Genomic DNA, 57,671 nt, shown 5'->3' with positions numbered 1-57,671 from the left:
TTCCTTTATCCCGGTAGTCGGTGCCCTGGTGACCGGGGCCATCGCCGTACTCCTGGCCCTGGTGGCCAACGGGCCGGTCAACGCCCTGATCATGCTGGCTATCGTCCTGCTGGTCCAGCAGCTGGAGAGCCACATCCTGCAACCCCTCGTGATGGGCAAGGCCGTGGCCCTGCACCCGGTGGCGGTCATCCTCTCTGTGGCGGCGGGTTCGTACCTTGCGGGCATCCCCGGCGCGCTGTTCTCAGTCCCCATCCTCGCCGTAGCAAACTCCGCAATTCGCTACATCGCGGCCAGAACGTGGGAACATGAACAGGTGCTGGCAACCCCCGGAGGGCCGGTGACGCCAGGCCCGGACCATGATGACTCCATCAGGGACGTCCGGTTGCCGGGCTTCAAGCCCAAGCGCGGCAAGGACGCCGCAGCCAGCACAGAAGCAGCCAATCCGGACGCCCAGGCCTGAAACATGAGCCAAGGCGCCGGAGCCGTATCCACCCAAGGAGAATAAGTCCGTGAACACCCTTGAAACCCTTCCCGTCACGCTGGACGATGTCCTGGAGGCGCAGAGGCTGCTCGAGGGGATTATTATGCGGACCCCGGTGGAATCGTCACGGGCCCTGGGCAGGATGGTTGGCGGCGACGTCTTCTTCAAGTGCGAAAACCTGCAGCGGGCCGGATCGTTCAAGGTCCGCGGTGCCTATGTGCGCATGGCCAAGCTCTCGGCTGAGGATAAGAAACGCGGTGTTGTGGCCGCGTCAGCCGGAAACCACGCACAGGGCGTGGCCGTAGCCGCCAAAAGCCTGGGCATCAAGGCCCGCATCTACATGCCGCTGGGCGTAGCCCTCCCGAAACTGGCGGCCACGCGCAGCCACGGTGCGGAGGTGATCCTCCACGGCCACAACGTGGATGAGGCCCTCGCCGAGGCGCAGCGCTACGCCGATGAGTCCGGCATGGTCTTTGTGCACCCTTTCGACAATGTTGATGTGGTGTCCGGCCAGGGAACCGTCGGCCTGGAAATTCTCGAGCAGATCCCCAATGTGGACACCGTCCTGATGGGTGTGGGTGGCGGCGGGCTGCTGGCCGGCGTCGCTGTAGCCATCAAGGCCCGGGCCAGGGAACTTGGGCGGGAAATCCGCATCATCGGTGTCCAGGCCGAAAACGCCGCGGCCTATCCGCCGTCCCTCGCCGCCGACGCCCTGGTTCCGCTGAAGAAGGTGTCCACGATGGCTGACGGCATCGCCGTGGGCCGGCCCGGACAGCTGCCCTTCAGCATCATCCGTGAGCTCGTGGACGATGTTGTCACCGTCAGCGAGGATTCCCTGGCGCGGGCCCTGATCTTCCTGCTGGAACGGGCCAAGATGGTGGTGGAACCCGCCGGAGCCGTGGGGGTTGCCGCCTTGATGGACGGCAAGATCGAAAACCCCGGCACCACGGCCGTGATCCTGTCCGGCGGCAACATCGATCCGATGTTGATGCTCAAAGTCATCCAGCGGGGCCTGTCCGCCGCCGGGCGCTACATGACCGTCCGGATGATGCTGGATGACCGGCCCGGTTCGCTGGCCACCATCGCCCGCATCATCGCCGAAAACGATGCGAACGTCACGGGCCTGGACCACACCCGTGTTGGCGGCTCCATCAGCATGGGCGACGTTTCCATCACCGTGAACCTCGAAACCAAGGGCCACGAACATTGCGAGCAGGTCCTCGGCGCCCTTCGTGCCGAGGGTTTCCAGCCCATTGTGGTGCATTAGGAGCAGCCATGCTTGACGCGACGGGGGACGGAAAGCCGCGGAACCGGGAAACCACAGCCTCGCGGGCGAAAGGCGGGCTGTTGGTGGCCGGCGGCTTTGTGGCCGTGCTCTTTGTGATCGAACTGATCAACATGCTGACCCTGCATGCCCTGAACCGGACTTTCGGGCTCAGGCCCCGGTCCGCGGACGGGCTTCTGGACATCCTGACGTTCCCGCTGCTGCACGCCAATCTGAACCACCTGCTGTCCAATGCCCTTCCCCTGATCGTCTTCGGCTTCCTGGTGTTCCTCTCCGGAGTGAGGGTGTTCCTGACGGCCCTCGGGTTCAGCTGGCTGGGCTCAGGACTGACAGTGTGGCTGATTGGCGACGGCGGCATCACCATTGGCGCCTCCGGCCTGGTTTTCGGATTGTTCGCCTTCCTCCTGGTGCGGGGTTTCTTCAACCACAGCTGGCGCCAGATTCTGCTCGCCGTGGTGCTGTTTATGGTCTATGGCGGCATCCTGCTGGGGGTGCTGCCCATCATGGGCAGCTACATCTCCTGGCAGGCGCACCTCGGCGGAGCGGCAGGCGGAGTTGTCGCTGCCCTGTTGCTGCGCCCCAAGCACGCAAGAACGCCGGCCCCCTGACGGGGACCGGCGTTGGCCAGGCTTGGTTGGCCTGAACGATCAGTGTGAAGCGTCAGCCTGCGTAAGGCTTGGCGGAGAGGATTTCCACCGTGATGTCCTTGCCGTTCGGAGCCGTGTAGCTGAGCTTCGCGCCCTCTTTGTGGCCGACGATTGCGGCGCCGAGGGGTGACTTCTCACTGAACACGTCCAGGTCTGAATCGCCGGCGATTTCGCGGGACCCCAGCAGGAATGTCTCTTCGTCGCCTGCGATCCGGGCAACAACGAGCATGCCGGGCTCCACAATGCCGTCGTCAGCGGGGGACTCGCCCACGTGGGCATCGCGCAGAAGGGCCGTCAGCTGGCGGATCCGGGCTTCGATCTTGCCCTGCTCTTCTTTGGCCGCATGGTAGCCGCCATTTTCCTTCAGGTCGCCCTCCTGCCGGGCAGCTTCAATCTTCTGGACAATCTCCGCACGGCCAGGGCCGGAAAGGTGGTCCAGCTCTGCCTTCAGGCGGTCAAAAGCTTCCTGGGTGAGCCAGGCTGCAGGCGCGCTGTTGGTGGTAGACACGGACTTCTCCTAATGGTCGTACATGCAAAAGACCCCGCAACGGTGGCCACTTATGGAACTCAGCAACCAGCTCAGCGGGGTAAAGGTATTGACCCATTGTAGTCAAAACTCTGGACATACCCAACCCGGGATGGGGCATAGATCACACGGCGCTACGTACCGGCACCCGGAATCCAGCAGTCGTCCACTACACCGGAAACGGACAGGGACTCCGTCCGGAGTGTCACGCGCTGCGAAACTGTCCTGCCGCCGTCGGCCGTTCCGTCAGCTTCCCCGGGCGGGATGTCCACTACTTTCCAGCCCACCACGGCGAACTTGGAGTCGAGGGCCTTGACGGCGCACTTGACGGCCGTCCCCGGTTCCCTGGTGACCTGGAAATCAACCTCGGCCGCCGTGGCATCGATGGTGGTGAAACCGATGTCCTTGAACGTTACGTCAGAGCCGGCTGAGGACGTGGAGACCCAGGCCATAAACCCCACTCCGGCCGCCAGCGCCGCTACGGCAATGCCACGTTTGACCGCACGCGGGAGGGGCTGCTTTTTACTGCCATAACGATTGGCTAGGCTAGTGTCTGCAGGCGGGGACACGGCGGGCTGATCCTGGGTAGTCACCAGTCCAGTTTAGTTCGGTTCCAGGCCGTGGCCGTCCGGTCCGGATCAGCACCCCCGGCACAGCTATCCCGTCCGTCCAGTCATGCAGTCCCTTCAGTCCAGCGGCCGTCACAGCAGCCGCAGAAGAATAAGGAGCCGTCCTCGATGACAGCGTCCACCAATGCCCCGGCAACGCTGAGGCTGCTAGCCGTTCATGCGCACCCGGACGACGAGTCCAGCAAGGGTGCCGCGACCATGGCCATGTACGCCGCCGCCGGAGTGGAAGTCATGGTGGCCACCTGCACCGACGGATCCCGCGGAGACATCCAGAACCCTGCCGTGGAAGGCGAGCCGCATCCCAAGCGGGACATGGCCGGCGCGCGCCGGCTGGAAATGGACCAGGCCGCCAAGGTACTGGGCATCAAGCAGCGCTGGTTGGGATTCACGGACTCCGGGCTGCCCGAGGGCGATCCGCTGCCGCCGCTGCCGGCCGGATCCTTCGCCGTCCAGCCGCTGGAGCGCGCCGCGGCGCCGCTGGTGCGGCTGGTCCGGGACTTCAAGCCGCAGGTGATCGTCAGCTATGACGAAAACGGCGGATACCCGCACCCGGACCACATCATGGCGCACCGCGTGGCAGTGGAGGCATTTGCGGCTGCGGGTGACCCCAGCAGGTATCCCGATGCCGGAGCGGCCTGGGAACCCAGCAAGCTCTATTACGACAGGGCCTTCAGCCCGGACCGGTTCCGCGCACTGCATTTTGCCCTGGAAGAAGCAGGCCTGCAGTCCCCGTACGCCCAGCGCCTGGCCGCGTGGCTGGAAACGGACGCGGAAGGCCACACCCCGCCGCAGGGTGCCCATGCCACCACCACGCAGATCGACTGCGGGGACTTTTTTGAGGCCCGCGACGACGCACTCCGCGCGCACCGGACGCAGGTTGATCCGTTGGGGTTCTTCTTTGCCGTGTCGGCCGAGATGCAGCGCCGCGTGTGGCCGTGGGAAGACTACTCGCTGATCGAGTCCAGGGTCCCCGCGGAATTGCCCGAAAAGGACCTTTTCGCCGGGCTAAGATAGAGCGGCAGCATATTCTATGCCGTGTAGAAAAGCTGTGGGCTGGTCCGGGTCCCGCGGACCCGCGTCCGGAATCCCCGGCCGGCTGCCCATCAGTTTCCACAGAAGGTTTGAACCGTGCACCACTTGCTCCTCGCCCTGACAACCACCCCCTCACCGCTGCCGACGCCTGGCCTGCGTGAGGGCATCTCCGAGGACCAAATCACCCCGGGCCTGTGGGGCTTCATCATGACGGCTTTCTTTGTGCTGGCCACCACGCTGCTGATTGTGGACATGGTCCGCCGCATCCGCCGCGTCCGCTACCGGGCGCAGGTGGAAGAGGAACGCCAGGCAGCGGCCGAGGCCGCGGACATTGAAGCTGCGGACGGCCACGACGGCCTCGGTGTTGCCGGCGACACGGATGCGTCCGGCGACAAGGCAGGCCTCGAAGACAACGGTCACGGCCAGGCCGCCGACCGGCCCCAGCCCCGCGACTGAAGCGGGCCGGACCCCGTGTTCCTACCGGCCTCAACAGTTCAGCTGAGGACTGCGATGGCGATCGCCGTGAAATGTGCTGCGAAGGCCAGGACCGTCAGGGCATGGAAGAGTTCGTGGAAGCCAAAGTGTTCGTAGCTGAAGTTGGGTTTCTTCAGCGCGTAGAACACGGCGCCGGTGATGTACAGTACGCCGCCCACACAGATGAGGACGGCGGCGGGGACGCTGGCCGCGAAGAACTCAGGCAGGTAGAACAGCGACCCGCAGCCCAGTGCGATGTAGATGGGCACGTATAGCCAGCGCGGCGCATCCGTCCACAGCAGCCGGAACAGGACGCCGAGAATGGCCCCGGACCAGATGACCCAGAGCAGCAGGACCGCCTTGGGCTGTTCCAGCAGCGACCAGGCCAGGGGAGTATAGCTGCCGGCGATGACCAGCATGATGTTGGTGTGGTCCAGGCGTTTGAGGACAATCTTCACGCCCGGCGACCAGTTGCCGCGGTGGTAGATGGCACTGATGCCAAAAAGCAGGACGCCGGTGGCAGCGTAGATGGCCGAGGTGATCTTACGGTCCGTAGTGGGGGCGAGGACCACGAGGACGAGGCCCGCTGCCAGGGCCAACGGAGCCGTGACGGTGTGGATCCAGCCGCGCCACTTGGGCTTGATCATCAGGAGCTCGGCCAGCCGGACGGCGGCGTCGTTCAAGGGGCTGTGGCCGTGGTCCGCCGAGGGCGCGCGGGGGCCGTCAGGAGTCTGGCTGTTCATGGCTTCAGAATATCCTCTCTTTGGATAAGTTACTCATGGGTAACAATCATGGCAGGTCATCCGGGAACGTCCCGTCACGCCGGTCCCGGTCCCGGGCGGTAGCCTAGGATGTGCAATGCCGTCGAACAGCAACGGAAGTCAGGTGAGTCTCCTCGTGGAATTGCGCGGGTTCCTTTATGGCTTCTACGAGAGGCGGCTGCTCAGCGAGTTGGCCGGCGGCCGCATTCCCAATCACATCGGCGTGATGGTGGATGGCAACCGCCGCTGGGCCAAACAGTTCAACGCACCCACCAGCCAGGGCCACCAGGCCGGCGCGGACAAGATCCATGAATTCCTCGGATGGTGCCAGGAGCTTGGGGTCAAGGTGGTCACGCTCTACATGCTGTCCACGGACAACATGAGCCGGTCCAGCGAGGAGCTGGACCTTCTGATGGGGATCATTGCCAACACCCTGGACCGCCTGGACGATGACGCCAACATCTCGGTCAACGCCATGGGCGCCCCCGAGCTCTTGCCCGACTACCTGGCGGAACGGCTCAACAAGCTCACTGCCCGCACTCCGGTACGCGAAAAGATCCATGTCAACGTTGCGGTGGGCTACGGCGGACGCCGCGAAATCGTTGACGCCGTGCGGGAGCTGCTTCACGACGCCGTCGCCAAGGGCTCTGACATTTCGGCGCTCGCTGACACCCTGTCCGTGGACGATATTTCCCGTTTCCTCTACACGCGCGGCCAGCCGGATCCGGACCTGGTGATCAGAACCTCCGGGGAGCAGCGGCTGTCCGGGTTCCTGATGTGGCAGAGCGCGTACAGCGAGTTCTACTTCTGCGAGGCCTTGTGGCCCGCCTTCCGAAAAGTGGACTTCCTCCGCGCCCTTCGGGACTACGCCGGCAGGCAGCGGCGCTTCGGGACCTGATCCGGCCGGTCCGTTCATCCGGAATTCACAAGCCGGCAACAGGAATCGCCGACGGATGGCACCGGAAATTACTGGGCAAGGATTTACGTTATATCCATCAGCAGGCAAAAACGCCGGCTGATCGGGGAGGCCAGTACATGGAGCGAATTTCGCACCGGTTGTATGGGAGGCCGGACCCGGCCTCCAGGCCGAGCCGCCTCACCAATAACAATTCCGGGCGTGCCCGGGGCTGGAGTCGATGTGGCTAATTCTGAACAACTGCCCGAAGCCGTTTTTGACCAGGGACAGAAAGCTACCTCTCGCGCCACGCGAGCCACCTCACAAACCGGTGCAGCAGACGAAACATCTGCGGCCGGTTTTGCTGTCTCCGGAAGGGACGCCACCATTAGCACGTTCGTCATTGACACCTCCGTCCTGCTCTCGGATCCACGGGCGCTGCTGCGCTTCGCCGAGCACGAAGTCATTGTTCCGATCGTTGTCATCACGGAACTTGAGGGGAAACGGCACGACCCCGAACTGGGCTACTTTGCCCGCAAGGCGCTCCGGCTGCTCGATGATCTCCGGGTGAAACACGGTGGCTTGAGCAAACCCATCCCCATCGGAAACGAGGGCGGCACCCTTCTGGTGGAGCTGAACCACATTTCCGCCGAGGTGCTCCCCTTGGGTTTCCGCAGTGGCGACAACGACAGCCGCATCCTGGCTGTGGCCAAGAACCTGGCCAATGAAGGCCGGAACGTCACCGTGGTTTCGAAGGATCTCCCGATGCGGGTCAAGGCCTCCGCCATGGGACTCACTGCGGACGAATACCGCAACGAACTGGTCAAGGATTCGGGCTGGACCGGCGTCGCGGAGGTCGAGGCCAGTGAGGACGAAATTTCCACCCTGTACGGCCACGAGCCCGTCTTCATTCCCGCAGCCGCGGAAATGCCGGTCAACACCGGGCTGGTGATCCTCTCCAACCGGGGCTCAGCCCTGGGCCGGGTGGGCGCTGACAAGCAGGTGCGGCTGGTCAAGGGGGACCGGGACGTATTCGGGCTCCACGGACGATCGGCGGAACAGCGGCTCGCCATCGACATGCTGATGGACCCCGCCGTCGGAATCGTTTCGGTTGGCGGACGGGCCGGCACCGGCAAATCCGCGCTGGCCCTGTGTGCCGGCCTGGAAGCCGTGCTGGAACGCCGTGAGCACCGCAAGGTGATCGTCTTCCGTCCGCTCTACGCCGTGGGTGGACAGGAACTTGGCTACCTGCCCGGCTCCGAGTCGGAAAAGATGAACCCCTGGGCCCAGGCGGTCTTTGATACGCTCGGTGCCCTGGTCAGCCAGGAAGTCGTGGAAGAAGTTATGGACCGCGGCATGCTCGAGGTCATGCCGCTGACCCACATCCGCGGCCGTTCCCTGCACGACGCCTTCGTGATCGTCGACGAGGCCCAGTCACTCGAGAAGAACGTCCTCCTCACCGTGATGAGCCGCATCGGCCAGAACTCCAAGATCGTCCTCACCCACGACGTCGCCCAGCGTGACAACCTGCGCGTCGGCCGGCACGACGGAATCGCCGCCGTCGTCGAAACCCTGAAAGGACACCCGCTCTTCGGCCACATCACCCTCACCCGCTCAGAGCGCTCACCCATAGCAGCCCTGGTAACAGAGCTCCTCGAAGGCGCCGAAATCTAGACCTGCGTTCCGTTAGGTGAGGGGCCGTGGTCCGGTTCGTCGGGCCACGGCCCTTCTCCGTCGCTTAGACACAACGCATAGGGCCGCCTCCGTCGCTGGGCGACCTCCGGCGGCCGATGCGTCGCGATGCGCTCCTACGAGAAGGTCCGTAACCCGACTAGAGCGCGCCGTTCGTCAAGAGAACCGCGCCTACGCACACGTCCGCCCCTAGTGCTTCGCGTAGGAGCGCATCGCCGACCAGAGGGTGGCGAAGGTCGCCCAGCGACCGTAGCCGCGCGGCGGGAGGTGTCTAAGCGACGGCGAAGTGCTCGGGGCGGACGAACCGAGCCACTACACGGCGCACTAGCCGACGCCGAGGTGCTTAACTGCTGCTTCGTGGCCTTTCACTTGGAGGGTCCAGTCGGGGCGTTTGAAGGTTGCGGGGGTGAGGCGCACTTTTTGGACTTCGACGGCCTTGCCGCCCCAGGATTGCCTGTTGGTGCCGTTGAGTTCGTAGCCGAGGGAGCGGGACACGCCCAGGGAGGCGGCGTTCCAGGCGGCGGCTTCGGATTCGGCCACTTCGGCGCCGAGCCAGTCGAACGCGTAAAGCGCGACGGCGGCCCGCATCTCCGTGCCGAGCCCTTGGCCGTGGAGGGACTGCTTGAGCCAGGAGCCGGTACTGACGGTTTTGAGGGTGGCAAAGTCCTTGGCGCCGATGTCCTGGCAGCCGATGAATTCGTCCTGGTACCAGATGCCCAGGAGCAGGGTCCAGTCCTCGGGTGTGGCCTGGCTGCGGCAGCGCCAGTACCACTGCGCCATGTTGTGCCCTAATGCTTCCGCCGGCAGTTCCGTCCATGGAGTGCTGAAGGGGCTCAATCCAGGTTCGTGGACTCCGCTGGCGGCCGCTGCAACTGCGGCGGGAATATCGGCGTCGGCGATGGGACGCAGCACCAGTCGGGGCGTGGTCAGCTTGAGGCCGAAGAGGGGCCAGATGGAAGTCAGCGCGGTCATCAGGGAAGCCTAGCCCAGGGCGGGCCACGGGAGTCTGTCAAACGCCGGTGATGCCTGGAGCAGGAACTGTGATCAGGCGCGGATGTCCCAGCTGATGTGGCGGCGGACGTCCGTAAGGTTCATGGACTCGGCCACGAACAGGTCGTCCAGCATGTATTCGTCCACCGCGAGGATCCGGATCCAGTGCCCGTAATCCGGGGTTGCCGCTTCCATTGACTGGCTGGCCACGCAGACGCCGGTTTCCAGGTCGATCCGCACCCGGTTGCTGCCGGGCAGGCAGAGCGGAGCGGCAGTATCCGTTGGATGGTAGGACGCGGTAGGCGTCACGGTTGCCTCCAGTGCCGGCCGGCCATCGTGTTCGACGCGGCGAACGGCGTCGATGTCCACGGCGTTAGTGCCCGGGAACTCAATGGGGACCGGTGCGTTCCCGGCGAGTTCCACGGGATCAAGGGCAGCCGAGAAACGGCCGTTCCCGAACCCTGGTTCGCCGTATGCTGCCTCCGGCCGGCGCCTGACCAGGCCGCCGTCGTCGTAAACGGGCGCTACGAGGTGGGGCGGCAGCAGCCAGGACTTCCGAGTGGCGCTGACGTACAACCCGTCCTTGGAATCGTTGATGCCGGTGGTGCTGTGGAGGACAAGCCGGTCGGCGGTTTCCAGGCGCAGCGCCCCGGGCCGGCGTAGCCAGGCGCGGACCAGGGGAGCGGCCGGGTCGGGGACGTCGGAAAACGGTTCATCCCAGTATTCAAAGCGCAGTGACTGCCATTTCCAGGGGGAAGACCGGCAAAGGTTCCGGAACATGGTGCTCAGGTCTGCAGCGGCGGCGCTGCCCTCCGGATCCGGCCGGCGCCTGGTGTCCCATGTCGACATATCCACAGTTTACGCGTGGGCTCTGCGGTGCGGCGCGCGAATCCAGTAGCATCCGAGGGGTGATCCGACGACTCGATGGACTGTGGGACGCCACCCCGCTGGCGTTCTGGCTGGTGCTGGCCGCATGTGCCTACTTTTTGGTTATGGCGGCCCGGCTGACGGTGATTGACGTTCGCCACCATCTGCTGCCCAACCGGATTGTTTTCCCGTCCTACGGTGTGGCGGGGGTCCTGTTGCTCGCGGCGGCCTTGGTGCACGTGATCGCCGGTCCTGCCGCGCTCGTGGGGTCACCCGACGGTGCCGCCGAGCTCCTGGGGATCCCGGCGCTGCGCATCCTGGCGGGGGGAGCGGTCCTGTGGGCTTTCTATTTTGTCCTGCGGATGGTTTACCCGCCCGGCATGGGCTTTGGCGACGTGAAGCTGGCCGGCGTCCTGGGGATGTACCTTGGCTATCTCGGCTGGGGGCACGTTTTTGCCGGGACATTCGCAGCTTTCCTGCTGGGAGGCCTCTGGTCCATGGCCCTGCTGGCGGCCCGCCGCGGCACGTTGAAGTCTTCCATCCCGTTCGGCCCGTTTATGCTCGCCGGCGCCACTGCCGCCATGCTGCTGCCCGCTTAGCGCGAGAGAGACACTTGCGGCCCCGGTCCGCAGGCGCGACGAAAACAACAGGGGCGCCGCAACCCCCAAGATCGCGGCGCCCCTGCAGGCTTTGTTTCTGCGGCTTCCGCCGCTATGGCTTATAGCCGTACGACGCCGGTCAGCGGCGCTGGGAGACCAGCTCGCCGTCGTCGTCCTTCAGGCTGTCCACGGGGTCAGGGACGGCGGCGGCCTCCTTCTCCGTTCCGCCGTTCAGCAGGGCCAGGTGCTCTGCTTCCAGGCGTTCTGCTTCCTCGCCGCCCACAGCCTCGCCCCGGGCCACCATGCCGGCGGTGTCCGAGAGCGGGATCTGCTTCAGGGTGATGGCCAGGATCAGCGCTAGGGCGATGAACGGCACCAGATACCAGAAGACCGGAGCGAGAGAGTCCGCGTAGGCGTTCACGATTGCGTCGCGCAGCTGGTCCGGCAACTGGCTCAGGGCCTGCGGGTCCAGGGTGCTGGTGGACTGCGAGGCCTGTTCCGCGGACTCTCCGGCGCCGGTGAATGCGCTGGTCAGCGATTCCGAGAGCCGGTTGGTGAAAATCGCGCCGAACACTGCCACGCCCAGGGACGCGCCGACTTCGCGGAAGTAGTTGTTGGTGCTGGTTGCCGTGCCGATCTGATCGGCGGGGACAGAATTCTGCACCACCAGGACGATGACCTGCATGATCGAACCCAGTCCTGCGCCGAACACGAACAGCTGGACGCAGATGACCCAGATGGGGGTTTCGGCGGTCAGGGTGGTGAGCCACAGCATCGCCGCGATCGTCAGGGAGGCACCGAGGATGGGGAACATCTTGTACTTGCCGGTCTTGGAGATCCGGATCCCCGAATAGATGGCCATGCCCATCAGGCCCACCATCATGGGCAGCATCAGAAGCCCGGATTCAGCCGCAGAGGTCCCGGAGGACATCTGCAGGAACGTGGGAACGAAGGCGATGGCGGCGAACATGCCCAGGCCCAGAGTAAAACCGATGGCCGTGGCGTTGACGAAGATTCGGTTTTTGAACAGGCTGAGCGGGATGATGGGATCCTCCGCGCGGCGCTCCACCATAACGAAAGCCGCCGCGGAGATGAGCATTCCGGCGCCGAACGCCCATGTCAGCGGTGAATCCCAGCCATCGTCCTTCTTGCCGCCGAAGTCGGTGAAGAAGATCAGGCAGGTGGTGGCGGCGGACAGCAGGATCACGCCCAGGATATCGATCCGCTTTTCGGCCTTCTTGTTGGGCAGTGTCAGCGTGAACCAAGCTGTGACGAAGGCGGCGATGCCGATGGGGATGTTGATGTAGAAAGCCCATTCCCACGTCATGTGATCCACGAAGAATCCGCCCAGCAGCGGGCCGGCGACGGCGGAAAGGCCGAAGATGGCGCCCAGGGGACCCATGTACTTGCCGCGGTCCTTCGCCGGGACGATGTCCGCGATGATCGCCTGCGAGAGGATCATCAGGCCACCGCCGCCCAGGCCCTGGATGGCGCGGAAGATGACAAAGCCCCAGAAATCGGTGGCCAGGGCGCAGCCCACTGAGGCGAGGGTAAACAGGGCGACGGCCACAAGGAACAGGTTCCGGCGGCCCAGGACGTCACCGAACTTGCCGTAGATGGGCATCACGATGGTGGTGGCCAACAGGTAGGCGGTGGTAATCCAGGCCTGGTGCTCCACGCCGCCGAGTTTGCCCACGATGGTGGGCATGGCGGTGGAGACGATGGTCTGGTCGAGGCTGGAGAGCAGCATGCCCGCAATGAGCGCCGAGAAGATGATCCAGATGCGTTTCTGGGTCAGCAGCAGCGGGCCGGCTGCCGCTTTGGGACCGACGGTAGTGGTCATGATGATCCTTTGGAGGTGGTGGGGAGGTTCTGCGCGAACAGGGTCTTGAGGGCCCGGGCGTCTTCGAGGAGCAGCTCCGGGAAACTACGGGTGTTCGACGCCGAGAAGTAGGTTCCGTGCGCGTGGTGGGCTACGGCGGTGATCGCGGTGACGGCCATGACCACTACCGGGTGATCGGCGGGGACGCCTTCACGCTGGGCAATGAGCTGGCGGGATGCGGCCTCGCGTTCGGCGCTGATGCCGACGATCTTTGCGACAAGTTGGGGTTCCTTCTTGATCGCGGCGATGAGCTGGCGGACATCGGTGGCGGGCTCGGAATCCACTTTCGACGCCCAGATGTCCAGGGTGAGCTGGATGAGGTCGGCCAGCAGGGATTCGGAGATGGTCCCCGGTTCGCCGCCGCCGGCCAGGAAGCCGGCCATGAGTTCGCCGGGATGCTCGTCGTCGTGATGGCCCAGGATGGCGTCTTCCTTGGTGGGGAAGTAGTTGAAGAACGTCCGGCGGGAGATGCCCACCTCTTCGCAGACCTCCTCGACCGTGAAGCCGTTGAGCCCTTTGGCCGCGGTCAACGAGCGCGCGACGGCGGTGACAGCCTGGCGCGTCTGCTGGCGCTTGCGTTCCCGGAGGCCGCCGTCGATGTTTGCACTATTTTCCACAAAGTAAAGTTTTGCACTAAATCATGAATAGTGCAAAAAGAATGCAGGCACCACGAACGACGACGGCCGGCGCCTTCCGTGGGGAAGGTGCCGGCCGCCGTCGTACGTTGTTCGTTAGGGGCCTCCGCCGCCGAGGGTTCCCTGGCTGAGCGGAGCGAAGCAAGGGAGGCGGTGGGGACCTATGCCTTGTGCGGCGGGCGCGTCATGGACATAACGTCCAGCGCGGTATCCAGCTGCCCTTCGGTGACCTCGCCGCGCTCCAGGAAGCCCATGGCGACGACGGTCTCACGGATGGTGAGGCCCTCGGCCACGGCCTTCTTGGCGATTTTGGCCGCGTTCTCGTAGCCGATGTACTTGTTCAGCGGAGTCACGATCGAGGGGGAGGCCTCGGCCAGGAATCGGGCGCGCTCCACGTTGGCGGTGATGCCGTCGATCATCTTGTCCGCCATGACGCGGCTGGTGTTGGCCAGCAGGCGGATGGACTCGAGCAGGTTGGCGGCCATCACGGGGATGCCCACGTTGAGCTCGAAGGCGCCGTTGGTGCCGGACCAGGCGATGGCGGTGTCGTTGCCGATGACCTGGGCGCAGACCATGATGGACGCCTCGCAGATGACCGGGTTGACCTTGCCCGGCATGATCGAGGAGCCCGGCTGCAGGTCCGGGATGGCGATTTCGCCGAGGCCGGTGTTGGGGCCGGAGCCCATCCAGCGGAGGTCATTGTTGATCTTCATGAAGGAGATCGCGATGTTGCGCAGCTGGCTTGAGCCTTCGATGAGGCCGTCGCGGTTGGCCTGGGCCTCGAAGTGGTCGCGGGCCTCGGTCAGCGGCAGGCCGGTGTCCGTGGCGAGCAGTTCGATGACACGTTCCGGGAAGCCGGCGGGGGTGTTGATACCGGTGCCCACCGCGGTGCCGCCGAGCGGAACTTCGGCAACACGGGGGAGCGCGGCGTTGATGCGCTCGATGCCGTAGCGGACCTGGGCTGCGTAGCCGCCGAACTCCTGGCCGAGCGTTACCGGGGTGGCGTCCATGAGGTGGGTGCGGCCGGACTTGACGACGTCCTTGAACTCCACGGCCTTGCGCTCCAGCGAATCGGCCAGGTAGCCGAGAGCCGGGATGAGGTCGTTGATCAGGGCTGAGGTGGCGGCAACGTGGACCGAGGTGGGGAAGACGTCGTTGGAGGACTGCGAGGCGTTGACGTGGTCGTTCGGGTGGACAACTTTGTCACTCCCGGCGGCCTTGAGGGCACGCGTGGCCAGCTCGGCGATGACCTCGTTCATGTTCATGTTCGAGGACGTGCCGGAACCGGTCTGGAAGACGTCGATGGGGAAGTCGCCGTCGTACTTGCCGGCAGCTACCTCATCGGCAGCCGCAGCGATCGCCTTGGCCAGCTCGCCGTCGAGCACCCCAAGTTCTGCGTTGGCCTGCGCGGCAGCCTTTTTGACCCGGGCCAGCGCCTCGATGTGCGCGCGTTCCAGGGTCTTGCCGGAGATGGGGAAGTTTTCAACTGCACGCTGCGTCTGTGCACGGTACAGGGCGTTCACGGGGACGCGGACTTCGCCCATCGTGTCGTGTTCAATGCGGAATTCTTCAGTGGAAGTCATGGGGCTAGCTTAGGGCGATCCGGGGTCCGGACTAAAACCGTGAACCGCATGCTACGGGCACTGATCCGGGCGGGGCCTAGACCTCGCCAATCCCGGAAACCACGTTGGCGCGGCCCTCGGCGAGGCTGTAGGAGAGGCCGATCACCGCGGCGCGGCCGTCCTCGATTGCGGCCGAAATCACACGGGAGCTGTCCACCAGGCGCTTGGACGTCTGCTTGACGTGCTCCACCACCATGTCGTTGATCTCGTGCTCGCCGTTCCGCATGGACGTCAAGACAGAAGGCGTGATGCGCTCCACCAGGTCCCGCATAAAGCCCACCGGCATGTTGCCGGTGTCCACTGCGGACTTGGTGGCACTGACGGCGCCGCAGCTGTCATGCCCCAGCACCACGATCAGCGGCACCCCCAGCACACTGATGCTGTATTCGAGGGAGCCCAGGACGGCGTCGTCAATCACCTGGCCGGCGGTGCGCACCACGAAGGCGTCCCCCAGGCCGAGGTCGAAGATAATCTCTGCGGCGAGCCGGGAGTCCGAGCAGCCGAAGATCACGGCAAACGGGTGTTGGTTTTCCACCAGCGACGACCGGCGGGACGCGTCCTGGTTCGGGTGGGACGATTCGCCGGCAACAAAGCGTTCGTTGCCTTCGCGCATGCGGCGCCAGGCAAGGGCGGGGGTCAGGTAGGTAGCCACGGGCTTACTTTACGGGGCGGTGCTGGCTGACGGTGAAACTGTGACGGCCGGGTTGGCGTCCATGGACTGCACGACGGCGGTGGCGAGTTCGGCGAACTCGTCCAGCTGAGCGCTTCCCGTCAGGACAACGGTGGTTCCGCGGTAATTCAGCACCATGCTCTTCTCGCCTTTGCCGGTGTCACGCAGCTCCCAGTCCTGTCCGCCCGCCGCACGCGTTCCCGTCACGGGAGCGCTCTTGGTCTGCTGGACGAGCCAGGTGGGGTTGGACTGGCGGGTCTGGACCAGGCCGATGAAGGACTGGTTCGGTGTCAGGTAGCCAACTTCCCACGTGGGAACGCCGCTGCCGGTGCCCGACTCCCATCGGGCGTAGTTGGACGTGAACGACTTGCCGGTGTCCGGTGTTACGGGTGTGAAGCCCGCCACATCCGTGGCATTCCTGGCCACTGCGCCGACGTCGATGTTCGGGCGGAATCCGTCGCTCTTGGGGAGGGGGTTCATCAGGATGATGGGCAGGAAGGCGGCGATGCTGACCACCAGGGCAACGATCATGCCGATCACGGAGGCATTGGCACGCTTCGCCGCGGCGGCCGGGATTACTGGGCGGACAGGGGCTGCGTCGGCCGTGCCGGCGCTGCCGCCTTTAGCTCCGGAGTCGGAGGGGTCGGGCCCGGGGCTGGTTTTTTCCTGCATTTCACTCACCCCTCTATAGTCGCCCATGTTTACGCGCAACTCACAGTCGGGGGTGTGCAGGTCCATGTTGCAGGGTGGCGTCATGCCACGCCCCGGGGTCGCCGCCGCGACTATGATCAGTAGCAGAGGAATCACCGCATCGGCTGAATCCGGCTGAGCGGATCCAATGATCGCCACTCAAAGAAGAGGTTCACGTGTCACCAGCGCCTATGACCCAGCAGTACTCCACGATCTCCCCCTCCCTGGCTGTGGGTGTCGACGAGCCGGACCGCAACCTTGCCCTTGAGCTTGTCCGCGTCACCGAAGCCGCGGCTATTGCCGGCGGCCACTGGGTTGGTTTCGGAGATAAGAACAAGGCCGACGGTGCCGCCGTTGACGCCATGCGCTCCTTCCTTCACACGGTCCACTTCAACGGCGTTGTGGTCATCGGCGAAGGCGAAAAAGACGAAGCCCCCATGCTGTTCAACGGCGAACATGTTGGCGACGGCACCGGCCCCGAGTGCGACGTTGCCGTGGACCCGATCGACGGAACCCGGCTGGCCGCCCTCGGCATCAACAACGCCCTGGCAGTCCTCGCCGTGGCTGAGCGCGGCTCCATGTTCGATCCGTCCGCGGTGTTCTACATGGAAAAGCTCGTTACGGGCCCGGAAGCCGCCGACATGGTGGACCTCCGCCTGCCGGTCAAGCAGAACCTGCACCTGATCGCCAAGGCGAAGGGCGTGAAGGTCAACCAGCTCAACGTCATGATCCTTGACCGCGACCGCCACCGCCCGCTGGTCGAAGAGATCCGCGAAGCCGGTGCGCGCACTAAGTTCATCATGGACGGCGACGTTGCCGGCGCCATTGCCGCAGCCCGCTCCGGCACCGGCGTCGACGCCCTCATGGGCATCGGCGGCACCCCGGAAGGCATCGTTGCAGCCTGCGCCATCAAGTCGCTCGGCGGCGTCATCCAGGGCCGGCTGTGGCCTACCAGCGACGACGAAAAGCAGAAGGCGATCGACGCCGGCCACGACCTGGACCGCGTGCTGTCCACCAATGACCTCGTGTCCAGCGACAACTGCTACTTCGCGGCCACCGGCATCACGGACGGCGACCTCCTCAAGGGCGTCCGCTACTCCAAGGACAAGGTCCTCACGCAGTCCATCGTGATGCGTTCCAAGTCCGGCACCATCCGCTTTGTTGACGGCGAGCACCAGGCCAGCAAGTGGGAAGGCTACGCCCGCAAGAACTAGCAGGTTCTTCACCCCGCGTACTCCTGCGCGAACGGACACTTGAGGCCCCGGAACAAGGGGCCTCAAGTGTCCGTTCGCGCATGTCCCCTGCCTCGCGAGCGATTTTGGACGTCCCCGGCCCGGTGGCGGGACTGCAAGGCGGCCTTCACCAGTTCGAGGACGAAGGGTTTGTCTCCCTCAAGGTCCTCCTTGAAGACCCTGACTTCCGTCCAGCCGAGCCGCTCAGTGACGGTCCTGCGCTTGTTGTCGAGCCGTACTTGCCGGGCATCCGAGTGATGGGAGCCGTCGTACTGCAGCGCCAACCGATGTTGAATGTACGCAGCATCCGGCCACACCGCGGGCTGACCCCAGCCATTGCGGATTACGTGGTTCAAAGCCGGTTCGCCAAGGCCCGTGCGCGCCAGTGCCAGCCGCATCTTTGTTTCCTGTGGGGAATCGGCACCAACCCTGATTTCGTCGATGGCCAGCCGTGCCGTTTTCATGCCCCTCATCCCGGGATGTGCGGCGATCATGCGGTGCAGATCATGCATCGTGGCCAGTGGCTCTTTGGGCCGGGGGAAGTCAGTTCCGTGGCTGGCAACCACGGAGTCACCGACGGCGATTAATTCATCTACGGTGAGCAGATTTGCCAAATCCAGCCACGTGCGGGCTGGCGAGGTGACGCGGACGCCGTCGTGCATCACAACCTCGCCAGGCTTGAACGTCATCCGGTGGCCTACGACGTTCTGGCGCCGGGGTCTGCTGCCTTCCCGCTCCCGAGCCACGTGGATCCGCCAGTCTTCCTGTAGCCACGGCGGAAGCCCTAACTCCCATATTCTGCCGCCCGAGTGATGCGTGAGCACCGACGTTTCGTCCAGCGCCGTGTACGCCCGGAGGTTGGCCGCGGCGCCGGCGCTGCTCTCCAGCGGAATGCGTACGCCGCGGGATGGAATAACGACGTCGGGTTGCCGCTGCCGTTTGCGCGACACTCCGAAAGCCTCCGCGGTGGCCGACGTAAACGATCCGGTGAGTAGCTCCCCAGGGAGCGGTGCGAGGCCCATGCTTTAGTGTGCACACGTCTGGCGGTGGCAAAGCCGTTATCCACAGGTTTTGTCCGGTCGAATGCGCGAGAGGACACCTGCGGCCCTGGACAGAGCTGGGTGAGGGGGCTTAAGTGTCCGTTCGCGCTGGGCGCGCGGAGGGGGAGCGGAGGGCGCGAAGCCTGTCGCGCAGCTTGCGGGCCAGCTGGTACGCGTTGTACCGGAGCTTTTGAACGGGGAGGTCCCAAGTGCCGGGGTACGCTACCTCGTGGCCGCCGAAGGACTTCTTGAACGCGGTGAAACCGGCCCATTTGTGGCCGGGCTGGTCCGCCGGCGCAACACCCCAAAGGTCCACGTATTTCAGGCCGCGGTCCTTCGCATCCGCCATCAGGGTCACCAGGAGCGGTATCCCCGCACTGAGCTTACGGTGCGTGTCATCCAGGGCTGCGTGGGCATAGGTCCGGGTATCCGCGGAATCGTAGGCCAAGGCCGCGGCGATGGGCCCACCGTGCAATTCGGCGATGAACAGCGTCGCAGCGCCTGCCGGCATGAGGGAGGCCGCCACCTGCGTCAGGTACGCGTCGCTCTGCGGCTTGAATCCGTTCCGCCGGGATGTCATGTGCAGGAAGTCCAGCAGGATCCTGATGTCGTCCGGTTCCTGTGACGTCCGGAACGTGACGCCCTTCTTGTGGATGTTCCGGTAGAGGTTCCGGTTCACAGGCTTCATCGCGGCCAGGACGTCCTTGAAGTCGTCTTCGAGGTCCACGATCCAGCTGAGTTCAGGCTGCTGGTTCACGGGTGCCGGCTGCAGGCCGCGCCGGCTGAGCTCCGCGGCGGCCGGCATCTCCAGCCCGGCGGACACCGGCTCAATCCTGACAAACACAGCCCCGCACGAGCGTGCCGTTGCCACCAGGGCGGCCAGGGCGGCGTCGAACGCCTCCGCGGAGGATGCCACCGGCCCATAGGGGGCGTAGAGGACCTTTCCGGCCGGGTTTTTCTCCTCGACGGCCAGGAAGCTCCAGCCCGGGCCGGACTGCTGATGGACTGTGCGGCCCAGCGACGACTGGACATCCGCCCAGGCAGGCGTCTGCAGGAAGAATTCCACGGCTCAGGCCTTCAGGGATGTGGTCACGGCGAAGGCAACGGCAGGGGACTCGGCACCGGCCACCGGGTGGACATTGACCGGTGCTTCCGCGGCGGGAAGGAAAGCGCTGCCCCCGCGGGCCAGCTGCAGGTCGCCCTTGGGCGAATCGAGATACACCGATCCGGCAACAACAATAACGACGACGGCGCCCGCCTGGGCCAGCGGCACCGGCTCCGCGCCGGGTGCCAGTTCGATCCGCTGAAGCTGGAACTCCCGGAAGGGCGGCTGGTACAGCTCCTGGCCAAGGCCGGAGACTTCCGGCGCGAGCAGCGGCACCGCCACAGGCTGGAATTCGATGGTCCGCAACAGCTCCGGCACATCGATGTATTTCGGCGTCAGCCCGCCGCGGAGCACGTTGTCCGAGGACGCCATGACTTCAACACCCAAGCCGTGCAGGTACGCGTGCACGTTGCCCGCGGGGAGGTAGACGGCCTCGCCGGGGGCCAGCGAAATCCTGTTCAGCAGCAGCGAAATCAGCACGCCGGGATCACCCGGGTACTTCTCGTTGAGGCTGATGACCGTGGACAGTTCCGCTTGGTACGGTGCCAGCGGAGCGCCGGAGATCAGAGCCGCGGCCACCATGGCTGTGGTGTGGGAGACGTCATCGCCGCCCGTGATCAGGCGCTCGAAGGCGCTCCTGAGGCCGGCACCCTCGTCCGGGTTCTCCAGGACCTCAAGCAGCTCCACGAGCAGGGGCGGGACCCCGGTTTCCACCAGGTCGAAGCAGGCGGCAAGGTGGAGCAGAATCTTCCGGGTTGATGCCGGCGCCCGGAACCCGCACAACGCTTCGAACGGCGTCAGCGCGAAGATCATTTCGGGCTTGTGGTTGTCATCGCGGTAGTTGCGGTGCGCGGCATCGGGCGCAATGCCGTCAGCATTCTCCCGGGCGAATCCCGCTTTGGCCTGTTCGATGCTGGGATGGACCTGGAGGGACAACGGCAGCGCGGCAGCAAGGATCTTGGTCAGGAACGGGAGCCGCGGGCCAAACTCGGCCACAGATTCGCTGCCCAGGAAATGTTCCGGATCTTCGGCAATCAAGGCATCCAGGGGTGCCACGGAGCCGTCCACCCGGCGGGCCACCGAGGGGGCGCCGGGGTGGGCGCCGATCCAGAGTTCGGCTTCCGGCCGGCCGGACTCGGGGCGTCCCAGCAGCCCGGCGATGGCGGTGGTGGATCCCCAGGCGTAGTCGCGGAGGACGTTCTCAATTTCGTACACAGCCGGTGTCCATTCTTGGTGTTCGTTTCGGTGCTTCTCTGCAGCCAGGGTTCTATGCAGTCAGGACGGCAGCAGGAGCCTACTGCGGGGCACATTGTCCGTTGGTGGCCACGAGTTGGCGGATAGCTTCCTCGTCACCCTCGCGCTTGAGCTGATTCAGCAGCTCCTCGGTGATCGGTTCGCCGTCGGGCGTTGTAGTCACCGGGGTGAAGTCCGACGACGGCGGTGGGGTTTGCTGCGCGGCCCAGCCGGCTGGCAGGCTGGCAGCCGGCCGCAGTGGCGGGGACGCCTGCAGGACTCCACCGACGCTTGATGCCTGCACCATGCTGTCAACGGGTGCGGCAGCCTGTGGGCCCGAAGCTGATGCCAGCAGCTGGTCCACCTTGGCGTGGATGATGTCGAAGTCGGGCACCGTGGAGAAGGACGCGTCGAAGTCGGGCGGGCCGATGGTGAGCCGCTTGACCTCCAACCCCTTGGCCTTCATGGCGAGGTCCACAAAGCTGCCCAGCTGGGACGAGGAGATATTGGACTCCACAACCTTGGTGCCTGCGCTGGCGATGTCCTCGAATTTGGACAGTAGCGTGGCCGGGTCCAGCTGCTTCAGCATGGCCTGCTGGACGCACTGCTGTCGCTGGATCCGGGAATAGTCGTCGACGTATTCGCGGGACCGGCCGTACCAAAGGGCGTGCTCGCCATCGAGTGTTTGTTCACCGGCAGGAATCCAGCCCAAGGGCATGCCATGGGTGCGGGTAACCTCGTCGAAGTAACCGCTCATCGGAACCCAGCCGCCGGCCTTGATTTTGATGCCGCCCATCGCGTCAATGAGTTTGGCGAAGCCCGCCATATCCACCAGGACGTAGGCCTGGACAGTAATTCCCAGCGTTCCTGAGACTGCCTCGAGAGTCGCCTGCGCACCGGGATCGGCTACACCCGGGTAGAGGTCGGCGTAGTCATTCGTCACTTCGGTGTTAATGGCGTTGATCAGGCACACATCGCCGCAGTCGTAGCCGTCCGGGTAGATCTCGCGCATGGGCGAGCCTTCGCTGAACTGGGCGTTCTGCAGGTTACGCGGCACGGAGATGATGGCAGTCTGGCCGCTCTTGGCGTCCACGCTGAGCACGGAGAGGCTGTCCGGGCGCCGGCCAGTGCGGTCGTCACCGGCGTCACCGCCCATCATCAGGAAGTTGTAGCGGCCGTCCACAGGATCGATCGACGGTCCCGTCGCGAAGATGCTGCCGATGGCGTTGCGTCCCACGTTCAGCAGGTAGGCGGCATACCCCAAGGTGCCGCTGCTCAGGACCAGGGCAAGGACCAGGGCGATGCCGACGGCGGGACGCGCCGCCGGTGCCAGCAGCACGGGGCGGATCAGCCGGAGTGTGTTGATGAACAGAAACGCCCACCCGAGCGCCAGGGCCACCAGAACCAGGATGATCACCAGCGAGGCGAACTGATTGGTGATGACGTTTATCAGGAGCGACCGGTTCACCACCAGCAGCAGCAGGGTGACCGCCAGCAAAGCCCAGGCGCTCAGGGTGACGCGAAGGGCAAGACGGCCGAGCCTGCGGTCGCCGGCCACAATTTGAGCGCTGCCGGGCACCAGAAGGGTCATCACGACTAGGGCAAAGCCCCGTTTGGTCCGGACGGGGGCTGAGGCGCTGGTCGGATACCGGACGGGATCAGTCATGACCTTGCCGGTGGCTGGCTGCTGCGGTTCGCTTCTGGACATGTCCGGTTCCTTAACGGCTGCCCCGGAGAACACCATTGCCGTCGGCGAAGACTTCGCTGACTTTCTGCCTGAGGTTGGCTCCCTTGCGGGTGGCGACGTCGTTGAGTTCCTGGGCGAAGTCCAGGAGGTCGGCGCGGAGCGTGGCTGCCAGTTCGTCCGTGCCCGACGCGAGGATCCGGACTGCTAGCAGGCCTGCGTTCCGGGCACCGGCAATGGACACGGTGGCTACGGGAACGCCGGCCGGCATTTGCACGATGGAGAGGAGGGAATCCATGCCGTCCAGGGTCTTCAGCGGGACCGGGACGCCAATAACGGGCAAGGGAGTCACGCTTGCCAGCATGCCGGGAAGGTGGGCAGCTCCGCCGGCGCCTGCGATGATGACCCGCAGCCCGCGTTCGTGGGCGGTCTGGCCGTACCGGATCATTTCGGTGGGCATCCGGTGTGCGGAGACCACATCGGCTTCAAAGGGGATGCCGAACTCAGCCAATGCATCCGCGGCGGCCTCCATGACTGGCCAATCCGAGTCTGAGCCCATGACCAGCCCAACGATGGGACGGGGGACGGTGCCGGTGGTGGTTTCGGTGGTCATGCGTTCTCCTCGGAAATCCGTGCTGATTCTTCGGTGGGAACCCGGCCGTCGCGGATGATGGCCGCCACCCGGGTTGCGCGTTGCCGGACCGAGTCCACATCATCCGTGGAGGTCCCTACGAGGTTGACATGGCCAATCTTGCGTCCCGGACGCACTGATTTTCCGTAGCAGTGGACCTTGGCGGCCGGCTCGCTGGCGAGGGCGGCCGGGTAGGCGGAAAACAGATCCTGGTTGTCGCCGCCCAGGAAGTTTTTCATGACCACTACCGGGCCCAGGATGTCGGTGGCACCGAGCGGCAGGTCCAGGACCGCCCGCAGGTGCTGCTCAAACTGGCTGGTAACCGAACCGTCCTGGGTCCAGTGGCCGGTGTTGTGGGGGCGCATCGCGAGTTCGTTAATCAGGAAGCCGACGCCGGAGCCCGGTGTTTCAAAGAGTTCCGCCGCCATGACTCCGGTGACGCCAAGTTCCGTGGCGACGCGCAGTGCCGCGTCTTCCGCGGCCGCGGCGACCTCGAGGGGGATGTCAAGGGCAGGGGCGATGACTTCGTCGCAGACGCCGTCGACCTGGATAGTGTGCACCACCGGCCAGGCTCTCGCTTCGCCGCCCGGGGTCCGCGCCACCAGCGCGGACAGTTCGCGGCTGAACTCAACTTTGGCTTCGGCGAGGAGCGGGCTCATGGCCTCGAACCACGGAGCAGCCTCTTCGGCGGCCTCGGCGGAGTCGATGATCCGCACGCCCTTTCCGTCGTAGCCGCCGCGGGGCATCTTGAGGACAACCGGCCAACCCGTTTCTTCGCCGAAGTCCACGAGCGCGGCGACGTCAGCGACAGCAGCCCAGATGGGGTTTGGGAGACCAAGGCTGTCGATGGCAGCCCTCATCACCAGTTTGTCCTGGGCATTAAGCAGGGCGTCCGGACCGGGCTGGACATTCACGCCAGCGGCCAAAAGCGCGCGGAGGTGGTCCGTGGGGACGTGTTCGTGGTCGAACGTCATGACATCCAGGCCGTCCGCGAAGTCGAGGAGAGTCTGGAGGTCCTTGTAGTCACCCACCGGTGAAGTGGACACAGCAGACACGGCTGAAACGTCCTCAGCCTCAGCCAGGACACGGAGTTCAAAGCCAAGGGCGGTAGCGGCCGGGGCCATCATGCGCGCGAGTTGGCCGCCGCCAACTACGCCGATTACTGGAAAAGTCACATATGCCAGCCTACAGAAAAGCTCACCGGATCCGGGCTTTGGGACGTCGAAGGGCCCGCTTTTCGGGTATTTCCGCGATCACCCTTCACTCCGCGTGGGGCGGGTTCACCGATTTCGGGTCTAAAATAGACCTCTGGCCGTGTGGCCCAATGAACGGACGGCCATGGAGGGTCATGTTTAGCGCACTTGCAGATCGTATCCGGGGGCTCGCCTCGCTATTTTGGCGTGAAGTGGCCAAGTTCGGAGCCGTGGGCGGTGTGGCCTTCGTCATTGACTCGGCCATCTTCATCTGGCTGTTCACCGGACCGATGCACGGCAGCGAGGTCTGGGCCAAAGCGGTGGCAACCATCGTGGCAAGCATCTTCTCGTGGGTTGCCAACCGTTACTGGACGTTCAGACACCGCAAGCAGGCCAACGTGGCCCGTGAGGCCGCGCTGTTCGCCGTCATGAACCTGGTGGGACTGCTGATCGCCTCAGGCTGCGTCTGGTTCGCGAAGTACATCCTGGACCTGAACGACAAGCCCTCGCTCTTTATTGCCGGCAGCGTCGTGGGCCTGGTCCTGGGCACCATCTTCCGCTTCTTCGCTTACCGGTTCTGGGTCTTCAACGAAGAACTGGATCAGGAGCCGGAGTTCTCCCACGACCACGAGCTCATCGAACGGCACCATCGTGAGAAGGCAGCTGCCGCTGCTGCCGGCGCCCAGCACGGGGAGCAGGCGGAGGCAGACTCACCGGAAAGCCGCCGGCAGCAGCCCTAACCCGGCCGTGCAGGGAAAGCTACTTGCCGTGGATGCGTTCCGCGGCCCGCAGCTTCTCCGTCAGCTCCACATCGGGGTGAGCCAGCACCACTGAACCACCGCTGTGCCACGCGCCGAGTGAGTTCGCCAGCGCCGGCTCCAGCCCTTCAGAGGCCGGGACCAGAAGCCTGACGCCTTCCTCATGCGGCGCCGCAAAACCAGTGATCAGGCTTTCGTGGATGTGACGCTGGCCTCCGCCAGCCCGAATGGCACAGCCGGCCGCCGAAGGGTCCGTGTGCGCCATAAAGACGTCGCCATGGGAGCGGACCTCGGCGGCGTAGTCGATGACTCCGGCAGGCAGGTCACCCGGCCACCGCATCGCCAGGGCCGGAAGGGCGACGGCGATAACGGCGTCGTGCTTCCCCTCAACGGTTCCGGGCCTGTCGGTGACCAGGAGCTCCGCCTCCCCGCCGTCCAGGACTGTTTCCATGCCCAGCTGCCAGGCGGCCAGTGCCCAGATCATTGACTTCCAGTGGGCTGGCAGGTCAAGAGTCAGTCGCATGCCGGGCTCGGCGTCGAGTTCGTCCTGCAGCAGATTGCTGGTTTTTGCCACCCAGTTGTCCAGCACACGACCGGAGAGTTCCACGCGCTCGGAGTCCGGGCCGTACCAGGTCAGGCGGGGCGACGTGGCGTGGCCGGAACGGAGGGTAGTCATCAGATCTATCGCCGGGATGCTCATGGCTTTATCTTGTCACGGACACAGTGGGGCGTCCTTGGCGGGGATGCAGCGCACCGAGTCCCTAAGGGTCCCAGTTGGGTCCGGCCGGGCTGTGATTTTACTCACAGGAGTTTGTCATCTTATTTGTCTAATTCGGGCTGCGCCTGTATTTTCGGCAGCTATTCAGCGGAAATGGGATCTTTTGGCCGCCGATGCGCACCGCCAGGCCTCCGGCGCGCCGGACCTTCGGAAAACTCCCGGGCGTGGCGTGACCGGGATTGGCCCGGAAAGTTGATTATTATCCCGTCCACGGCTTGACTCCCCAGTAGTTACACGCGTGTAATTAGATATCGAAAGTCACTGCATAAATACGGACACGCAACCGAGTGTCCAAGTCATTGAGGCAAGGGCTGCAACATTTTGGGGAGGGTCGCCGTGGGGCAAGCAGAGCGTATCCATGAAGATGCCGTCGTCGCCGGACTGGCAACGGCAAAATACCGCGCACGGGGGGTGCCGAGCGACTGGTACGTCGATCCCGCGGATCCCGACGCCGCGGACCGCTACAACCGCAATACCAAAGACCCCCTCCAGGACCAGGCCACAGCCTTCCTGGCGGCGCACGAAGCACTCCTTGACGGCGGACACGACCAGGACGATGACGACCTGGATCCGCCCATGGAACTGCGCACCCCGGCACAGGGAACAAGTTCTCAGCCGGTGTGGATCGGACTGCCGTTCAGGCAGGACTTCGACGACGAAGGTGAACTCGGCTGGCAGACTGATGCATTGTGCGCGCAAACGGATCCGGAAGCCTTCTTCCCGGAGAAGGGCGGATCCACGCGCGACGCCAAGAAAGTCTGCGGTGCATGCAATGTGCGGTCGCAGTGCCTGGAATACGCGCTGGCAAACGACGAACGGTTTGGCATTTGGGGTGGCCTTTCCGAGCGTGAGCGCCGGCGGCTAAGGAAGCGAGCAATCTAATTCTTCAGGAAGTACATGTCACTGCCGTTGTGGTGTCCCACAACGGCAGTGCCTATCTCCCCAGAACCCTGGCTGCCCTCGCGGACCAGACCCGGCCCGCAGACTCCCTCATCGGAGTGGACACCGGATCCCGCGACGACTCCGCCGTCCTCCTGGAACGGGCCTTCGGCGCAACCAATGTGAGCACCTTTCCGCCCGGCAAGAGCGGCATGGGCGGCGCCGTGCGCTCCGGGCTCAACAAGCACGCGCCCTGGGAAGGCCAGTCCCAGCGCGCCGCCACCGAGTGGGTCTGGCTGCTTCACGACGATGCGGCCCCGGCCCCGGAGGCGCTGGCCGAACTCCTCAGTGCCGTGGAGCGCGCACCCTCCGTGACCGTGGCCGGCTGCAAGCAACTGGACTGGCACTCGGAACGCCGGCTGATCGACGTCGGACTCTCCACCAGCCGCTGGGCCGAGCGGCTTACCCTGATCGATGCCGACGAACTGGACCAGGGCCAGTACAACGGCCGCACTGACGCGTTTGCGGTGAACTCGGCCGGCATGCTGGTCCGCCGTGATATCTGGGAACTCCTGAAGGGCTTCGACCCCGCACTGCCGGGCACCGGCGACGACGTCGATTTCTGCTGGCGCAACCGCCTCGCCGGGCACCGTGTGGTGGTAGTTCCCACTGCACGGATGTTCCACGTAGCCCACCGGCCGCAGGCCCAGGGAAACGCTTCCGCGGCGCGAAAAGCCCAGGTCCATCTGCGCCTCAAGCACGCCCCGCTGTGGAAGGTGCCGGTCCATGCGGTCGGTGCGCTGCTTGGTAGCATTTTCAAACTCGTGCTCAGCATTGCGGTCAAGGATCCCGGGCACGGTTTCTCCCAGCTTGTGGCCACATTCGCTGCCCTGGCCCGGCCCGGTGCCGTGGCAAAGGCCCGCCGGACCGCGGCAAACAGCCGGCGGATCCGGCGGTCCGTCATCAAGAAGCTGCAGACACCCCGGCGTGAAGTCTGGAACCACCGCCGCTCCCTGATGGAAGCCTTGGGCGCCGACAACTCCACGGCTGATGGCCTGGTCCATGACCCCCTGGCGGACCAGCCGACGGGGGACTCATCAGATGATTTCGCTGCCCTGACCACCACCGAACGGAGTTGGGTGGGGGCCGGCGCCATCGCCGCCATCATCATTGCGTCCGCGGCTTCCCTCACGGCGCTCACCGGGCTGTTCCGGGCCGACGCTGTTTCCGGTGGAGGCCTCATTCCGGTGTCCTCCACCCTTGGCGAAATCTGGCACCACGCCTCCAGCTGGTGGGTCAGCCTGGGGGCAGGGCTTCCGGGCAAGGGCGACCCCTTCGGCTATGTGCTGTGGATCCTTGGCCTGCTCGGCGGGGGAGACGCCAACGCGGCCGTGGCCTGGCTCCTGCTGCTCGCCGCCCCGCTTTCCGGCCTGACCGCGTGGTTTGCGGCCGGGGGCCTGACCATCCGGCGCCGCTTCCGCCTCGTTGCCGCACTCTTCTGGGCGGCCGCTCCTGCCTTGCAGATAGCACTGAACCAGGGCCGGGCCGGCGCCTTGGTGGCCCACATCATGATCCCGCTGCTCGTCCTGGCACTCCTGCGCGCCACCGGGTCCGCTGTGGGCCACGGACGGTTCATTGTCCCGTCTCCGGGTGACCGGCGTTTCACCGAAAAACCACCCGCACGGCCAGGGATCAACGGCATGCCGTCCTGGACTGCCGCCGCCGCCGCAGGGTTGACGCTGGGTGTTGTGACCGCGTCGGCGCCTTCACTGCTAGTCCCGGCCGTTGTGGTTATTGTGCTCTGCGGGCTGATGCTTGGCCGTCGCGGCCGCACCGTGTGGTGGGCTCTTTTGCCCAGCGCCGCGCTCTTTCTTCCCTTCGGGCTGTCCGTTATCGACCGGCCGCGGGCATTGCTGGCAGACCCGGGTGTTCCGCTGGGATTCGAGGCAGCCCCGCTGTGGCAGCAGTTCCTGGGCCAGCCGCTGCTGTTCTCCACAGAAGGTGGCCTGTCCGGCCTTCCGTTCTTCAGCGGCCAGGCGATCCCATGGGCACTCGTGCTGGCACTGCTGCTGGCCGTTCCCGTCCTGCTGCTTGCCGTTGCCGCCCTGTTCCTCCCGGGTAAGCGCAGCAGGACAGCACGTGTTCTCTGGGTGGCGGCTCTGGTGATCTTCGCCGGTGGCTGGCTCGCAGGGCACGTTGCCACGGGCGCAACTGCCGACACCCTCGTGACACCGTTCACCGGTCCAGCCGTCTCCGCCGCAGGGTTCGCCCTGCTCGGAGCCGCCCTGATCGGTGCCGAGCGCTTGCTTGATGCCGCGGACCGGGCAGCCTCGCCGAGTATTCGGCGCAACGTGGCCCTTCGCTCCGCGACGGCATTTGCCATGGTGGTGCTGCTGGCCGGTCCGCTGGCCGGCATGGCGGTGTGGTCGGCGCAGAACCTGCTAAGTTCCTCAGCCGTTGCCCTCCCGGCCGACGTGCCGGCAGGGCCCGCGCTGGGAACGCCAAGGCTGGTGCAGCCAGGCAGCGCCCGGACGCTTCCCGCCACCGCCATAGACCGTGGCACCGGGCCGGAGCAGACACGCACGCTGCTGATCAGCACCCAGGAGAACGGCGCCTTTGACGCGGCCCTGATGCGCGGTGCCGGGACCACCCTGGACAGCTTGTCAACGATTGCCGCCGCCCGGAACATCCTGGGCGCGCCCGGCCAGGAGACGGTCAGGGAGGACGACGACGTCACGGCGTCCATCCGCAGCGTGGTGGCCACGCTGGTGGCCGGCCAAGGCGTGGACCCCCGTCCCGAGCTCGAGCGCCTTGGTGCTGGATTCGTGGTGCTGCGCTCGGCAGACACCGCCGCCCAGCTCACGGCCAGCAGGATGGACGCAGTTCCGGGGCTCGTTGCCGTCGGCCAGACGGATGTCGGCTGGCTCTGGCGGATAACGCCGCTGAACCAGCCGGTACTGCAGCCCGCCGACGTCGCCCATCGCGTCAGGATCGTGGACGGCACCGGCGCCACCGTGGCGCTGGTGCCCTCCAAGTACGACGACGTCGACACCCCCGTGGCCGAGGGGCCGGAAGGGCGGCTGGTGGTGCTCGCCGAACGGGCGGACCCGGGATGGAGCGCCTGGTTCGACGGGCGAAAGCTCACTGCCACAACGTCCGGCTCGGCCCAGGCCTTTACCTTGCCTGCCACCGCCGGCCAGCTGACCATCCGGTACGACACCCCTTGGGCCCTTTGGTCCGGAATCGCACAGATCACGGTGATAGGACTCACTGTAATGCTCGCCATTCCCATGCCCGCGCGCCGGCCCAACACAGGGCTCTCGAGGGACGAGGGATCTTTGCGTAAGGAACACCAGAATGCATAAGGACGCAGCCCGCAGGACCCCTCGCAAGCAGATGCTGGCAGGCCTGGTCTCGGCCGTGGCGATTGTGGCCGCAGCCGGCGCGGGACTCGCAGCCTCCTCGGTCGCTCCGCAGCCGGCAGGGAGCCGCAGCATCCCGGCCGTGCTGGCTGCAGTTCCCGCAGGCGCCAGCGCGGGGGTATGTCCTGGCCCGGCCCGCCTGCTCGAAGGAACGGAGGCGGGCACCGACCCCCAGTTCAGCCCCGAATCCGCGACCGCCAAGAGCGCTGTCACGGGCGCCGTCCTGAGCGCCCCCGGCGGTGTGCTCCCCGGCAGCAGGCTCGCCGCCCTTGACGGGACTCCCGCCGTCGAGATCGCCAAGGACGGCAGCCAGCCCGGCCAGGGGACAGGTCCCCAGGACCTGACCGCCGGCGTCCTCGCCGGGCACAGCGTGGATGATGCCAGCTTCCTGAGCGCCGACGCCCAGGCAGGCCGGAAGCCCTCAGCCGCCGGGCTTATGAGATTCACTGCCACGGACGGTGACCTGCAGGGCTCGGCGGCTGCCAATTGCCAGCCGCCCGCCAACGACCTCTGGCTGTCCGGTGCCAGCACCACCGTGGGCCGCACCTCCGTCCTTGTCCTCAGCAACGCCTCAAGCACACCTGCCACCGTCAGCCTGGAGCTCTTCGGCAGCAAGGGTCAGATCCAGGCCCCGGGCAGCAGGGGGCTGCTGGTCGCGCCGGGAGGTACGCGCTCAATCGTCCTGGCTGGCCTGGCCCCTGGTGAAGCCCAGCTCACGGTCCATGTCCGGAGCGCCGGCGGTCCGGTGGCCGCGTCCATCCAGCAGAGTGTCCTGAGGGGACTGACGCCCGGCGGCGTCGACTTCATTGCTCCGGGCGCCGCACCTGCCGCACGGCAGGTCATGACCGGAGTGGACATCCAAGAAGCCGGAGCGATCTCCGCCTTCACGGGAAACAGCGGCTTCAACGACGCCGGCCCCGCGCTGGCCATCACGGTTCCGGGACCGTCGGACGCGGTAGTGGAGGTCAAGCTCTTCGGCCGGGACGGCCAGAAGGCCCTCCCCGGCGGCGGCGTTGTCACGGCAAAAGCCGGGGCTGTCACCGAGATTTCCCTGGCTGGCGTCCCCGCCGGCCACTACACGGTGTCCACCAGTTCGGACGTGTCATTTGTGGCCGCAACCCGCATCACCCGGGGCGTCACGAACGACAAGGCCTCGGACATCGCCTGGGCTGCCTCCGGTGTCCGGCTGGGAAGCCAGCATGTGGTGCCCGTGCCCCAGGGCGGTGACCGAACCCTCGTGTTCGGCGTCCTCGAGAACCGGGCCACGGTCTCCTACGCTGCCATCACCGCGGACGGCAAGATCCGCGCGGCCGCCACTGCCGACGTCGCCGGCGGCACCACAACGTCCATCAAGGTCCCCGAGAAGGTGGACGAGTCGGAAGTGGTGGCGTACGTTGTCTCCGCGTCAGGTGACGCTGCCTACGGCGCGCTGCTCCTGCAGCAGGACGGCCGGGACGACATCTCCACGGTGGCCTTCACGCCGGCGGCTTCAGGGCAGGAAAAGGTGCCGGTCTCCCTGGGATACTGACAGGACAGCACCGGCGGCGTCAGTACCGGCGGCGGTAGACCGGATCCAGGGTTTCCGGCGCTACACCGAGCATTTCGGCGGTGTGTTCCACCACGACGTCGTGCACCAGGTCCTGGAGTTCCTCCCGGCTGGCGCAACCCTGCTCAACCACCCGGCGGTACAGGGTGATCACCGGGCCTTCCTCTGCCGTGGCGGGGGTGTAGGCGCCCATGGGAGGCGGGGCGGCGTCGGCCACCAGCTGCTCCAGCTGCGGGGGTATTTCGTCGACGGCAAACCGGACGCCGTCGAGCGTTTTGCCCCAGATGTCGTGGAGCCGCTGCGCGGAATCCAGCACCATGTCGTCAAAGCGGTCCGACCGTGTCCTGTAACCGGGGTGCGTTGGCAACACCAGCTCCCCGCGCAGGCCGCGACCGTGGCGGTTCCGGCGGCGCATCGCAAAGCTTCGGCCGGGCGAACCCGAACCCGTTTCTGCGGCGCGGTCATCCGGGTCAGCCAAACGGACCGTAAAAGCTGAATCATGGTTCGATGACTGCATACCTTGACTGTAAACCCGGGCGCAGAATTACGCGACATAACCCCGGTTTGCGTGCCAGGGCGCGGCGGCCGATTCGGCAAATACTCCGAACAACTTGGGATACGGAGTAGTCTGTGATGTCGTGGGAGCTATCCGTCAATGTTCAAGGTCAGCCTGCCGTCAGTCGGCGGTGGCAACTTTGACGTACGTCTATGCCGACTCCACCGCCGTCCTGGGTCCGCTTGCCACCTACGCCGAGCCGCATTGTTACGATTTGTGCGAGCAGCACGCCGGGTCACTGACCGTGCCCCGCGGCTGGGAAGTGCTTCGCCTGGCGATGCCCACAAGCCCGCAGCAGCCCGGACCGGACGACCTCCTGGCCCTCGCCAACGCGGTCCGCGAAGCAGCGGCCCAGCCGCCCAAGTCGCAAACCACGCCGGGTCAGCGTGGCTCGCATTCAGCGCTGGAGGCCCCGGCCGGCACCGAAGGCGTCCGCCGGGGGCATCTGCGCGTCCTGCGCGAACCTTCCTGAGGCGGATCTGGCGGTAGGCTGGAACCTGCTAATCAGTCAGCCAACGGCGCGAACGCGCCCCTGTCGGGAGCACCAATCATGCCAAAGATCAGTCCTGAACTGTTGTCCGTCCTCCGCTGTCCCGTGACCGGATCGCCCCTGGTCCAGGAAGGCGAAGAGCTTGTGTCGACGGCGGCGGGAGATTCGGGCGTGAAGCTGCGCTACCCGATCGAGGACGGTATCCCGCTGCTGCTGCCGCCGGAACTTCTCCAGGCCGCCACGGCTGCCGGCTCGGACCAGCACGATCCCGCCGTCCGGCCGGCCACGGACCCAAGCCCCGCCTCGGACAAAACCGCAGCTACTGCCTAGGCAGCGCCTGGACAACCCGCACCACCACCAGCGGTCGACTTTCGCGCAGAGGCTTCAACGCCGTCGCCGCCATCGGACAAAAGCAAAGGAACCCCATGACATTTGATTACAAGGTAGCCGACATCTCGCTGGCCGAAGCCGGCCGCCACCAGATCCGCCTGGCCGAGCACGAGATGCCAGGCCTGATGTCACTCCGCAAGGAGTTCGGACCCACCCAGCCGCTCAAGGGCGCCCGGATCGCCGGATCCCTTCACATGACGGTCCAGACTGCCGTCCTGATCGAAACCCTCACGGCCCTCGGTGCCGAGGTCCGCTGGGCCTCCTGCAACATCTTCTCCACCCAGGACGATGCCGCCGCAGCCGTCGTGGTGGGCGCGGGAACGGTCGAGGACCCGCAGGGTGTCCCGGTGTTCGCCTGGAAGGGCGAGACGCTGGAGGAATACTGGTGGACTGCACAGCAGATCCTGGCCTGGCCCGGCGCGGACACCAATCCGGAGCTCGGCCCGAACATGATCCTGGACGACGGCGGCGACGCCACCATGCTGGTCCACAAGGGCGTTGAGTTCGAAGCTGCCGGCGCTGTACCGGCGGCAGACGAAGACGAGTCCGAGGAAGGCCGGATCTTCCTGGACGTGCTTCGCGCCTCGCTGCAGGAAGACCCGCAGCGGTGGACCCGGATCGGGGCCAGCCTGCGCGGCGTCACCGAGGAAACCACCACCGGCGTGCACCGCCTCTACCAGCTGGCTGAACAGGGCAAGCTGCTGTTCCCGGCGATCAACGTCAACGACTCGGTCACCAAGAGTAAGTTCGACAACAAGTACGGCATCCGCCACTCGCTGCCTGACGGCATCAACCGCGCCACCGACGTCCTGATGGGCGGCAAGGTGGCCGTCGTCTGCGGTTATGGCGACGTCGGCAAGGGAGCCGCAGAGGCGTTCCGCGGCCAGGGTTCCCGCGTCATCGTCACAGAGATCGACCCCATCTGTGCCCTCCAGGCAGCCATGGACGGCTACCAGGTGGCCAAGCTGGAGTCGGTGCTGAGCCAAGGCCACATCTTCATCACCACCACCGGGAACAAGGACGTCATCCTGGCCGAACACATGGCCGGCATGCGTGACAAAGCCATCGTGGGCAACATCGGCCACTTCGACAACGAGATCGACATGGCCGGTCTGGCGCGGATCCCCGGCATCAAGAAGGTGGAGATCAAGCCGCAGGTGCATGAGTGGGTGCTCGACGCCGGGACCGCCGAAGAGCGCTCCATCATCGTCCTGTCCGAGGGACGCCTGTTGAATCTGGGCAACGCCACCGGCCACCCGTCCTTTGTGATGAGCAACTCATTCGCCAACCAGACCATCGCCCAGATCGAGCTGTGGACCAAGCGGGACCAGCCCGAAGGCGAACGCGAATACAGCAACCAGGTCTATGTCCTGCCCAAGATCCTGGACGAAAAGGTTGCCCGCCTGCACCTCGACGCCCTCGACGTGGAGCTTACGGAACTCTCCAAGGAACAGGCCGACTACCTGGACCTGGACATCGCCGGACCGTACAAGCCCGAGCACTATCGTTACTGACGTGTGATGCCCCGGGTGCAGACCGCGCCCGGGGCTGTTATGTCCAAGCATTAAGATCGGACTATGGAACCTGTTGTTAAGCCACGCCGGCGGGGGACCGCCAAGAAAATTCTCTTGGTGGCAGCCGTGTGTGTCCTTGCCGCAACGGGCGGCGTCTTCGCCGTCGCGCCGGGTTTTGCGCGCGGTGGCCTGGAGTCCGAAGCCAGCTCGGCAGTCCGGTCCGCACCGGGCGTCGCATCGCCCGTGGTGGCCCCGGTCAAGGTGGACGTCACGCCGGCCAACGCCGCAAAGCAGGTGAACCCGGCAATGCCGGTGTCGCTCAAGGTGGGCAACGGCAGGATCGAGAGCGTCACGCTGACCAGCACCGCCGGCGAAGTAGTCCACGGCACCTTTGCCGGGGACGGCAGCAGCTGGACAGCGACAGACCCGCTGAAATTCAACACCGAGTACAGCTACACGTATGTGGTCACTGACGGGGCGGGACGGGATACCAGCACCACAAACTCGTTCAGTACGGTTTCGAGCACGCACGAGGCGGATGCCGCCATCTACCCGCTGGATGGGATGAAGGTTGGCGTGGGCCAGCCGCTGCAGGTCATCTTCAGCGAACCGGTGGTCAACCGGGATGCCGTGGAGAAGGCCATCAAAATCACCTCCAGCGCAGGGCAGGCCGGGGCCTTCCACTGGTTCAGCGACACCATGGTCCGGTACCGCCCGGAAGCCTTCTGGGCGGCGAACTCCACAGTCACCATGGACATGCAGCTTTTCGGCGTGGACCTCGGCAACGGCCAGATTGCCAACTTCAACAAAAAGGTCACCGTGAATTTCGGTGACAAGCGGGTGGCTATCGCCGATGCCGCCGCACACACTTTCACGCTCAGCGTTAATGACCAGGTAGTGAAAACCCTCCCGGTCAGCATGGGCGATCAGCGTTTCCCGTCAGCGCGCGGCTACGCGGTCCTGATGGAAAAGAACCGCTATGACCACTTCCGGGCGGCCAGCATCGGACTCAAGCCCGGCGATCCGGCCTACTACGGCGAAGTGGACGTGGAGTATGCCATCCGCCTCACCCTGAGCGGCGCCTACATCCACCAGGCGCTGGAGTCCGCCTACCCCTTCATCGGCAACACGAACGTCTCGCACGGCTGCATCGGGTTCGCTCCCGACGGCGCCGCCTGGGTTTTTGACAACATGACCACCGGCGATGTGGTTCAGATCATCAACACCGAAGGCGACTACGCCGCCGTCGACGACGGCTATGGCGACTGGAACATCCCCTGGGCGGAGTACAACAACTAGGAACAATTTGGCCCAGGCCCAGGCCCAGGCCCAGGACGAGGTTCAGGCCTATGGCCCGAACGGCAGGCGGTCCAACCGCTCCGCCGTGGCCGAGTTCCGGCGCCGGGCCTGCTGCAGCCGCGCGAGTTCACGGTGACGGCGTTCGGCGGTGACGGCCGCCAGGTACTGGTCCGGGCTGGTTCCCGGGGGCGGCGGAGGGGCCACATGCCCGGCTAGTTCCGTGGCGATCGACGCTGCCATTCCGGCGGCGGACAGCGGTGACATGCGTCCGGCCTGCCGGATGAATTGGGCGGCCTGCCGTGCGGTCGCATCTGGGATCCGGCCGATGTCCGCAGCTGTGGCCCAGCCCTGAAGCTGTGGGGGAACAAAGACGCGGACCGGTACCTCCGCCGGAACGCGCCGGCGCAGCGCATACGTGCCGGCAAGGATGTCACCCAGCCGCTTGGAGCGGCTGTTGAAGAGGGCGACGCCGATGGCGAGGCCACCCAAGGTGAGGTAGATTTCCAGGAATCCAGTCAGCCCCCGGATCACGGCGTGGCGGAACCGGATGGCGCCGCCGTCGTCCCTGACCACACGCAGGCCGGTCGCCAGTTTTCCGAGCGAGAGCCCCCGGGTGAGGGTCTCCACGGCTACCGGGACAATCACGAAGCAGAAGACCACGCTCACCAGCGTCAGCGCCCGCATTGCTGCCTCGTCAAGGTCCTGGCCGGCAGCTGCGACGCCCAGCAGGATCAGGACCAGCAGGACGATGTTGAACAGGACATCCAGCAGCAGGCCAAGGGCACGGGCGGCGAAGGATGCGGGGCGAAGTTCCAGGACAACGGCCTCGCCGGTGATTATCGAACTCAAGCGGATACCCCAATCCCTGGTCAGCCATCCTGCGGACCTTCACAGTCTATGGCGGCTAGGCTGTTGCCGTGGATATGGATGCCTTCTCCGCCGCCAACGGGGACAAGTGGTCAAGGCTGCACCAGCTCGCCCATAAGCGGCGCCTCAGCGGCGAAGAGGCCGATGAACTGCTGCGCCTTTACCAGTCGACGTCGGCGCACCTTTCCTTCATCCGGTCGATTGCCCCGGAGAGCGGCCTGTCGGCGTCCTTGTCCGCCACCCTGGCCCAGGCCCGGACCCGTTTCACAGGCGCACGGTCCAACGTGATGGCGGACCTGGCCCGGTTCTTCGTGGCTGCCCTGCCGGCGGCTTTGTACCGCCTGCGGTGGCTGACGGTGGCCTGCGGCGCCGCATTTATCCTGGTTGCCGGCGCCTACGCGCTCTGGATCGGGACGTCCCCCGAGGCCCTGCGGTCCGTTGCCTCCGAGGCTGCGGTCCGGCAGTACGTCGAGGAAGACTTCATTGGCTACTATTCGGAAAATCCTGCGGCCTCGTTTGCGGGGGCCGTCTGGACCAACAATGCCTGGATCAGCGCGCAGGCGGTGGCCCTGGGCATCACCGGCTTCTGGGTACCCATGATCCTGTTCACGAACGCCCAGGGCGTCGGGATCGCCGCCGGAGTTTTCGCCGCCGTGGGCCGGCAGGATGTCTTTTACAGCTACATCCTGCCGCATGGCCTGATGGAACTGACGGCTGTTTTTATTGCCTGCGCGGCGGGCTTGAGGATCTTCTGGGCCATGGTGTCCCCGGGACCACGGACGCGGGGACGGGCAGTGGCGGACGAAGGCAGGTCGCTGATCACCGTGGCCCTGGGGTTGGTGCTGGTGCTGTTCGTTTCCGGATTAGTGGAAGGTTTTGTCACGCCCAGCCCGCTTCCGGTATGGGCCAAGATCGGCATCGGCCTGGCGGTGCTGGCTGCCTACTGGGGCTACGTCCTGGTATGGGGACGGCGGGCCTATGACGCCGGTGAACGCGGCGACTTGGTGGCCGGCGACGCTGGATACAGCGAAATCGCCGCATGAATCCGGGAGCGACGGGGTGGCTCCTCGCCCTCGTGGAGGAGCGGGCGGTAGGCTCGACATCAGATACACGGCGCTGCCCGGATCAGAGCCGGCGGCGTGGAACCCAACGGAAGTGACGCTGCTGTGAACGACAATTCGCCGACCCCTGCCAAACGCACGGAGCCGCAGCCGGATCCGGACCTGGATACTTCGTCGGACTCGGAAGAGCCGGCTTTTGCCTGGCTGACAGACTCCGGCGCCAGCACTCCCGACGTGTCCCCAGCACGTAGCGCCGGTGCCGGGCAGGGCGGTGTCACCCAGCCCGAAAGCCGCGCCGGCCGCAAAGCCGCGGAGGCCGCCGTCGAACCTCCCGCCGCGGTACCTTCCGTAGAAGAGTCGCTCCGCAAAGAACCGTCCGCCCAGGGCGCCACCCGAAACGGTGCCCACTTCAGCGAGCCGCTGCCCACGTCAGCGCTGCAGGTCCGTCCGCCGCAGGAGGAAGTGGAGCGCCGCAACGCGGAGCGCGAAAGCGCAGCCAACGCCAAACCCGTGGCCCCGCGCATCTGGCAAGTCCTGCTTGCCCTTTTCTACCCGGTGATCCTGCTCGTGCTGGCCGTCCGCGCGGTCACCAGCCCGCTGTTCCTGTGGGCCGAGTACAACAGGCCCGGGTTCCCGGGCGACGGGTACGGGTTCAGCACCGACGACCGGATGACGTACGGTTCCTATGCGGTTGACTACCTCAGCAACTGGGCGGGGCCGCGGTACCTGGGTGATCTGGTCAATCGCAGCGGCGGGGACCTTTTCAAGGACGGCGAAGTCAGCCACATGGCCGACGTGAAAGTTGTCATCCTTTCCGCGTTTGGCGGGGGAGCACTCCTGATCGTCCTCAGCCTCGTGGCCATCGCCTACCTGCGCCGCCGCAGTCCCGGCGGTGTGCGCCGCGGACTCTTCGCGGGATCCATTGTTGCGCTGGCGATCATCCTGGGGCTTGGCGCATTGGCCGTGCTCGGCTGGCAGCAGTTCTTCACCGAATTCCACCGGATCTTCTTCGCCAGCGGTTCCTGGACGTTTGCCCTTGAAGACACCCTGATCAGGCTGTTCCCGGGCCAGTTCTGGATCGATGCCGGTATTGTCATCGCCGCGCTGGTCCTCCTGGCGTCCCTGGTGACGCTCATCCTCACTTGGCCCACCCGCCGCCGTCGCGGCCTGGCCAAGGATGAGCCGATAGCCGCTGAGGCGTAGCCCCAAGCAACTGCACGTGCTCAGCCGTTTATTTTGGCGGGCTGCTTCTTGCGGCCGGTGATGGTCAGGAAGCCCTGAGGGTCGAGCTCGCCGAGGTCCCCGGTACGGAAGAACCCGTCCACAAAGGCCTCGGCGGTGGCCGCTTCGTTGGCGTGGTAACCCTTGAACACGCCGATCCCCTTGACCAGCACTTCGCCGTCCTCGGCCACGCGGATGGTGGTGCCCGGCAGGGGGACGCCCACGCTGCCCACCCTGGTCCGGGCGGGCGTGTTGGCCGTACATGGGGCGGTTGTCTCGCTCAGCCCGTAGCCCTCAAGGACCGGGATCCCGGCGCCGCGGAAGAAGTGTGCGTCCTCAGGTGCCAGGGGGCCGGCCGCCGATACCGCGTAACGGACCCGGCCGCCAAGGAGCTGGCGGAGCTTCGGGTACACCAGCCGGTCAAAGACGGCGTGCCGCGCCCGCAACGCCAGCCCCGGTCCGCTGCCCCCGCCGCGGGCCACGGTGTCCTGTGCCGTGGAGAAACGGATGGCGGCGGCTGACGCAGCCCTGAAGATCCCCGCTTTTCCGGACCCGGCAGCCTGGTGCGCGGCGTCCGCCCGGACCTTCTCGAAGATCCGGGGCACCGCCAGGAGGAATGTGGGTTTGAACGTGCCCAGATCCGCCCGCAGATCAGCAGGACGGCTGACGTGTCCCAGGGTGGCGCCCGCATGGAGGCACGCCACCTGGGCAGCGCGGGCGAGCACATTGGCCAGCGGCAGGAACATCAGGGTGCGCGCATTCTGCCCCTTGAGGATCTCCGGGAGAAAGGCGACGACGTTGACGGCCACGAGCGCAAAGTTGCCGTGGGTGATCAGGCAGCCTTTGGGCCGTCCGGTGGTGCCGGACGTATAGGCCAGGGACGCGACGTCGTCCAGGCCCGCGGCGGAGCGGTGGCGTTCCAGCTCGGCGTCCGTGACGCCCATTCCGGCAGCCGAGAGGCTGGCGAGGTTCGGGGCCTCGCCGTCGTTATCCATCCTCACCACGGTGACCAGCCGGTCCTTGAGCAGAGTGGAAGACTCCAGGATGCCTGTAATAAGCGACACCTTGCCGCGGTCCTGCGCGAACACGCGTCGCGCGCCGGCGTCGTGCAGGATCCACTCCACCTGGCCGGGGGTCGAGGTCTCGTCGATGGAGACGCTCACGCCGCCGGCAAACCAGATGGCGAAGTCCACCAGGGCCCACTCATAGCGGGTGGCGGACATGACGGCCACGGTGTCGCCGGGCTCCAGGCCGCCGGCGATCAGTCCTTTGGCGAGGGCACAGACATCGTGCAGGAATTTTTGCGCCGGGACGTCGGTCCAGCCGTTGGGGCCTTTGCGCGCGTAGAGGGCGTGGGCCGGGTTGGCGGACTCCCGTTGGCGAAGGAGATCCGTGACATTGCTGCCGGGCTCCAGCTCCACCAGGAGTTTTGTGCTTGCTTCTCGCACGGGGGCGTCTCCGTTCCGCTGCCTCAACGCAGTTCGCGGCTGGTCAGGGTTTCATGCAATCCTGCCTTAGATCCAGGACGGCATCCACATCCGGTAGCGCCATTCCTGGTAGGGGATGGTCTCCGCCGTCCACACCGGGTAGAAAAATGCGGACAACAGGACTGCCCCGGCGACGAAGAGTGCCACCAGGTAGACACCGGACCGCCGGCGCCAGAGCGGGTCGGTGTCCCGGCCCAGGACGAGGCCCAGGCAATACACCAGCGCGAGCACCAGGAAGGGCTCAAAGGAGACGGCATAAAAGAAAAACATGGTCCGCTCCGGGTACAGGAACCACGGCAGGTAGCCGGCGCCCACGCCCGCAAGGATCGCCCCTGCGCGCCAGTCCCGGCGCCCGGCCCACCAGAACAGCAGGACCACCAGCGAGATGGCCGCTCCCCACCAGATCATCGGGTTCCCCACCGAGAGAATGGCTGAGGCGCAGTTGGGCACGTCGCATCCCGGGACGCCCTGCTCCGGCTTCTGGTAGAAGAACGACGTCGGCCGGCCCATCACCAGCCAGCTCCAGGCGCTTGCCTCGTAAGGGTGTTCGGAGCCCAGGCCCTGATGGAACTTGTAGGCCTCCAGATGGTAGTGCGCCAGCGAACGCAGGGAGTCCGGCAGCCAGCCCCACTCCGCTGAGGGGTTGCTCTGGGCCCACCGCCGGAAGTAGGCGCCCTCGGAACGGAACCAGCCCGTCCAGGTGGCGGTGTAGACCACCGCCGCAACCGGAACCATGCTGACAAAGGCAGGCAGGCCATCCTTGATGATTCCGCCGCTGACCCAGCCGCGGATTCCCGCGACGCGCCGTGCATTGAGGTCCCACAGGACCGTCAGCACGCCGAAGCCGGCGAGGAAAAACAGGCCCGACCATTTGGTGCCTATGGCGAGTCCCATGCACACGCCCGCGGCGAGACGCCACCAGCGGATCCCCAGCCACGGTCCCGCCAGCAGTTGGCTGGCTGCGGGCCGAGCGTTCCGGGACGCGGCCGCGAGCCGTCCGAGCCGTGCGGCCAGCCGCCGTCGTCCGTCATCGCGGTCCAGCAGCAAAGCTCCGAAGGCCGCCAGGAGCCAGAACATCAGGAAGATATCCAGGAGTGATGTCCGCGACATCACCAGGTGGTGGCCGTCGACGGCGAGCAGCAGGCCCGCGGCGGCAGCCAGCGGCACTGAGCGGAACAGTTTAAGTGCAATCAGTGTGAGCAGCAGGATGGACAGGGTTCCGGTCAGTGCGGCCGCGAACCGCCAGCCGAACGGATTATCGGCCCCGAAGAGCCACATGCCGCCGGCGATCATCCACTTGCCCACGGGCGGATGGACCACGTACTCGGGAGTGTCCAGGAGGATGGCCGGGTTGCCTGCGTTGAAGGAGTCGTTGGCCTTGTCCGGCCAGCCCCGTTCGTAGCCGCTGACCACGTAGGAGTAGGCGTCCTTGACGTAATACGTTTCATCGAAGACCAGGCTGTGCGGCGTGTCCAGCCGGACAAAGCGGAGGACGCCGCCGATCACGGAGGTCAGGGCGGGCACCAGCCAGAACCAGAGACGCAGCGACGGCGGGTAATCCCGCCAGCTGCGGGTGCTGCCGATCAGGCGCTCGCGGAGGGCTGTGGCAGAGAAGGCCTCCGCCGGACGGGCGATCCACGGGCCTCGTGCCGGCGGGATGGTCTGGCCGGCCTCGGCAGGCCGCATGGAGGTCTGCGTCACGAGCCCCATGCTACCTTTTGCAGCTTGGGCCGCCGGCCAGCAGTACGCTGGGGGAGTGGACCCTAACCCCAGCACCTTCGCCGATTCCCGCCCCGCAGAACCTTCCGTTGCCGCCGGGGAGGAGCCAGAGACAGCGGTTCACGTGGCAGCGGACCCGGCTGCGGCGGCACCGGTCGCCACGGGGCCGGGCCGGATCGTACTGGCGGCAACGCCCATCGGGAATACGGGAGACGCGTCGGCCCGCCTGATCGAGCTCCTGGGGACGGCGGACATCGTGGCCGCCGAAGACACCAGGCGCCTGCACCGCCTTGTCCAGAGCCTCGGAGTCACCGTCGCCGGGCGGGTCATCAGCTACCACGAGCACAATGAGGCCACCAAGACCGCGGAACTGCTGGAGCACGTCCGGTCCGGCAAAACCCTGGTCATGGTCACAGACGCCGGCATGCCTTCGGTCTCGGACCCGGGGTTCAGGCTGGTGGAAGGCGCTGTGGCAGCCGGACTCACCGTGACCGCCGTCCCGGGCCCGTCCGCGGTACTGACCGCCCTGGCACTGTCCGGTCTGCCCACCGACCGCTTCTGTTTTGAGGGATTCCTGCCCCGGAAAGCCGGCGAACGGGCGTCGCGGTTGGCGGACCTTTCGGCCGAACGCCGGACCATGGTGTTTTTTGAGGCCCCGCACCGACTGGAGTCGATGCTGCGGGCCCTGCGCGAGCGTTTCGGTGCCGAGCGGCGGATCGCCGTCTGCCGGGAACTGACCAAGACCTACGAGGAAGTCATCCGCGGGACGGTCGGGGAACTGTTGCTGTGGGCCGAAGGCAACGAGGTCCGCGGCGAGATTGCCGTGGTGCTGGGCGGCGCCCCTGAGCAGGCGCCGGGCACCCCCGAGGACCACGTGGCGGCCGTCAACGAGCTGGTGGCCCAGGGAATCCGGCTCAAGGAAGCCGTGGCCGCCGTAGCTGAGGACGTCCGCGTCAGCAAGCGGGAGCTGTACTCGGCGGTCCTCGCGGCACGCTGAGCGTACAAAAGGCAAGCTGTGCAGCTGCACAACGAAATCCCGCTTCAGTAGTGCGTCCAGGCGTAGACCCTCTGGCGGCCGCGGCAGTAGTGTGACAGTAAATCAGCCAATACGGCAGGCCGCCCAGGCCCTGCGTCAAGGCTGGACCAAACCTTACTGACGAGGGAGTCACCGTGACTGTCACCGCACAGCCAGCTGTTACCGCGGAGCGCGAAATCGCACTGCTGGCCTCTGTTCCCACCGGATTGCTGATCAACGGCGAATGGCGCCCGGCGGCGTCAGGCAAAACGTTCGACGTCGAGGACCCCGCCACGGGCAAGGTGCTGCTCAGCATCGCTGACGCCGGCGCCGAAGACGGCAAGGCTGCTTTGGACGCGGCCGCCGCGGCGCAGGAATCGTGGGCGAAGGTCCCGGCCCGTGAACGTGGCGAAATCCTGCGCCGTGCCTTTGAGATGGTTACGGCCCGTGCCGAGGACTTCGCGCTGCTGATGACCATGGAAATGGGCAAGCCGCTGGCCGAGGCCCGCGGCGAGGTCGCCTATGGCGCCGAGTTCCTGCGCTGGTTCTCCGAGGAAGCTGTCCGTGCGTTCGGCCGCTACTCGGTCTCGCCCGATGGCAAGTCCCGCCTGCTGGTCACCAAGAAGCCGGTGGGCCCGTGCCTGCTGATCACGCCGTGGAACTTCCCGCTGGCCATGGCCACGCGCAAGATCGCTCCTGCTGTCGCAGCCGGCTGCACCATGGTGCTGAAGTCGGCCAACCTCACGCCGCTGACCTCGCAGCTGTTCGCCGCAGTCATGCAGGAGGCCGGCCTGCCGGCCGGAGTCCTGAACGTCATCCCCACGTCCACGGCAGGGGCCACCACCGGCCCGCTGATCAAGGACCAGCGCCTGCGCAAACTCTCGTTTACGGGCTCCACCGAGGTGGGCCGGCGCCTGCTCGCCGACGCGTCCGAGACCGTCCTGCGGACCTCCATGGAACTCGGTGGCAACGCCCCGTTTGTGGTGTTCGAGGACGCGGACCTGGACGCCGCCGTCGCCGGTGCCATGCTGGCGAAGCTGCGGAACATGGGCGAAGCCTGCACCGCGGCGAACCGGTTCATCGTCCACGAGTCCGTCGCCGACGAATTTGCCCAGAAGTTCGCCGCGAAAATGGGTGAGATGACCACCGCCCGGGGCACCGAACCGGAGTCCAAAGTGGGTCCGCTGATCGATGCCAAGAGCCGGGACAAGGTTCATGAGCTGGTGTCCGATGCCGTGGCCTCCGGCGCCAAGGCTGTCCTGGGCGGCGCCCCGGCCGAGGGCCCGGGCTACTTCTACCCGCCCACCATCCTCACCGGCGTCACCGAAGGCACGCGGATCCTGTCCGAGGAAATCTTCGGCCCCGTCGCCCCGATCATCACCTTCGGCACCGAGGACGAAGCCGTTCGCCTGGCCAACAACACCGAGTACGGTCTGGTGGCGTACGTCTTCACGCGCGACCTGAACCGCGGCATCCGGATGGGCGAACGGCTCGAGACCGGCATGCTCGGCCTGAACGCCGGTGTCATCTCCAATGCCGCCGCACCGTTCGGCGGCGTCAAGCAGTCCGGGCTGGGACGCGAAGGCGGCCTCGAAGGCATCGAGGAATACCTTTACACCCAGTACATCGGCATCGCGGACCCCTACGCCGGCTGAAAGGATCGACCTCCGGCTGACAGGATTATCCTCCGGTCAGCCGCTTCCTCCACCGCCAGTAGGTAGCCGCCGCGGCGAGCCGCTATTGGCTACCACGCGGCCGGAACAAGCCGCCGCGCGCCCTCGACCAGGAGCGTGCGGCGGCTTTTGCCGTCCGGCGCGCCAGCCTGTTGAGCCCTCTGAACGGGGCAGCCAGGAGCCAGGCCCACCGGCCCAGAACCGACGGCGGGAGCCAGTCGGCACGGAGGCGTCGAGGGAGCGAGGCGTTGGCACGCAGGGAATGCTGCACCGCCGCGATGCGTGGGGCAATAGCCCCTGTCCTGCCGCGGCCGGCTGTGTCCTGGACAGGCGGGCCGTAGTGCCGGCGTTCAAAGTCGGAGGTGAGGCTGCGGATGGCTTGGTGCGCGGCGTCGTCCATGCCTCCATGTTCGCCGAGCAGCGATGAATGGCGGAGCCGTGCGGAATACGTCCGGGCTGTTTCGCTGGCGTCCGGTGGCAGTCCGTAGTCGGTTCCGAGATCACGGATTTCGGCCCACGCCAGCGGAATCACGTCCTCCCGCGCCCGGCCCTCGGTGCGGAGCCGCCGGGCACGCCGCCCCATCCTCACCAGCCGCGGCGAGGCCGCCAGGAGGACGAGGCCCAGCGCGGCCGCCGTCCCCAGCAGCCATGGCAGGAGCAGCTGCCCGAGGTCCCCTGCGCCGCCACCTGCACCGGGGAGGGGCACGGCCGTGGCGCTTGGTGTGGGGGTCGGGGCGGTTGCGCCGGGAAGGAGGTCCTCGTTATTACCCAGCGAACCGGGGATGCCGGGTGTGCTGGTTTCCGTGGCGTACGCGGGTATAACACCACGCGACGGCGTGGGTTCGAAGGGCACCCACCCCAATCCCTGGAAGTAGAGCTCGGGCCAGGCGTGGGCGTCCCGGGCGTCCACCTCATACTCTGGCAGCGCACCTTGCCCGGCCACTGAAACCGTGGAACCAGTGCTTCGGCCCGGCGCGTAGCCAACCGCGATCCGGCTGGGGATACCTTCCAGCCGGGCCATCACGGCCATCGCGGACGAGTAATGGATGCAGTATCCGCTCTTCTGAGTCAGGAAATCGGCCAGCACCGAGAGCCCGTTACCGTCGTAGCCGCCCTGGACAGGTGACTGGAGCGAGTAGGTGAACTCCCCTGAGCGAAGGTATTTCTGGATGGACATGGCCTTGGCGAAGGGTGTGTCACTCGAAGCTGTCACCGTGTCAGCCGTGCTTCGGACGATGTCCGGGACGTTGCCGGGAACCCTGGTGAAGTCGGCAGGGATTCCCTGCACGGCCTGCGACGACTGTTGAAGGAGGGTGGCCGTGAGCTTCGGCGCCGTGGACACCACAAGGTATTGCTGTGACCGCGTGTTGGTGTTGGCACCCTTGACGGCCAAGGTGGCCGGGTCCCATGTCCAGGCGCCATTGAGCCCGCGGATTGTTTCCGGCGCGTACGGCAACGGCAGGTACGGGCTGGTGAACATGCCCGTATCCACGGCAGTCACCTGGCGGAGCTGCTCCTCGGCGACGATCTCGTGGCCCGTCTCAAACTGTCCGGCCACGGGGCGGCGCTCTGCGTCGCGGTCATCAGGTCCCCAGGATTCGCCGTCGAAATTGTCAACAGTGACGGACCGCAGATACAGCGGCCCGGCCGCGTTGGTGGCATAGGTGATCCGCCCGCTTCCGGCCGGTGCCCGCAGGCTGTTTCCCAAGGTAATCATGGGGTTCAAGCCGGTCCCGGCGCCCCACGGGTTCAGCCGGGAGCCCTGCGGAAACGTGCCGTGGTCGAATCCGGGGATGGCCGCCGGCACTGCCAGTGTTGCCACCAGTGCCACGGTTCCGGTCAGCATGGCCCGCCGGAACTGGCCGGGATTCCGGCCGCTGTCGGCCGCAGTGCGGGAATCCGGTGCAAACCACTGGCTGCACGCGAGGATCAGGAGGTACCCGGCCGCCGTGGCAGTGAAGCCCCAAACCCCCACGCTCTGGGACTTCACGGTGGCGGGGACTACCAGGATGGCCAGCAGGCCCAGTCCGGTTGTCGCCGGCATGCCAAGCGGTACGGCCAGCGCATCGATGAGGATGACTGTCAGGCCCAGGGCTGCGCAGCTGACCATAACGATTCCGGCGTTCGGGGCCACCGGGGCACTTTCCGCAAGTACCGTCTCGCTCGCCCGGCGGACGAACCTGTCCACTTCAGCCAGGGTTGCCCCGGACGGGATGAAACCGGCAATGCCCGTGCTCCGGAAGAACGTCAGGGTGAGAATCGCGATCAGGGAGGCAAAGCCGCCGGCAGCCACCACGAGAGGATGGGCCCGCAGCGCGCGGAGCGTGGCGATGGTCAGGCAGACCACCACCACTGTGGTCAAGAGGGGCAAGTACCAGGCCCAACCCCGCAGGACACCGTTGAGGGAAATCGCGGCGCCGGCCACGGACAGGGCGACGGCGCCGGCCATGGCCCAGGGGTACGCCCCGACCCGCGTCCGTGCCGGAACCTGGCCCGGGGCACCTGTGGCTGCCTGCCCGCGGGACGCGTTGCGTTCCGGTGCCAGTGTCACCGTCCCACCCCCGCTCCGCGGCGTACGTCTGCCGCTGCCGTGGCCGGCGCAGCACCACCCTGGTCGAAGTGCGCCCAGGCGTCCGGGACCGGAACCGAGGTTGGCACCGCCACTGCCCGCCAGCCGCCCCGGCGGAGGGCCTCCAAAGAGTCCTCGGAATCCGCGGGCCTCTCGGAAACGATGATGGCGAAGGCATTCGCGCCATAACCCGCCGCCGGAGCGAGGGCTCTGGCCTCGCTCGGAGAGATCCTGCCGAGCACGGCAATAAGGGGCCCCCGCATCCGGTGGGCGGAGAGTTTGTCCATCAGGTGATCGTCGAAAACGGCCGGTCCGGCATCCTGGCCACCGTGGTCCCGGGCAGCGTGGTGCGGACCGGACAGCTGGATGGCGGCGAGGCTTTCGGCGATCGACTGGAGCCCGGACACTCCGCTGAACTCTTCCGATTCCGGTTCCGGTGCGGACGGGGAGCGGAGGAACGCGGGTTCGCCGCGGGGGTCAAGGAGGCGGAGGGCGTAGTTCCGCTCCGACAGGTGCGTGCAGATGGAGATCGCGGCCACCACGGCCCACTCGAACGTGCCGCTGGTGATCATCTCGTGGCCGTCCACGGCCGCATTGCCCCCGAAACCGGAGCCGTGCCCGCCGGAAAATGCCGCGAACCGTTGGTCAAGGATGATGGTGGCCTCCGGCGTCGTGACGGACTCCTCCTGACGCACCATCAGGGCGCCGTGGTGTGCGGTGGCTGCCCAGTGCACCCGGCGCATGGGATCGCCCGGGCGGTATTCGCGGGTCATGACGTCGTCGTCGCTGGGGTTGGCGCGGGTACGGGTTGCTGTGATGCCGTCGTTGCCGCGGGCTCCCGCGAGGCCCGTCACGGGAAGCTCGACGGCGGCGGGCGTCACGGTGAGTGTGTCGCCGTCGTCAATTGACCGCCGGTGCAGGGACAACCCGAACGGATCCGTGAACTCTGCGGTTACCGGGCCGATCAGGTACTGTCCGCGTTTGGTGGAGCGCAAGTGGTATTCGTACCTGCTGGTCCCGCCCTTGGCCGAGCGGGCGGGGAAATGGAAGGCCGGGGACTCGCCGAACCGTGGCGGCAGCCGTTCCTCCATGATCGCCCGGCCGCCCCCGTAACCGGTCCGCGCCACGGCGAGCCGCACTGTGGTGGCGGCGGAGGTCTCCACCGGGGACGGGTTGAACTCGCGGTAAACCTGGAACCGGGGCTTGAGGAGCCTGATCCCGGCCAGCGAAACCAGGGGAAGGACGATGAGCAGGACACTCAGGCTCAGCAGGTCCCGCCGCCCCATGATCTGCGCAGACAACAGGCAGACGGCGCCGGCGGCCAGGAGCCCCCAGCCACGCTGGCTGAACAGGTGCCGGGGCAGTCGGTCACGCAGCGCCATATGACGGCCCTGCCTAGTGGTTCCGCCGCAGTCCGGCCGGCGGGGCCGGGTTGTTCACCGGGTCCTGGTTCACCGGGAGCCGGGAGAGGATGCCCCGGATGACGCTGTGCGGGGTCTCGCCGGCGCCGGCCGCCTTCCGGTCCAGGATGATCCGGTGGGCCAGCACGGATTCCGCCACGCTGACGACGTCGTCTGGCAGCACAAAATCACGGCCGTCCAGCGCCGCCGTGGCCTTCGCGGCCCGGAGCAGCTGGAGCATGGAGCGTGGGCTGGCGCCCAGCCGGAGCAGGGGGCTTTCGCGCGTTGCGCGGCCTACTGAGACGGTGTATTCCTTGATGGCCTGGGAGACGTAAACCTGTTGGACCGTGGCGATCATCGCTGCGACGTCCGCCGAGGTGACCACAGCGGAGACCTTGGCCAACGGGGAGGTTGCCTGATGGGTCTCCAGCATTTCGATTTCGGAGTCCTTGTCCGGATAGCCCATGGAAATCCGCGCCATAAAGCGGTCGCGCTGGGCCTCGGGGAGTGGATAGGTGCCTTCCATCTCGATCGGGTTCTGGGTGGCCACCACCATGAACGGTTCGTCGAGTTTGTACGAGTCCCCGTCCACGGTCACCTGGTGTTCCTCCATACACTCCAGGAGGGCGGATTGGGTCTTGGCGGACGCGCGGTTGATTTCATCGCCAATAACAATGTTGGCGAAGACGGCACCCGGGCGGAACTCGAACAGCCGCGACGCCTGGTTATAGATGGACACGCCCGTCACGTCCGAAGGCAGCAGATCAGGAGTGAACTGAATGCGGCTGACCGTGCAGTCAATGCTCCGGGCGAGGGTTTTGGCCAGGAGGGTCTTGCCCACACCTGGCACGTCCTCCAGGAGCAGATGGCCCTGGGCCAGCAACACCGTCAGGGCAAGCCTGGCCGCATCCGACTTTCCGTCAATGACGGTGTTGATCGAGGCCAGGATCCGCTGGCTGGCCGCGTGGAATGAGTCCGCGTCCATGGCTGCTGCCTTGTAACCGTTGAGATGGCCCACCTGCTCCGTCACGGGGGTAAAGTTCCGGCCGGCAGGGGTTACCTCGTTGACGGCGGTGCGGCGGTGGGAGTCCATCTGCAACCTTTCAGTCCGGGGATCACCCGGAACGGGACAGCAGGCCTGCCTTCGCCCGGCGGTGGGCGTTCGCATCTGTTCGTACCAGCCTACTAACACAACTGCCCTTGCTGACAGAGAGTTCCGGGAATTCTGCCGCGATCCGCCGCCGCTAGGCTTGAGGGATGTGCAATTCGCTGATTCCCGCCGCTTACCGTGCCGCCGGAGCGGACCCTGCAGACGCCGGCCGGCAGGCGCGGCAGGACTATCCGCCGGCGCCGGAGCCGCTGCCGGTCCCCGTGATGGACAACCATGCGCACCTGGATTTCCCCGATGGCGAGAGCCCGGTGGGCATCGCCGCGGCGTTGGATGCGGCCCAGGCCGTCGGAGTGCAGGGGGCCGTCCAGGTGGGCTGCGACCTGGAGTCCTCCCGGTTCACGGTCCGCGCCGTTGACCTGGACAGCAGGTTGCTGGGGGCAGTGGCATTGCACCCCAACGACGCCCCGGACTATGCCAGGCGCGGCGAGCTGGAGGATGCGCTGGCGGAGATTGAGCAACTGGCCGCCCACCCCCGGATCCGGGCCATCGGCGAGACCGGCCTTGATTTCTTCCGCACCGAAGGGGAGGGCCTGGCCCACCAGCGCTATTCGTTCCGGCGGCATATCGATATTGCCAAGCGCCTGGACCTGACGCTGCAGATCCATGACCGCGACGCTCACGACGACGTTGTGCAGGTCCTGCGCGAGGAGGGGGCCCCGGAGCGGGTGGTGTTTCATTGCTTCTCGGGTGATGAGGCGCTCGCCAGGATCTGCAATGCCGCGGGCTGGAACATGTCCTTTGCCGGCACGCTGACCTTTAAGAATGCGGCTAACCTCCGGGCCGCGCTGGCGGTGGCAGACCCGGACCTGGTGCTGGTGGAAACGGATGCCCCGTTCCTGACTCCGCATCCGCACCGCGGCCGTCCCAACGCCAGTTATGTGGTGCCGTACACCGTCCGCGCCATGGCCGAATTGACAGGAACTGACCTCGCGGAGCTCTGCACCCGGATTAGCGAAAATACCGTGCGGGCGTACGGATCGTGGTACTGATCTGGGCCTCGTCACATTGCTTGGTTCACATACCTCGTATGTAAATTTCTTGGCCGCTTTATAACGCTACGGTTACAGTGGAGAACTATTAGCCGGGGTCGGGGAAGGCCTTCGGATAATTTCACTTCATTCGCAGCAGGACCAGGCGGGGCTTTGATGCCCTCTGCCTGCCGCGCGGAGTGTGGCGGCGCAACGGTGCCCGGAGCTTGTCCCCAGGGTCATGCGCCGGCTATTTCACTGCGTTTTTCCCCGTGCCCGGATGGATCTAAAGTTACGGGCAATCGTGGTCAAGCTCTTCACAACGGACGGCAAGTTCAGTTTTATCAAGGTGGGCACCCAACTGGTGGTGCTGTGTGCGCTGGTGTTAGGCCTCGTGGCCTTCGTCGGAAATAACAAAACCGTTACCCTCAACGTCGACGGAAAAGTGACTTCGGTCCAGTCCTTCGGCGGCACCGTGGGCCAGGTCGTAAAAAGCGCCAATGTAGAACTGAAGCCGGCTGACCGCGTCTCGCCATCGGCGGACGCCAAAGTGGAGAACGGCACCGTAATCAATGTCAACATGGCCAAGGCCGTGAAGGTCAGCCTGGACGGCTCTGAAAAGACCATCAACACCACGGCGCCGGATGTTGCGGGCCTCGTCACCGAACTGGGAGTGGCCAGCTCCTCCTCCGTTTCCGTCCCGAAGGACGCCCAGCTCGCCGTGGCCGGATCGTTTGTCTCCATCTCCACGCCCAAGACCGTCAGCATCGTTGCCGACGGCAAGGCCTCCACGGCCACCACCACCGCGGGGACCGTCGCCCAGGTGCTGGAGGACGCCGGCATCACCCTCGGCGTCGACGACCGTACTTCCCAGCCGGGCAACGCGCACGTGGTCAACAACATGGTGGTTAAGGTCTCCCGGGTGGATACCAGCCAGACCGCGGCCACTACTGAAGATGTTGCTTTCGACAGCATGACCACTGAGAGCGCTGAGCTTCTCAAGGGCGAGAAAGAGGTCACCCAGGCCGGCGTGGCCGGCAAGGTGGATAAGAGCTTCAAGCTGGTGATGGTTGACGGCCGCGAAGCCTCGCGGACGCTGGTCTCCGAAACTGTTTCCGTCCAGCCCGTGACGGAAAAGGTCACGGTAGGCACCAAGGCAAAGCCCGCAGCCGCCGCCGGAACGAACACCGGCGCCTCGGCCCCGGCCATGATGAACGAGGCCATGTGGGACAAGATCGCCCAGTGTGAGTCCACCGGAAACTGGTCCATCAACTCGGGCAACGGCTACTACGGCGGCCTCCAGTTCGACATCCAGACCTGGATCGGCTCCGGCGGCGGCGCCTACGCCCCCAACGCCAGCCTCGCCACCAAGGCACAGCAGATCGACATCGCCAACCGCGTGTACGCACAGCGTGGCCTGCAGCCGTGGGGCTGTGGCTGGGCCGCTACGAGCTAGGCACCAATGAGCACCTGCGCTGGCGGCAGCTGACCACAGCCGCCAGGCAAGCAGAAGACAGCGGCCGGCCCCGGATTGTCCCGGGGCCGGCCGCTGCCGTTAAGCGGAAACACACACCGCGTAACACGCATGATCCGCGCGGAAAGCGGATGGCCCGTCACTGCGGCCGGGATAGGATGCCTAGGTGACTGAACCGACTGCCGCCGCGCCCGCACCCCTCTTCGGTGCTTCCGACATACGCCGGCTGGCGGAAGAAATCGGTATCCGGCCCACCAAGACACTGGGACAGAACTTCGTCATCGATGGCAACACCATCCGCCGGATCGTCTCCGTTGCCAACATCGGGCCAACCGAGACGGTGCTGGAAGTCGGGCCCGGCCTTGGTTCCCTCACGCTGGGCCTGCTGGATGCCGCGCAGACGGTCGTCGCCGTCGAAATTGATCCGGTCCTGGCGGCAAAGCTGCCGGAAACCGTCAAAGCATGGCGGCCGGACGCGGCGGGCGCTTTCCACCTGGTCCAGGCGGACGCCATGAAGGTCACATCGCTTCCCGTTGAGCCCACCGCCATTGTGGCGAACCTGCCGTACAACGTGGCGGTGCCGGTGGTCCTGCACCTGCTCCAGCATTTCCCCAGCCTGCAGCACGGTCTGGTGATGGTCCAGGACGAGGTGGCTGACCGGCTGGCCGCGGGGCCAGGATCAAAGACCTACGGGGTGCCCTCGGTCAAGGCGGCCTGGTACAGCAGCATGCGCAAGGCCGGGGTGATCGGCATGAACGTCTTCTGGCCTGCGCCGAAGATCCAATCCGGGCTCGTGGCCTTCACCCGGCGGGAACCGCCTGAAACAACCGCCACGCGCGAGCAGGTGTTCGCCGTGATCGACGCCGCCTTCGCCCAGCGCCGGAAGACGCTGCGGGCCGCCCTGGCCGGCTGGGCCGGCGGCGCAGCCGAGGCCGAGCGCTGCCTCATCGCCGCAGGAGTGGCTCCATCGGCCCGGGGCGAAGTCATCGACATCCACGCCTTCGCCCGGATTGCCGAAGCCCGCGAGGCCGGGTCGTGAAGGCAGCCGCCGGGAAGTTTCCCGCACGGACGGTCCGTGTGAAGGCGCCCGGCAAGGTCAATGTTTCCCTGGACGTGGGACCCTTGCGCGCTGACGGCTACCATTCAGTTGCCAGCGTGTACCTGGCCGTTTCCCTTTATGAGGAAGTGGCTGCCACCAGCACGGAGACCCCGGGGATCACCGTCAGCATCAGTCCTGACAGCACCCTGGACCTGGACGGCGTGGATATTCCGCTGGACGAGAAGAACCTGGCCTACAAGGCCGCAGCGATCATGGCCGATGTCTCCGAGCATTCCACCGGCGTGCACCTTGAAATCACCAAGCGGGTCCCCGTGGCCGGGGGCATGGGCGGCGGCTCGGCCGATGCCGCAGCCACCCTGCTGGCCTGTGACGCGCTCTGGAACAGCGGGCTGTCGCGGGATGAGTTGGCCCATCTGGCCGCCGAATTGGGTGCCGACGTCCCTTTCTCCCTCCTCGGCGGAACCGCCGTCGGGCTTGGCGTTGGCGACGACCTTTCGCCGGCACTGGCCAAGGCCCAAACGGACTGGGTCCTCGTGGCGGCGGACTATGGGCTGCCCACCCCCGAGGTCTTCCGCACCCTGGACCGGCTCCGGGAGGCAGAAGGACTGGACGTTGCCGAGCCCACGGCCGTGGATCCCAAGATCCTGCAGGCGCTGCGGAGCGGGGACGCCGATGCCCTGAGCCGGGTCCTGGTGAACGATCTGCAGAGGGCCTCCATTGAACTTTCCCCCGCGCTCCGCGATACGCTGGGACGAGGTGAAGCGCTCGGCGCCCTGGCCGGAATCGTATCCGGTTCCGGACCCACCGTGGCGCTGTTGACCCACAATCCCGCCGCCGCCGAAAACCTGGCGGAGGACCTGCGGCACTACGGGCTGACGGCATTCCCTGTCCACGGGCCCGTGCATGGCGCGCGCATCATCTCCGATACTCTCCTTTAAGAGCCCCCTTCCTTACTGAGCAGCAGAAAGCAGTCCCCCTTGGCACACCTTCTTGGCGGCGAAAACCTTACGGTTTCGTACGCAACGCGCACCGTCCTGGACGGCATCACCCTCGGACTCGAGGAAGGTGACAGGATCGGCATGGTGGGCCGGAACGGCGACGGCAAGTCCACGCTGATGCGCCTCCTGGCCATGCGCTCCACCCCGGACTCGGGCCGGGTGACCAAGCGCAGCGAAGTCAACATCGGCTACCTGGACCAGAGCGACGTGCTCGACGGCGACCTCACAGTGGGCGCTGCGATCGTCGGCGACCAGGCCGACTATGAATGGGCCCGCAACCCCCAGATCCGCGAAGTCATGGGCGGCCTGGTGTCCGACGTCGACTGGCATGCGAACGTCCACGCCCTCTCCGGCGGGCAGAAGCGGCGGGTGGCGCTGGCCAAGCTGCTGATCGAAGACCACGACGTCATCATGCTCGACGAACCGACGAACCACCTCGACGTCGAAGGAGTCGCCTGGCTGTCCCGGCACTTGAAGACCCGGTGGCGGGCCAACCAGGGCGCCTTCCTGGTGGTCACCCACGACCGCTGGTTCCTGGACGAAGTCTGCACCAAGACCTGGGAAATCCACGACGGCATCATGGACCCGTTCGACGGCGGCTACGCGGCCTACGTGCTGGCCCGTGCCGAGCGTGACCGCGCGGCGAATGTCATGGAAGGCAAGCGCCAGATGCTCGTGAAAAAGGAGCTCGCCTGGCTGCGCCGCGGCGCTCCGGCCCGCACGGCCAAGCCGAAATTCCGCATCGAGGCCGCCAACGCCCTCATCGCCGACGTCCCCGAGCCGCGTGACTCCACAGCCCTGAGCAAGATGGCCACCGCCCGGCTCGGCAAGGACGTCCTGGACCTCGAGAACGTCTCCCTGGACTTCCTCGGCGGCGACCCCGGACAGAAACTCTTCGACAACATCACGCTGCGGCTTGCCCCCGGTGAGCGGCTTGGGCTCGTGGGCGTCAACGGCGCCGGCAAGACCACCCTGCTGAAACTCCTCAACGGCGAGATTGAGCCGTCATCCGGCAAGGTCAAGCGCGGCAAGACCGTGGTCACCGCCGTGCTGACCCAGGAGGTCAAAGAGCTCGACGACGTCTCGGACCTGCGCGTGATCGAAGTCATCGAGCGCGAAAAGCGGTCCTTTAATGTGGGCGGCAAGGAATTCACGGCGGGCCAGCTCGTGGAGCAGCTCGGCTTCACCAACGAAAAGCAGTGGACCCCGGTCAGGGATCTGTCCGGTGGTGAGCGCCGGCGCCTCCAGCTCCTGCGCCTGCTGGTGGGGGAGCCGAACGTGCTGATGCTCGATGAGCCCACCAACGACCTCGACACCGACACCCTCGCCGCCGTCGAAGACGTCCTTGACGGCTGGCCGGGCACGCTCGTTGTGGTCAGCCACGACCGTTACCTGCTGGAACGCGTGACGGACCACCAGATGGCGCTGCTTGGTGACGGCAAAATCCGCGCCCTGCCGCGCGGCGTGGACCAGTACCTCGAACTCCGCGAATCCGCCCTGGCCGGCTCCACGATCACCGGCGGCGGCAACCCCGTCACCGGTCCGAGCGGCAGCTCCGCCCCCGCAGCCTCCGGTTCCTCCGAAGCCGAAAAGCGCGACGCCCGGAAGGCCAAAAACCGGATCGAGCGCCAGCTGGGCAAACTGGAGCAGCAGGAAAAGAAGATTCACGACCAAATGGTCAAGAGCACCGCAGCATCAGACTTCGACGCCCTCGCCGACCAGAACAAAAAACTCAAGGACCTCGCCACCGACCGCGAAGCCCTGGAACTCGAATGGATGGAAGCCCTGGAAGTCCTCGGCGAATAACCCCGGCGCTACTTGGGCTGGGTGCTGGAGCCGCCCCTTCCGCGTCGCTTAGACACAGCACATAGGGATCCGTCCGGTCGCTGGGCGACCTGCACACTCCGATGTGCCGCGATGCGCTCCTTTCGGAAGGACCGCCTCCGGCGAGGAACCTCACCTTACGTCCTGGAACCGAAGGCACCCGACCGGAACGTTCGCCAGGGGTACTCGTGGTGGGCGCCTAAACGGAGGTTTCGGCTATTGCAGCGCGCTGAGGGTGCCGAGCGGAACTGTCGAAAGGGTTGACCGTTTAGTACGCCCGAACGGAACTATCGGCAATAGCGGGGCGGGGGACCTTCGCGTAGTCGCGCATCGCGGGCCATCGGGTACACAAGGTCGCTCAGCGACAGTTGGGCCCCTATGGCCCGTGTCTAAGCGACGGCGAAGGGCCACTGCGCCGCGAAGGCGACCACGGACTGCACCGGAGGGGGCTTAAGTGTCCGTTCGCACTGAATCTTCGGTGCGGAGCTCGGGGTCTTTTTGGAGGCCGGTGAGGCCGTTCCAGGCGAGGTTGACCAGGTGCGCGGCCACGGTGTGTTTGTCGGGCTGGCGGCTGTCCTGCCACCATTGGCCGGTCATGGCCACCATGCCCACGAGCATCTGGGCGTACATCGCGCCGTCCTGGGCGCTGAAGCCGCGGCGGTGGAATTCGTCGGACAGGATGTGTTCCACGCGGGCGGTGACCTGGGACAGCAGGGTGGAGAAAGCGCCTTCGGGCTGCGATGGCGGTGCGTCGCGCATGAGGATCCGGAAGCCCTCCGCCCGGTCCTCGATGTAGGTGAGGAGGGCCAGGGCGGCGCGTTCCACCAGGACGCGCGGCTTGCCTTCTTCGGTCAGGGCAGCGGTGATCGAGTCCAGCAGGATGTGGAACTCGAAGTCCACCACCTGCGTGTACAGGCCCTCCTTGGAGCCGAAATGTTCGTAGATCACGGGCTTGGAAACGCCGGCGCAGGCCGCGATTTCCTCAATGGTGGTCCCGTCGAGCCCGCGAGCGGCAAAAAGGCCACGGCCGACGTCGA

50 protein-coding genes and 1 pseudogene (2 of these 51 cut by a window edge) are annotated in these 57,671 nt (G+C 66.1%); 26 read left to right on the top strand and 25 right to left on the bottom strand.

The window, feature by feature from the left end; all coding sequences use genetic code 11:
* The 3 genes in view from AU252_RS04300 to AU252_RS04290 are tightly spaced (at most 49 nt apart) and all read left to right on the top strand, a layout consistent with a single transcriptional unit that may run on beyond the window.
* A protein-coding gene (locus tag AU252_RS04300) for an AI-2E family transporter (protein WP_083510251.1) crosses the window boundary here: on the top strand, window positions 1–460 show its 3' portion. Its footprint begins 854 nt before the window's first position; only the last 460 of its 1,314 coding nucleotides appear in the window; the start codon falls outside the window, past its left edge; its stop codon occupies window positions 458–460.
* Between the two features lie 49 nt (window positions 461–509).
* Entirely contained in the window at window positions 510–1,748 is a 1,239-nt protein-coding gene (gene ilvA / locus AU252_RS04295) for a threonine ammonia-lyase (protein WP_058929659.1), read from the top strand.
* Window positions 1,749–1,756: 8 nt separating this feature from the next.
* Window positions 1,757–2,374 carry a rhomboid family intramembrane serine protease gene (locus AU252_RS04290; RefSeq protein ID WP_058929658.1) on the top strand — a complete coding sequence of 206 codons (618 nt, stop codon included), beginning with the start codon at window positions 1,757–1,759 and terminating at the stop codon, window positions 2,372–2,374.
* A gap of 52 nt (window positions 2,375–2,426) precedes the next feature.
* Here AU252_RS04290 and greA read toward each other — a convergent pair whose 3' ends face one another.
* Together greA and AU252_RS04280 are read right to left on the bottom strand one after the other, a co-directional pair.
* A complete protein-coding gene (gene greA / locus AU252_RS04285) occupies window positions 2,427–2,921 on the bottom strand; it encodes a transcription elongation factor GreA (protein WP_056343498.1) in 495 nt (164 codons plus the stop codon).
* 152 nt (window positions 2,922–3,073) lie between these two features.
* Window positions 3,074–3,532 carry a DUF4307 domain-containing protein gene (locus AU252_RS04280; protein ID WP_058929657.1) on the bottom strand — a complete coding sequence of 153 codons (459 nt, stop codon included), beginning with the start codon at window positions 3,530–3,532 and terminating at the stop codon, window positions 3,074–3,076.
* Window positions 3,533–3,676: 144 nt separating this feature from the next.
* On the opposite strand from AU252_RS04280, the gene mca reads away from it, so the two are divergent.
* Both mca and AU252_RS04270 read left to right on the top strand, forming a co-directional pair.
* Window positions 3,677–4,582: a mycothiol conjugate amidase Mca gene (mca, locus tag AU252_RS04275; protein ID WP_058929656.1), complete on the top strand. Its 906-nt coding sequence runs from the start codon at window positions 3,677–3,679 to the stop codon at window positions 4,580–4,582.
* A 114-nt stretch (window positions 4,583–4,696) separates the two neighbouring features.
* On the top strand, window positions 4,697–5,056 hold the full coding sequence (locus AU252_RS04270) for a hypothetical protein (RefSeq protein ID WP_058929655.1): 360 nt from the start codon (window positions 4,697–4,699) through the stop codon (window positions 5,054–5,056).
* 38 nt (window positions 5,057–5,094) lie between these two features.
* On the opposite strand, the gene trhA is transcribed toward AU252_RS04270, so the two are convergent.
* Window positions 5,095–5,817, bottom strand: a complete 723-nt coding sequence (trhA, locus tag AU252_RS04265; protein WP_240484314.1) for a PAQR family membrane homeostasis protein TrhA — start codon at window positions 5,815–5,817, stop codon at window positions 5,095–5,097.
* Window positions 5,818–5,971: 154 nt separating this feature from the next.
* Between trhA and AU252_RS04260 the strand changes: the two genes are divergently transcribed.
* Together AU252_RS04260 and AU252_RS04255 are read left to right on the top strand one after the other, a co-directional pair.
* Window positions 5,972–6,733, top strand: coding sequence for an isoprenyl transferase (locus AU252_RS04260; protein WP_058932737.1), 762 nt, complete (start codon window positions 5,972–5,974; stop codon window positions 6,731–6,733).
* A 240-nt stretch (window positions 6,734–6,973) separates the two neighbouring features.
* The gene (locus AU252_RS04255) at window positions 6,974–8,404 is read left to right on the top strand and encodes a PhoH family protein (RefSeq protein ID WP_058929654.1); all 1,431 of its coding nucleotides are present in this window, start codon (window positions 6,974–6,976) and stop codon (window positions 8,402–8,404) included.
* Window positions 8,405–8,746: 342 nt separating this feature from the next.
* On the opposite strand, the gene AU252_RS04250 is transcribed toward AU252_RS04255, so the two are convergent.
* Both AU252_RS04250 and AU252_RS04245 read right to left on the bottom strand, forming a co-directional pair.
* Entirely contained in the window at window positions 8,747–9,394 is a 648-nt protein-coding gene (locus AU252_RS04250) for a GNAT family N-acetyltransferase (RefSeq protein ID WP_058929653.1), read from the bottom strand.
* Between the two features lie 72 nt (window positions 9,395–9,466).
* Complete coding sequence (locus AU252_RS04245) at window positions 9,467–10,261, bottom strand: hypothetical protein (RefSeq protein ID WP_058932736.1); 795 nt, start codon at window positions 10,259–10,261, stop codon at window positions 9,467–9,469.
* A 59-nt stretch (window positions 10,262–10,320) separates the two neighbouring features.
* Here AU252_RS04245 and AU252_RS04240 point away from each other — a divergent pair, with 59 nt between their 5' ends.
* On the top strand, window positions 10,321–10,878 hold the full coding sequence (locus AU252_RS04240; protein WP_058929652.1) for a prepilin peptidase: 558 nt from the start codon (window positions 10,321–10,323) through the stop codon (window positions 10,876–10,878).
* Window positions 10,879–11,017: 139 nt separating this feature from the next.
* On the opposite strand, the gene AU252_RS04235 is transcribed toward AU252_RS04240, so the two are convergent.
* The 5 genes from AU252_RS04235 to AU252_RS04215 all read right to left on the bottom strand — a co-directional run bounded on the left by AU252_RS04235 (window position 11,018) and on the right by AU252_RS04215 (window position 16,359).
* Complete coding sequence (locus AU252_RS04235) at window positions 11,018–12,721, bottom strand: MDR family MFS transporter (protein ID WP_058929651.1); 1,704 nt, start codon at window positions 12,719–12,721, stop codon at window positions 11,018–11,020.
* The gene (locus AU252_RS04230) at window positions 12,718–13,377 is read right to left on the bottom strand and encodes a TetR/AcrR family transcriptional regulator (RefSeq protein ID WP_058929650.1); all 660 of its coding nucleotides are present in this window, start codon (window positions 13,375–13,377) and stop codon (window positions 12,718–12,720) included. The genes AU252_RS04235 and AU252_RS04230 overlap by 4 nt, the downstream gene beginning before the upstream one ends.
* Before the next feature lie 179 nt (window positions 13,378–13,556).
* Window positions 13,557–14,978, bottom strand: a complete 1,422-nt coding sequence (locus AU252_RS04225) for a class II fumarate hydratase (protein ID WP_058929649.1) — start codon at window positions 14,976–14,978, stop codon at window positions 13,557–13,559.
* Between the two features lie 76 nt (window positions 14,979–15,054).
* The gene (locus tag AU252_RS04220) at window positions 15,055–15,669 is read right to left on the bottom strand and encodes a carbonic anhydrase (RefSeq protein WP_058929648.1); all 615 of its coding nucleotides are present in this window, start codon (window positions 15,667–15,669) and stop codon (window positions 15,055–15,057) included.
* Window positions 15,670–15,678: 9 nt separating this feature from the next.
* Entirely contained in the window at window positions 15,679–16,359 is a 681-nt protein-coding gene (locus AU252_RS04215) for a DUF4245 domain-containing protein (protein ID WP_083510250.1), read from the bottom strand.
* Between the two features lie 209 nt (window positions 16,360–16,568).
* Here AU252_RS04215 and glpX point away from each other — a divergent pair, with 209 nt between their 5' ends.
* Entirely contained in the window at window positions 16,569–17,591 is a 1,023-nt protein-coding gene (glpX, locus tag AU252_RS04210) for a class II fructose-bisphosphatase (protein ID WP_205630678.1), read from the top strand.
* A gap of 62 nt (window positions 17,592–17,653) precedes the next feature.
* Here glpX and AU252_RS04205 read toward each other — a convergent pair whose 3' ends face one another.
* From AU252_RS04205 to AU252_RS04180, 6 genes are all read right to left on the bottom strand, one after another.
* On the bottom strand, window positions 17,654–18,631 hold the full coding sequence (locus tag AU252_RS04205) for a hypothetical protein (RefSeq protein ID WP_058929646.1): 978 nt from the start codon (window positions 18,629–18,631) through the stop codon (window positions 17,654–17,656).
* 109 nt (window positions 18,632–18,740) lie between these two features.
* The gene (locus AU252_RS04200) at window positions 18,741–19,715 is read right to left on the bottom strand and encodes a lipid II:glycine glycyltransferase FemX (protein WP_058929645.1); all 975 of its coding nucleotides are present in this window, start codon (window positions 19,713–19,715) and stop codon (window positions 18,741–18,743) included.
* 3 nt (window positions 19,716–19,718) lie between these two features.
* Window positions 19,719–20,969 carry a mannose-6-phosphate isomerase, class I gene (manA, locus tag AU252_RS04195; RefSeq protein ID WP_058929644.1) on the bottom strand — a complete coding sequence of 417 codons (1,251 nt, stop codon included), beginning with the start codon at window positions 20,967–20,969 and terminating at the stop codon, window positions 19,719–19,721.
* A 79-nt stretch (window positions 20,970–21,048) separates the two neighbouring features.
* Complete coding sequence (locus AU252_RS04190; protein ID WP_058932734.1) at window positions 21,049–22,695, bottom strand: LCP family protein; 1,647 nt, start codon at window positions 22,693–22,695, stop codon at window positions 21,049–21,051.
* 10 nt (window positions 22,696–22,705) lie between these two features.
* Window positions 22,706–23,284 (bottom strand): 5-(carboxyamino)imidazole ribonucleotide mutase, encoded by a 579-nt coding sequence (purE, locus tag AU252_RS04185; RefSeq protein ID WP_058929643.1) that lies wholly within the window; start codon window positions 23,282–23,284, stop codon window positions 22,706–22,708.
* Window positions 23,281–24,429, bottom strand: coding sequence for a 5-(carboxyamino)imidazole ribonucleotide synthase (locus AU252_RS04180; protein ID WP_058929642.1), 1,149 nt, complete (start codon window positions 24,427–24,429; stop codon window positions 23,281–23,283). The genes purE and AU252_RS04180 overlap by 4 nt, the downstream gene beginning before the upstream one ends.
* Window positions 24,430–24,650: 221 nt before the next feature.
* On the opposite strand from AU252_RS04180, the gene AU252_RS04175 reads away from it, so the two are divergent.
* On the top strand, window positions 24,651–25,235 hold the full coding sequence (locus AU252_RS04175) for a GtrA family protein (RefSeq protein ID WP_058929641.1): 585 nt from the start codon (window positions 24,651–24,653) through the stop codon (window positions 25,233–25,235).
* Between the two features lie 19 nt (window positions 25,236–25,254).
* On the opposite strand, the gene AU252_RS04170 is transcribed toward AU252_RS04175, so the two are convergent.
* Entirely contained in the window at window positions 25,255–25,953 is a 699-nt protein-coding gene (locus tag AU252_RS04170) for a TIGR03089 family protein (RefSeq protein WP_058929640.1), read from the bottom strand.
* Window positions 25,954–26,367: 414 nt separating this feature from the next.
* On the opposite strand from AU252_RS04170, the gene AU252_RS24435 reads away from it, so the two are divergent.
* From AU252_RS24435 to AU252_RS04155, 3 genes are read left to right on the top strand one after another with little or no spacing between them, the layout of a single operon-like run.
* On the top strand, window positions 26,368–26,913 hold the full coding sequence (locus tag AU252_RS24435; protein WP_083510248.1) for a WhiB family transcriptional regulator: 546 nt from the start codon (window positions 26,368–26,370) through the stop codon (window positions 26,911–26,913).
* A gap of 29 nt (window positions 26,914–26,942) precedes the next feature.
* Complete coding sequence (locus AU252_RS04160) at window positions 26,943–30,275, top strand: glycosyltransferase family 2 protein (protein ID WP_058929639.1); 3,333 nt, start codon at window positions 26,943–26,945, stop codon at window positions 30,273–30,275.
* Window positions 30,268–31,860 (top strand): DUF5719 family protein, encoded by a 1,593-nt coding sequence (locus AU252_RS04155; RefSeq protein WP_058929638.1) that lies wholly within the window; start codon window positions 30,268–30,270, stop codon window positions 31,858–31,860. Before AU252_RS04160 ends, AU252_RS04155 begins: the two co-directional genes overlap by 8 nt.
* Window positions 31,861–31,879: 19 nt before the next feature.
* Here AU252_RS04155 and AU252_RS04150 read toward each other — a convergent pair whose 3' ends face one another.
* Entirely contained in the window at window positions 31,880–32,395 is a 516-nt protein-coding gene (locus tag AU252_RS04150; RefSeq protein ID WP_058929637.1) for a metallopeptidase family protein, read from the bottom strand.
* A 121-nt stretch (window positions 32,396–32,516) separates the two neighbouring features.
* On the opposite strand from AU252_RS04150, the gene AU252_RS04145 reads away from it, so the two are divergent.
* The 4 genes from AU252_RS04145 to AU252_RS04130 all read left to right on the top strand — a co-directional run bounded on the left by AU252_RS04145 (window position 32,517) and on the right by AU252_RS04130 (window position 36,127).
* Window positions 32,517–32,906, top strand: a complete 390-nt coding sequence (locus AU252_RS04145; RefSeq protein WP_058929636.1) for a DUF3499 domain-containing protein — start codon at window positions 32,517–32,519, stop codon at window positions 32,904–32,906.
* Between the two features lie 78 nt (window positions 32,907–32,984).
* Window positions 32,985–33,254 carry a Trm112 family protein gene (locus AU252_RS04140; RefSeq protein WP_058929635.1) on the top strand — a complete coding sequence of 90 codons (270 nt, stop codon included), beginning with the start codon at window positions 32,985–32,987 and terminating at the stop codon, window positions 33,252–33,254.
* Window positions 33,255–33,349: 95 nt separating this feature from the next.
* Window positions 33,350–34,828, top strand: coding sequence for an adenosylhomocysteinase (gene ahcY, locus AU252_RS04135; RefSeq protein ID WP_058929634.1), 1,479 nt, complete (start codon window positions 33,350–33,352; stop codon window positions 34,826–34,828).
* Window positions 34,829–34,891: 63 nt separating this feature from the next.
* Window positions 34,892–36,127 carry a L,D-transpeptidase gene (locus tag AU252_RS04130; RefSeq protein WP_058929633.1) on the top strand — a complete coding sequence of 412 codons (1,236 nt, stop codon included), beginning with the start codon at window positions 34,892–34,894 and terminating at the stop codon, window positions 36,125–36,127.
* 48 nt (window positions 36,128–36,175) lie between these two features.
* Here the strand turns inward: AU252_RS04130 and AU252_RS04125 are convergent, their stop codons facing one another.
* Window positions 36,176–36,976 carry an RDD family protein gene (locus AU252_RS04125; protein WP_058929632.1) on the bottom strand — a complete coding sequence of 267 codons (801 nt, stop codon included), beginning with the start codon at window positions 36,974–36,976 and terminating at the stop codon, window positions 36,176–36,178.
* 68 nt (window positions 36,977–37,044) lie between these two features.
* Here AU252_RS04125 and AU252_RS04120 point away from each other — a divergent pair, with 68 nt between their 5' ends.
* Both AU252_RS04120 and AU252_RS04115 read left to right on the top strand, forming a co-directional pair.
* Window positions 37,045–38,037 carry a stage II sporulation protein M gene (locus tag AU252_RS04120; RefSeq protein WP_205630632.1) on the top strand — a complete coding sequence of 331 codons (993 nt, stop codon included), beginning with the start codon at window positions 37,045–37,047 and terminating at the stop codon, window positions 38,035–38,037.
* A gap of 123 nt (window positions 38,038–38,160) precedes the next feature.
* Window positions 38,161–39,258, top strand: a complete 1,098-nt coding sequence (locus AU252_RS04115; RefSeq protein WP_058932732.1) for a TIGR01906 family membrane protein — start codon at window positions 38,161–38,163, stop codon at window positions 39,256–39,258.
* Window positions 39,259–39,302: 44 nt separating this feature from the next.
* On the opposite strand, the pseudogene AU252_RS04110 reads toward AU252_RS04115, so the two are convergent.
* Window positions 39,303–40,724: pseudogene (locus tag AU252_RS04110) on the bottom strand (AMP-dependent synthetase/ligase); the annotation flags it as partial.
* A gap of 66 nt (window positions 40,725–40,790) precedes the next feature.
* Window positions 40,791–42,473 carry a dolichyl-phosphate-mannose--protein mannosyltransferase gene (locus AU252_RS04105; RefSeq protein ID WP_058929630.1) on the bottom strand — a complete coding sequence of 561 codons (1,683 nt, stop codon included), beginning with the start codon at window positions 42,471–42,473 and terminating at the stop codon, window positions 40,791–40,793.
* A 46-nt stretch (window positions 42,474–42,519) separates the two neighbouring features.
* On the opposite strand from AU252_RS04105, the gene rsmI reads away from it, so the two are divergent.
* Entirely contained in the window at window positions 42,520–43,479 is a 960-nt protein-coding gene (gene rsmI, locus AU252_RS04100; protein ID WP_430929464.1) for a 16S rRNA (cytidine(1402)-2'-O)-methyltransferase, read from the top strand.
* Between the two features lie 173 nt (window positions 43,480–43,652).
* A complete protein-coding gene (locus AU252_RS04095; protein WP_058929629.1) occupies window positions 43,653–45,152 on the top strand; it encodes an NAD-dependent succinate-semialdehyde dehydrogenase in 1,500 nt (499 codons plus the stop codon).
* Between the two features lie 82 nt (window positions 45,153–45,234).
* Here AU252_RS04095 and AU252_RS04090 read toward each other — a convergent pair whose 3' ends face one another.
* Genes AU252_RS04090 through AU252_RS04080 form a run of 3 tightly spaced genes read right to left on the bottom strand, consistent with a single transcriptional unit; the run spans window position 45,235 to window position 50,232 of the window.
* Window positions 45,235–47,721 carry a transglutaminaseTgpA domain-containing protein gene (locus AU252_RS04090; protein ID WP_058929628.1) on the bottom strand — a complete coding sequence of 829 codons (2,487 nt, stop codon included), beginning with the start codon at window positions 47,719–47,721 and terminating at the stop codon, window positions 45,235–45,237.
* On the bottom strand, window positions 47,718–49,121 hold the full coding sequence (locus AU252_RS04085) for a DUF58 domain-containing protein (RefSeq protein WP_058929627.1): 1,404 nt from the start codon (window positions 49,119–49,121) through the stop codon (window positions 47,718–47,720). The genes AU252_RS04090 and AU252_RS04085 overlap by 4 nt, the downstream gene beginning before the upstream one ends.
* Window positions 49,122–49,134: 13 nt before the next feature.
* Entirely contained in the window at window positions 49,135–50,232 is a 1,098-nt protein-coding gene (locus AU252_RS04080) for an AAA family ATPase (RefSeq protein ID WP_058929626.1), read from the bottom strand.
* 164 nt (window positions 50,233–50,396) lie between these two features.
* On the opposite strand from AU252_RS04080, the gene AU252_RS04075 reads away from it, so the two are divergent.
* The 5 genes from AU252_RS04075 to AU252_RS04055 all read left to right on the top strand — a co-directional run bounded on the left by AU252_RS04075 (window position 50,397) and on the right by AU252_RS04055 (window position 56,616).
* On the top strand, window positions 50,397–51,299 hold the full coding sequence (locus AU252_RS04075; RefSeq protein ID WP_058929625.1) for a TatD family hydrolase: 903 nt from the start codon (window positions 50,397–50,399) through the stop codon (window positions 51,297–51,299).
* A gap of 283 nt (window positions 51,300–51,582) precedes the next feature.
* Window positions 51,583–52,734, top strand: coding sequence for a resuscitation-promoting factor (locus AU252_RS04070; protein ID WP_058929624.1), 1,152 nt, complete (start codon window positions 51,583–51,585; stop codon window positions 52,732–52,734).
* Window positions 52,735–52,918: 184 nt separating this feature from the next.
* Window positions 52,919–53,791 carry a 16S rRNA (adenine(1518)-N(6)/adenine(1519)-N(6))-dimethyltransferase RsmA gene (rsmA, locus tag AU252_RS04065; protein ID WP_058929623.1) on the top strand — a complete coding sequence of 291 codons (873 nt, stop codon included), beginning with the start codon at window positions 52,919–52,921 and terminating at the stop codon, window positions 53,789–53,791.
* On the top strand, window positions 53,788–54,750 hold the full coding sequence (locus AU252_RS04060) for a 4-(cytidine 5'-diphospho)-2-C-methyl-D-erythritol kinase (protein WP_058929622.1): 963 nt from the start codon (window positions 53,788–53,790) through the stop codon (window positions 54,748–54,750). The genes rsmA and AU252_RS04060 overlap by 4 nt, the downstream gene beginning before the upstream one ends.
* Before the next feature lie 39 nt (window positions 54,751–54,789).
* Window positions 54,790–56,616, top strand: a complete 1,827-nt coding sequence (locus AU252_RS04055) for an ABC-F family ATP-binding cassette domain-containing protein (RefSeq protein WP_058929621.1) — start codon at window positions 54,790–54,792, stop codon at window positions 56,614–56,616.
* Window positions 56,617–57,084: 468 nt separating this feature from the next.
* Here AU252_RS04055 and AU252_RS04050 read toward each other — a convergent pair whose 3' ends face one another.
* Window positions 57,085–57,671: the 3' portion of a TetR/AcrR family transcriptional regulator gene (locus AU252_RS04050; RefSeq protein WP_058929620.1), read on the bottom strand. It continues 58 nt past the right edge of the window; 587 of the gene's 645 nt are visible here — the last part of the coding sequence; its start codon lies beyond the right edge, outside the window; it ends in the stop codon at window positions 57,085–57,087.

This window comes from Pseudarthrobacter sulfonivorans (assembly GCF_001484605.1).
In the GTDB taxonomy this organism is placed as follows: Bacteria; Actinomycetota; Actinomycetes; order Actinomycetales; family Micrococcaceae; genus Arthrobacter; species Arthrobacter sulfonivorans_A.
Note: the sequence above shows the minus strand (reverse complement) of the source record. Positions and strands in the feature narration are given on the sequence as shown.

Coding starts and splice junctions, on each gene's coding strand:
- AU252_RS04290 (WP_058929658.1), top strand. CDS start 1,757: ATGCTTGACGCGACGGGGGACGGAAAGCCGCGGAACCGGGAAACCACA.
- mca (WP_058929656.1), top strand. CDS start 3,677: ATGACAGCGTCCACCAATGCCCCGGCAACGCTGAGGCTGCTAGCCGTT.
- trhA (WP_240484314.1), bottom strand. CDS start 5,817: ATGAACAGCCAGACTCCTGACGGCCCCCGCGCGCCCTCGGCGGACCAC.
- AU252_RS04250 (WP_058929653.1), bottom strand. CDS start 9,394: ATGACCGCGCTGACTTCCATCTGGCCCCTCTTCGGCCTCAAGCTGACC.
- AU252_RS04245 (WP_058932736.1), bottom strand. CDS start 10,261: ATGTCGACATGGGACACCAGGCGCCGGCCGGATCCGGAGGGCAGCGCC.
- AU252_RS04235 (WP_058929651.1), bottom strand. CDS start 12,721: ATGACCACTACCGTCGGTCCCAAAGCGGCAGCCGGCCCGCTGCTGCTG.
- AU252_RS04225 (WP_058929649.1), bottom strand. CDS start 14,978: ATGACTTCCACTGAAGAATTCCGCATTGAACACGACACGATGGGCGAA.
- AU252_RS04215 (WP_083510250.1), bottom strand. CDS start 16,359: ATGCAGGAAAAAACCAGCCCCGGGCCCGACCCCTCCGACTCCGGAGCT.
- glpX (WP_205630678.1), top strand. CDS start 16,569: ATGACCCAGCAGTACTCCACGATCTCCCCCTCCCTGGCTGTGGGTGTC.
- AU252_RS04205 (WP_058929646.1), bottom strand. CDS start 18,631: ATGGGCCTCGCACCGCTCCCTGGGGAGCTACTCACCGGATCGTTTACG.
- AU252_RS04190 (WP_058932734.1), bottom strand. CDS start 22,695: ATGTCCAGAAGCGAACCGCAGCAGCCAGCCACCGGCAAGGTCATGACT.
- purE (WP_058929643.1), bottom strand. CDS start 23,284: ATGACCACCGAAACCACCACCGGCACCGTCCCCCGTCCCATCGTTGGG.
- AU252_RS04180 (WP_058929642.1), bottom strand. CDS start 24,429: ATGATGGCCCCGGCCGCTACCGCCCTTGGCTTTGAACTCCGTGTCCTG.
- AU252_RS04175 (WP_058929641.1), top strand. CDS start 24,651: ATGTTTAGCGCACTTGCAGATCGTATCCGGGGGCTCGCCTCGCTATTT.
- AU252_RS04170 (WP_058929640.1), bottom strand. CDS start 25,953: ATGAGCATCCCGGCGATAGATCTGATGACTACCCTCCGTTCCGGCCAC.
- AU252_RS04155 (WP_058929638.1), top strand. CDS start 30,268: ATGCATAAGGACGCAGCCCGCAGGACCCCTCGCAAGCAGATGCTGGCA.
- AU252_RS04150 (WP_058929637.1), bottom strand. CDS start 32,395: ATGCAGTCATCGAACCATGATTCAGCTTTTACGGTCCGTTTGGCTGAC.
- AU252_RS04140 (WP_058929635.1), top strand. CDS start 32,985: ATGCCAAAGATCAGTCCTGAACTGTTGTCCGTCCTCCGCTGTCCCGTG.
- ahcY (WP_058929634.1), top strand. CDS start 33,350: ATGACATTTGATTACAAGGTAGCCGACATCTCGCTGGCCGAAGCCGGC.
- AU252_RS04130 (WP_058929633.1), top strand. CDS start 34,892: ATGGAACCTGTTGTTAAGCCACGCCGGCGGGGGACCGCCAAGAAAATT.
- AU252_RS04105 (WP_058929630.1), bottom strand. CDS start 42,473: ATGGGGCTCGTGACGCAGACCTCCATGCGGCCTGCCGAGGCCGGCCAG.
- AU252_RS04085 (WP_058929627.1), bottom strand. CDS start 49,121: ATGGCGCTGCGTGACCGACTGCCCCGGCACCTGTTCAGCCAGCGTGGC.
- AU252_RS04080 (WP_058929626.1), bottom strand. CDS start 50,232: ATGGACTCCCACCGCCGCACCGCCGTCAACGAGGTAACCCCTGCCGGC.
- AU252_RS04075 (WP_058929625.1), top strand. CDS start 50,397: ATGTGCAATTCGCTGATTCCCGCCGCTTACCGTGCCGCCGGAGCGGAC.